Origin of the sequence: Leisingera sp. MMG026 (assembly GCF_021654205.1) — a bacterium.
Classification (GTDB): domain Bacteria; phylum Pseudomonadota; class Alphaproteobacteria; order Rhodobacterales; family Rhodobacteraceae; genus Leisingera.
In genome coordinates, this window is sequence record NZ_JAKFZM010000029.1 from 1 (window position 1) to 56,379 (window position 56,379).

Consider the following 56,379-nt stretch of genomic DNA (forward strand, 5'->3'; position numbering starts at 1 on the left):
CCGCATTTGTGGTTTGTGGGGCCCCCCCCGCTCCCGGTTTTTTTGCGGGTTGGGCCGAACCCCGGTGGGGGGATTGGGGGGGGGGGCGGGCCGGGGCGCGGCCGCGGCACCGTGCGCAGGCACGGTGCAATGCCCAACCGCTTCGCGGGCTTTTGCAAAAAAAAAGGTCGCAGGCGGACGGGAGCCTCCTCCGGCAGCGGTGCGCGCAGAACGTTATTGCTGGCCGGACGCCCAGTCCCAGTACATTTCGCGTACCCGCTTGGCCACGGGACCGGCCTGATACCGGCACCCGTCAAAGGCGGTGACTGGGGTGATCTTGCTCATATTGCCGGAGAGAAAGACCTCGTCGGCCTCTTCGAAGTCCTGATAGCCTAGCACGCACTCATGTACCTTGATACCGTCTGCGCGCATGTGGCCGATGTGGCGGGCGCGGGTGATGCCGGCCAGAAATGTGCCGTTTGGGATCGGCGTGAACACCTCGCTATCGCGCACCATGAAGACATTGCTGGTCGCGGTTTCCGCCACATTGCCCATCGCATCCAGCGCCAGCGCATTGGAGAACCCTTTGCTGCGTGCCTCCCGCAGCATCCGGGCGTTGTTGGGGTAAATGCAGCCGGCCTTGGCATTCACCACCGCGTTTTCCAGGACGGGACGGCGGAAGCGGGTGCGGGTGAGCGTCGCCGCAGCAGCTCCCGGCGCCATCGCGATTTCCTCCAGACTGACCGCAAAGCAGGTGCTGTCCGCCTTGGGGGCGATCAGGGTTTCATCCCCGTCGGCCGCCTAGTACATGGGCCGGATTTAGACCGCAGCACCTGGCGCAAACGCCTCCAGCCCTTCGCGGGCGACCTCCACCATCTGCTCTGCCGAAAGCGTTGGCGTCATCATCAGCGCCTGGGCCGAAGCATTGGTGCGGGCGCAGTGCAGGTCCAGATCCGGGGTCGCCCCGTCAACGAACCGGGCGCCATCAAACACCGAAGATCCCAGCCACATCGCATGATCCTCGGCCCGCAACACCGCCAGGTTGCCATCATGCCATTTGCCTTCGAAACAAGTCCGGATGGTGCTGCCCGCGGCCATTTCATCGCTCTCGCTTTACGCCGCGAAACCCAGACGAAGTTGGCGCGGCCGTTCAGGCAGGCTTGCGTTCCAGATGGCTGAAAGAGCGGCCTGGCGATGCGCAAGTATCATGTTTTTCAGTGCCTTATGCGGCGTGCGCCGCGGATCTGAGGTGGCGTCTTGCAGGTCAGTAATGCTGCCCATTTGTTTCGCGCGCGAAACATTCGGACAGTAATGCTGACCTGATCAGCTTTTACCTGTGCTGCCGGCAGGGTCCTGCGCGCCGCAAGGCGCGCCCGGCCCAACCGGGCAAGCGCATCTTGATGCGTGCAGGCCCGGACGGGAGTGCCTGGCTCCGGTTTGCTACGCAGCCGGTTTCAGCCCGGTCTTGTCAAGAATGGCCCCGGCGTCCTGCTGCCATCGGGCTTTCAGCCCGGCATTCGGGGTGCGGCGCAGCCCCATGGCCTTGAGCCCTTCGAACTTCTCTGAAGCCTCCTGGCCAAAGCTTGCGGCGACCCGCGGCCACCAGTAATCTGCCAGCTCCTGCAGGGCATCGGCACCTTGCGCCTCCACCAGCACCATCAGGCCTTCTTCGGCCAGTTCAGCATGGTGCGCCTCGACGGGCAGAATAGCGCGGAAGGCTTCGGCCAGCGGCTGGTAGGAGACATGGGACAGCTCCTCCAGCTGCAGTGCCACCGCACGGCCCATCAAGAGGTTCATCATCACCGCATCGGCCCAGCCTTCCAGCGGGTAGTTGAACACGGCAAGCCGCATGTCGTGCTTGGTCCGGCTCTGGCCGATATCCGCGCCGCGTTCCAGCCGGGCGGTCCAAGGGTGGTGGTCGGCATAACGCTCAATATCCGCGCCGAAGTCGCCCATGATGCGCAGGACTTTTTCGGCGCTGTCGTTTTTCTCCAGCACGATCCTGGCGGCGGCGATGCGCGCCTTTATGCCCGGACCTTCGTTGATGATGTCGGCAAAGCCGGCGGCCCCTGCCAGTTCGCTGTCGACAAAGGTTGCCATCATCTTCATCAGCTCGGCGCGGTAGCGCGGCGGCACGTTGGAAGGGTTGCTGAGCACGCCGCCCTGAGCCAAGTAGTTCTCAATACTCATGTCATCAGTCATGATCCGTTCTCCCTTGGGCAGGCGTTACTGGTCGTAATCGACCACGACGTTGTCAGTGACCGGATAGGCCTGGCAGGACAGCACATAGCCCTTCTCTACCTCGTAATCCTCCAACGCATGGTTGGCGACCATCTCGACCTCGCCCTCCAGCACCTTGCAGCGGCAGGTGGAGCAGACGCCGGCCTTGCAGGCGTAGGGCGCATCCATTGCGTTCTCCAACGCTGCATCCAGCAGGGTCATGTCCTTGCCCATGTCGATGGTCTGGGTCGCGCCGTCCAGGGTAACCGCAGCCTTGGTCTGATTGGCGCTGCTGGCAGCATCACTTGCGGCGGCCTTGCGTTTGGCGCGGCCCGGCTGGGCAGAGGCGAACAGCTCAAACTTGATCTGGCTGTCGTCCAGACCGGCAGTGCGCAGCGCGGCGGCGATGCCCAGCATCATCGGTTCCGGGCCGCAGATGAAGGCGGTGCCGACCGATTTGATATCTATCCAACGCTCAAACAGCTGGGCGCATTTCTCCTCGGTCACCAGACCGGTGAACAGGTCGATCTCCTGGGCGTCCGATTCCAGCACATGGATCACGTTGAAGCGGCCCATGTAGAGGTTTTTCAGATCCTCCAGCTCCTCGCGGAACATGATCGTGTTCACACCCTTGTTGGCGTAGACCAGTGTGAAGGAGGCGTTCGGCTCTGCCGCCAGCGTGGTCTTAAGGATCGACAGAACCGGGGTGATGCCGGAACCGCCGGCAAAGCCCAGATAGTGCTTCTCGGCCGCCTCATTAAGCGGGGTGAAGAAGCTGCCCATCGGCGCCATCGCCTGCAGGGTGTCACCTGCCTGCAGATCAGTATTGGCCCAGGTTGAGAAGGCGCCGCCGTCGACGCGTTTGATGCCGACCTGCAGGATGCCTTCGTCACGGCCGGCACAGATCGAGTAGCTGCGGCGCAGCTCCTCGCCGTCAAAGTCGCGGCGGAAGGTCAGATACTGGCCTTGGGTGAAATTGAACGTCTCCGCGGCGCCGCCTGCGGGCTTCAGGGTGACGACCACCGCATCGCGGATGGTTTTTCGGACGTCGGTGACTTCAAGGTCGTGAAAGCGCGCCATCAGGGTCTCCTCAGATGCACTTGAAATAATCAAAGGGTTCTAGGCAGTCCTGGCAGCGCCAGTGGGCCTTGCAGGGAGTCGAGCCGAACTGGCTGACTTTGGTGACTTCTGTACTGCCGCAGTTGGGGCATTTTTCCGGGCCGCCTGCGGCCTGGGGCGGGGCGATGCCGTAATCCTCCAGCTTGGCGCGGCCTTTCTCGGACAGCCAATCGGTGGTCCAGGCGGGGGATATTTGGGTCTTCAGTTTCAGATCGGTGATGCCGCGGTCCCGCAGGGCGGTTTCGATATCCAAGGCGATCACAGTAGTTGCCGGGCAGCCGGAATAGGTCGGGGTGACGCTGACCACGAGGGTTTCCCCTTCCCAGGAGACATCGCGGATGATGCCCAGATCCACCAGCGAGATCACCGGGATTTCCGGATCCGGCACGGCGTCGAGCCACTCCCAGATCTGGTTGATGCTTGGCTGAGTTGTCACTTGGCTCATGCGGTTTATCCTTGCTATGCACGGCCCGGACGATAGGCCGGGCAGCCCCACACCTCCCCCACGGGAGGGGGCTTCACCCCCACCCGAGGCCGGGGGGCGCCCTCAGTTCTTTGGCTGTGGCCTTACCACTTGGCGCCGGGATAGGCGCGCTGCAGCCATTGCATCTGGGTCAGCAGATGGCCCAGATGTTCCGTGTGCATGGCACCGGTGCGCCCGCCCTTGTGGGCGAAACGGCTGTCCGGGACGGTGAGCGTTGCGTCACCCAGGATGCGGGAGACCAGCGCGTCATATTCCTCGCGCAGGGAGGCCGGATCGGGTGCGATGCCCGCTTTGACCATTTCGGCGTCCACATCGTCGGACTGGAACATCTCGCCGACGTAGGGCCACAAATAGTCCAGCGCTTCCTGCATGCGCCGGTGGCTTTCCTCAGTACCGTCGCCCAGGCCCACAACCGTATCGGCGGAACGTTCCAAGTGATAGGCCACCTCTTTCGAGGCCTTCTCGGCAATCGCGGCAACGCGTTCGTCCGAGGATTTCATCAGCCGGCCCAGCTGGATCGAGTGCCAGGCATCAAACAGGAACTGGCGCATCAGGGTGCGGCCGAAGTCGCCGTTCGGCACCTCGACCAGCAGCACGTTGCGGAAATCCCAGGCGTCACGCAGGAAGGCCAGGTCGTCGGCAGATTTGCCGTCACCCTGTACCTCAGCCGCGAGGCCGAGCCACATCTGGGTCTGGCCGATCATGTCCAGCGCGGTGTTGGCCAGTGCAATGTCTTCTTCCAGCACCGGCGCATGGCCGCACCATTCGCTGACCCGGTGGCCGAGGATCAGGGTGTTATCGCCCATCCGCAGCAGAAACTGGGTGAACGCCTCGTCCTTGTTAAGCGGGGCGGTCATTACATTGCCCCCACTTCTTCGGGGATGTCGAAGAAGGTCGGGTGGCGGTAGACCTTGGACTCGGACGGCTCATAAAGCGGGCCCTTGTCGCTGGGAGACGACGCGGCGATGTGGTTGGCTTCCACCACCCAGATCGACACGCCCTCATTGCGGCGGGTATAGACGTCGCGGGCGTTCTTGATCGCCATTTCGGCGTCCGGCGCGTGCAGGGAGCCGACGTGGCGGTGGCTCATCCCGTGCTGGCCGCGGATGAAGACTTCCCAGAGGGGCCATTCGTTTTTCATGTCTTAAATCCTCCTGGCTGAGGGGGCGCCGCCGCAGTGTTCAAGAACGGGCAGAGCGCCGGAATGCTTGGGGTTATTCGGCAGCGTGCTTTTGCGCGGCCTTCTTTTTTGCATGCGCCAACAGTCCGTCGCGGACCCAGGCGCCGTCGTCCCAGGCCTTGTTGCGGGCGGCAAGTCGGTCCACGTTGCAGGGGCCGTTGCCCTGGATCACGTCAAAAAACTCGGACCAGTCCGGGTCGGTGTAGTCATAATGGCCGCGTTCCTCGTTCCACTTCAGGTCCGGGTCGGGGACGGTGAGGCCAAGGTATTCGGCCTGCGGCACAGTCTGGTCGACGAACTTCTGGCGCAGCTCGTCGTTGGTGTTCATCTTGATCTTCCAGGCCATCGACTGGGCGGAATGGACCGAGTCCTTGTCGGACGGTCCGAACATCATCAGCGACGGATACCAGAGGCGGTTCAGGGCATCCTGGGCCATTTTCTTTTGCGCCTGCGTGCCCTCGGCCATCTGGCGGATGGCGTCATAGCCCTGGCGCTGGTGGAAGCTTTCTTCCTTGCAGACGCGGATCATCGCGCGGGAATAGGGGCCGAAGGAGGTCCGCTGCAGCGGCACCTGGTTCATGATTGCGGCCCCATCGACCAGCCAGCCCACCGCGCCGATGTCGGCCCAGTTCAGTGTCGGATAGTTGAAGATCGAGGAATACTTCATGCGGCCGTCCAGCAGCATTTCGGTCATCTCGTCGCGGGACACGCCCAGCGTTTCCGCCGCACAATACAAGTACAGGCCATGCCCGGCCTCATCCTGCACCTTGGCCAGCAGGATCGCCTTGCGTTCCAGCGTCGGCGCGCGGGTGATCCAGTTGCCCTCGGGCAGCTGGCCGACGATTTCGGAATGCGCGTGCTGGCCGATCTGGCGGATCAGCGTCTTGCGGTAGCCTTCGGGCATCCAGTCCTTGGGCTCGATCTTCTCGCCCGCGTCGATGCGCGCCTGAAAGGCCGCCAGCTGTTCCGGATCGTCCTGGGTCGCTTCGGATTTGACCATCTGAGCATACATGTCTGGGACCTCCCCTGGGTTTGTTACACGCGTTCCAGGATCAGGGCGGTGCCCTGTCCGACGCCGACGCACATGGTGCAAAGCGCATAGCGCCCGCCGGTGCGTTGCAATTGATAGGCAGCGGTCAGCACCAGCCGGGCGCCGGACATGCCAAGCGGGTGGCCCAGTGCAATTGCACCGCCATTGGGATTAACATGGGGCGCGTCGTCGGCAACGCCAAGTTCGCGCAGCGTCGCAAGCCCCTGCGCGGCGAAGGCCTCGTTCAGTTCGATCACGTCCATCTGGTCGATGGTCAGGCCGGTGCGGGCCAGAACCTTGCGGGTGGCGGGCACCGGGCCGATGCCCATGATGCGCGGCTCAACCCCGGCAGCGGCCATGCCGACGATGCGGGCCATGGGCTTCAGGCCGTTTTTGGCAGCGGCAGCCTCATTCGCCATCAGGATCGCCGCAGCGCCGTCGTTGACGCCGGAGGCATTGCCGGCCGTCACAGTCTTGTCCGGTCCGTTGACGCCCTTCAGGCTTGACAGCTTTTCAGCCGAAGTGCCGGGGCGGGGGTGTTCGTCGGTGTCCACCACCAGCGGATCACCTTTGCGCTGGGGGATTGTCACCGGGGTGATCTCGCCGCTGAAAATGCCTGCCTCATGTGCTGCGGCCCAGCGGGCCTGGCTGCGGGCGGCAAATGCGTCCTGATCTTCGCGGGAAATGCCATAATCCGCCGCGACGTTGTCGGCAGTCTGCGGCATGGAATCGGTGCCGTACATCCCGTGCATTTTCTTGTTCACGAAACGCCAGCCGATGGTGGTGTCATAAACCGCATTTTCGCGGGTGAAGGCGGAGGTTGCCTTGGGCATCACAAAGGGCGCGCGCGACATGCTCTCAACACCGCCGGCGATGGCCATGTCATAGTCGCCCGCCTTGATACCGCGCGACGCCATGCCGACCGCGTCCATGCCGGAGGCGCAAAGCCGGTTGATGGTGGTGCCGGGCACGGTGGCAGGCAGGCCTGCCAGCAGGGCGGCCATGCGGGCCACGTTGCGGTTGCTTTCGCCGGCCTGGTTGGCGTCGCCCAGGATCACGTCATCCAAGGATCCCCAGTCCGCATCCGGGTTGCGCGCCGCCAGGGCGGCAATCGGCAGAGCAGCAAGGTCATCGGTCCGCACCTGGCTCAGCGGGCCGCCGTAGCGGCCGATCGGGGTGCGGGTGGCATCGCAGATGAAGGCATCCATGGGTGTTCGCGTCTCCTGTGGCGGCGGCAGGGATAAGCCGACCGTTGGGTCGGTGATACGCCGGAAGATGATTCGCGGCAAGTTAAATGTAACGGAAAAGTTCCAGGAGCTGAAATTGTGTAACGAGTTCCGCAGATTTCAATCCTTCGCCGATACATGCGCTGTGATCCGGTTTTAAAAATCAATGCAGTGCAGGACGTCGTTGGGGCAGCGTCTGTCCTGAACCTGAAAATGAGTGAGGCCCGATTTCTTAAAGCCGCGGCTGAGATAGAAGGCGATGGCGCCTTTGTTTTCTGAGTTGGTGGCCAGCCACGGGGCGTCCCAGCCGTTGGTGCGGCACGCCTCGATCCCTGCAGCAAGCAGGGATTGTCCCAGGCCCTTACCCTGGTGCCGGGGCTGCACATAAAGCGTGGAGATCTCAGTTTCTGAGCTGCTGCCGCCTGGGCACGGGTTGCCATGTGACACCCGGATGTAGCCGTCTATTCCTTCCCTGTTTTCTGAAACAAGCAGCGTTTCTGCAGGTTGGTTCACAAGATCAAGAAAGTGTTCGCGGGTGAATTGGCCAAGCGCATAGTCCGCAAAGATACTGCTGATGCCTTGGCGCAAATATGTGCCAATCCACACTTCGATGGAGAGCGCTGCCAGACAGGAGGCGTCTTCGCTCCGGGCTGCGCGGATGGTTCCGGGATCGGGTGTATCGTTCATGTTGTGTCTTGCCTTTGGAAAAACTGCGGGCAGAGAGTGCGCCGCAGGGGCTTGGCTGGTGAGGTAATTCATCCTCGCCATTTTGCTTCACGTGTCCAATAATCCCGGAACTTACCGGGAGGCGCCGATGAACATTCTCTACATCATGTTCGACCAGCTGCGGTTCGATTATCTAAGCTGCGCGGGCCATCCGCATCTGCACACGCCCCACATTGATGGGTTGGCGGCCAAGGGCGTGCGGTTCACCCGCGCCTATGTGCAATCGCCCACCTGCGGCTCGTCGCGGATGTCGAGCTATACCGGGCGCTACCCGTCCAGCCATGGTGTGCAGTTCAACAGCTACCCCTTGCGGGTGGGCGAGTGGACCATGGGCGACCACTTGCGCAAGGCGGGCATGGGCTGCCACCTGATCGGCAAGACGCATATGGTGGCGGACGCCGAAGGGATGCAGCGGCTGGGGCTGGCGCCGGACAGCGTGATCGGTGTGCGCCAGTCGGAATGCGGGTTCGACCCGTGGGTGCGGGATGACGGGCTGTGGGCGGAAGGGCCGGATGGATTCTATGACCAGAAACGCAGCCCTTATAATGAGTACCTGAAGAAAAAAGGCTACCCCGGCCAAAACCCCTGGAAAGACTTTGCCAATGCCGGCGCCGAAGGCAAGGAGATCGCCTCGGGCTGGTTCATGGCAAATGCGGATAAGCCTGCCAATATCGCTGAGGAAGACAGTGAAACCCCTTGGCTGACAACTCAGGCGATGGCGTTCATCGATCAGGCCGAGGGCCCTTGGTGCGCGCATCTCAGCTATATCAAACCGCATTGGCCCTATATCGTGCCGGCGCCGTATCACAATATGTACGGGGCGGAGCATGTGCAGCCAGCTGTGCGCTCGGACGCGGAACGCGACGCGGCGCATCCGGTGTTTGAGGGCATGATGAACAACCCGATCGGCAAGACCTTCAGCCGGGACGAGGTGCGAAACAAGGTGATCCCCGCCTATATGGGGCTGATCAAGCAGGCCGACGACCAGATGGGCCGTTTGTTTGCCTGGCTGCAAGATACCGGCCGGATGCAAGACACGATGATTGTGGTGACCTCGGACCATGGCGATTATCTGGGCGATCATTGGCTGGGCGAAAAGAACCTGTTCCATGACCCCTCCATCAAGGTGCCGCTGGTCATCTATGACCCGCGCGCGGAGGCTGATGCTGCACGTGGAACAACCTGCGATGAACTGGTCGAGGCGATCGACCTGTTGCCGACTTTCCTGGAGGCGGCGGGCGGCGATCCGGCGCCGCATATCCTGGAGGGGCGCTCGCTGATGCCCTTCCTGCGCGGTGAAACCCCGGACTGGCGGCGTTATGCAATTGCCGAGTTCGACTATTCCACCATGCCGCTGTGCGAAAAGCTGGGGCTGGAGCCCAAGGATGCGCGGCTATTCATGGTGGCGGACAAGCGCTGGAAGTTCATGCATGCCGAAGGCGGGCTGCGGCCGATGCTGTTCGACATGGAATGCGACCCGGAAGAACTTGTGGATCTGGCCAAGGGTGACGCGCATCAGGAAGTCATTGATCTGATGTATGACCGGCTGCTGGAATGGGGCCTCAGGATGTCGCAGCGGATCACCCTGTCGGATGCGCAGATCAAGGCGCGCCGGGGTAAGTCGGGGCGCAAGGGTATCCTGCTGGGCGTCTATGAGGCGGATGAGGCGGCGCCGGAGCTGACAGAGAAATACCGCGGGCCGGTGCCGCAATAACCGCCCCGGGCTTTTCATCTTTGCACAAATACTCCGGGGGAGCCCGCAGGGCGGGGGCAGGCCCCCCCTTTGCGCGTTGCCATGCAAGGAACGCAGGCATAAATTGGCCGCAAACGCATCAAGGGCGGCGCAATGGCAGGTCAGACAGAGCAGGTTCTGAACGCAATCCTTCAGGACATCGAGGCGGGCCGGCTGGTGCCCGGCGCGCCGCTGGAGGAGAGCGAGCTGGTGGACCGTCACGGTGTTTCCCGCACGCCGGTGCGTGAAGCCTTTATCCAGCTGGAAGCAATCGGGCTGATCAAACGGCTGCCGCGCAAGGGCGCGGTGCTGTTCAAGCCGACGCTGGAGGAGTTTCTGGCAATTCTGGAAGTCCATGCCCGGCTGGAGGGCCAGGCGGCGGCACTGGCAGCACGGCGGCTGTCTCCGGTCCAGGCCAGGGAGCTGGAGGCGGCGGTTTCAGCGTGTGAGCGGCATGCCGCGGAAAAGGGCGACCGCGATCCGGCCGGTTACTACCAGCTGAACCTGCGGTTTCATGCCTGTGTGGCCGAAGGGTCGGGCAACCCCTTTCTGGTCGAGATGATCAAGACCAATGCGCGCAAGCTGATGGCCTATTACCGGGCGCGCTACCGTTATCCCGGCGCCATTGCCCAATCCGCCAAGGAACACCGGGAGATTGCTGTGCTGATCACTGCCCATGACCGTGAGGGAGCGGAGGCGGCGATGATATCCCATGTTCAGTTCGATCAGGTCACGGTGATGGATCTGCTGGCCGCGCTGGGCTGAGACTGCGGTGAACGGGGCCTTGCGGCCCTGTGCCTCCCCTCTCGGCGGCAAAGCAGCCTGCCGGGCAGCGGGACAGGGGTATTTTTTTACCAGAAAGAAGCCGCAGGGTCAGGGTTGCAGGGCCTGCTCGAAGAAGCGGGCGAGGCTTTCGGCAAAGGCTTGCTGGTCTGAGCACCCGGCTAGGCTGTCCAGCGCGCGGGCGTATGCTTCGGGGCCGAGGGTCTGCTGCATTTCTTTGGTCAGCGCGGTAATGAAGTCATGCGTCATTTCCGGGTGGTGCTGGGTTGTAAAGATGTGGCTACCCAGGGTGAAGCCTGTGTTGACACCGCCGCTTGCGCTGAATGCGGCGGCACCCATTGGCAGCTTGCGGACGCATTCGCAGTGGGAGCCGTAAAGCTTCACCTCATCCGGCAACGGTGCAGCCCAGTCCGGGCGGTTCAGCAATTTGTTGCGGGTCAGCCCGTGCACCCAGCCGTCAGGGTTGAGATCCAGGCCGCCGCCAAGGGCCAGCGCGATGGCCTGATGGCCGAAGCAGGCGCCGAACAGCGGGAATTTCCGGGCATGGGCGTCGCGGATCAAGTCCAGCAGCTGCACCACCCAAGGCGCGCCGGAGCGGACCGAGGCCGGGCTGCCGGTGATCACGGCGCCGTCGAATTCAAACAGATCCTGCGGGAAATCTCCGTCTTTCACGGCAAACACCGAAGTACGCCAGCCTGGCTGGGCTATCCGGATCAGACCGGTGAACTTTTCCCCGTCCTTTGGATGCCTTTGGGCAAATTCGCTATCGTCGGTGTTGGTCATCAGGATGGCCAAGTGCATGAGAGTGCTCGCAAGATTATCATTTACATATTTACGATCATTATTAATATACATACGTAAGCAAGCTAGGGAAGCCCGCAATGACAGTTTGGACCCCCACCGATGACGGCTATGCGGATCTGAGCAGCCATGATGCCTTTGCCGATGGTGCGCCGCACAATACCTTTGCGCGGCTGCGGCGCGAGGATCCGCTGCACTGGACCGAATATGCAGGTGGTGCGAATTTCTGGTCGGTCACCCGCTATGAAGACATCACGGTGATGAACAAGAACACCGAAGTGTTTTCCTCTGCCCGCGGGATCCGGATGGAGGATCAGTCCTACGAGGAATACCTGGCGCGGCGCACCTTTCAGGAAACCGATCCGCCGGATCATTCCAAGGTGCGGATGAAGCTGCTGAAGGCGTTCTCAAAAACCACCATGGCGCAGTATGAACAGGATATCCGCGGCCTTTGTGCGGAGATTCTGGATCAGGCGCTGGCCAAGGGGGAGTTCGACGCCACCAAGGAGATTGCCCGGCAGCTGCCGATGCGGATGCTGGGCCGGGTGGTGGGCCTGCCGGAGGCGGACCTGCCGTGGCTGGTGGAAAAGGGCGATGCGCTGATTGCCAATACCGATCCGGATTTCACCTCGCATGTGCTGGACAAGATGCAGACGGATGAGTTCCGGATGATGCCCTTCAATTCTCCCGCCGGAGCGGAGTTGTACGTCTATGCCAAAGAGCTGATGGAGGCGAAAGCGCGCAAGGGGGATACATCCGGCGTGCTGAACCTGATCCTGGAGCCGGCCAAGGATGGTTCGGTCATTACTGAAACCGAGTTCCGCAATTTCTTCTGCCTGCTGGTCGCAGCGGGCAATGACACCACCCGCTATTCGATTGCCGCCGGGATCCAGGCGATGTGCCATCAGCCGGAGCTGCTGGCGCAGATGCAGGCGGGCGGCGCGGTATGGGAGACCGCGGCAGATGAGATCATCCGCTGGGCCACGCCTGCGCTGTATTTCCGCCGCACCGCGACGCGGGATGTGGAGATGCATGGCAAGACCATCCGACAAGGCGACAAGGTGCTGTATTGGTTTGCTTCGGCGAACCGGGATGAAGGGTATTTCGAAGATCCATTTCACGTGAATCTGCACCGCAGCCCGAACCGCCATTTGTCGTTTGGCCAGTTCGGCCCGCATGTCTGCCTGGGTATGTGGCTGGCGCGGCTGGAGGTGACGGTGCTGTTCCAGGAATTGGCCAAACGGATCACTCATATCGAGGCGGCGGGGCCGCACAAGTTCCTGCGTTCGAACTTTGTCGGCGGAATTAAGACGCTGCCGGTACGGGTGAAGGCTGCCTAGCAAATGGGCTGTCGCACAGGAAAGACTCCGCAAAAACCGCTAAATATGTTAAGTAACACGGCACGGGACGCGATGCGAAGACTGACCAACAGCGAAGGACCTTGAGCCATGAAGACCCGCCTGCGCGCGATGTTTTGCGATCACCTCAGCATCATGCGGGGAAAATACCTGCCGAATTCCAAGATCGGCGATGACTCGACCCGGTTCTGCCGGTCGGTGTTTGGCACCCATTACGACAGGGACTTGCTGGATGCGCCGGGCGCGATGGTGAAACAGGGCCTGCCGGACATGGAGCTGAAATGGCTGCATGACGATATCCGTGACAGCTGGCATGCCTCGACCAAGGTGGTGCTGGGGGATTTGTATGATGATGAGGGTCAGCCGCTGCCGCTGTGCCCGCGCTGGGCGCTGAAGCGGGCGGTCGCGGATTGGCAGAAGCATGGGCTGAAACCGAAGGTTGGGATCGAGCTGGAGGCCTTTGCCCTGCAGGCGGATGATCGCGGGCGGCTGATGCCCTATGATGCGCCGGGCGGGGTGGTTTACGGTACCGGGCCGTTTGCCGATCCGTTGCGGTTCAATGACCGGATCTGGGCGATGGCGGATGACATGGGGTTTTCGCTCGACATGATCACCGCCGAATTCGACAGTCCGCAGTTCGAATACACGCTGACCTTTGATGACGCGGTGAAGGCTGTGGATGACATTGTACTGTTCCGGCTGATGGCGCGGGAAGTGGCGCTGGAATACGGCATTGTCCTGACCTTTATGCCGAAACCAGTGGCTGAGGCCGGCGGTTCGGGCATGCATATCAACTTCTCTTTTAATGATGAGGCGGGCGGCAATGCGCTGTCCGCGGGGCCGCGGGGCGGACCGGAGCATATGAATGACCTGGCGCGCGGCTGCCTGGCGGGGCTGTTGCATCACCACAAGGGGCTGGCGGGGCTGATTGCGCCAACCGCCAACAGCTATATGCGGCTGCAGCCGGGATCGCTGTCAGGGTATTGGAGGAACTGGGGCGGCGATCATCGCAATGTGACCACGCGGATCAGCTCCGAGGGCGGCGCCAAAGCGCGGCTGGAGCACCGGATGGCGGATGCTTCGGCCAATCCCTATACTGCGGTGGCGGCTGTGCTTCATGCTGCACGGTTGGGGGTGGAGAACAGCCATCAGCTGCCGCCGATGGAAACTGGTGACGGCTTTGACCGGACTGACGCACGCGACGGCACGGCGGCTGATCTGAAAGGGGCAGTGAGTGATCTGGAGAAGGACGCCGCTCTGGCAGAGGCTGTCGGGCCGGAACTGGTCGCCAACCACGTCTTCATGAAACGCAAGGAAGTGCGCAAGACCCGTGACCTGGAAGGCGACGGCATGCGTGATTTCTACGTTCATTTTATCTGATATTCGCGAAAGGGCTCCCTGCAAGGGACATGGAAACGGGCGCGGCTGCGGCAGCTGCGCCCGTTTCCGAAACACGCAACCGCGCCGCGTTAGCGGCGCTGCCGAAGGCGCGGGCCCGAAGCAGATGCTTCGGGCCCGCCATGGTATCCGGTGGCGCCGCTGGCGCGGCGCGGTGGCGTCCGGCGCGGTTGTCAGTTCACCGCCGCCAGGCCTGCGTCCAGGGCAGAGAGGATGGTTGCCGCCTCAGCCTCGCTCAGCACCAGCGGCGGTGACAGGATGATGTTGGGGCCGGAGACCCGCACCATCGCGCCGGCCTTATAGGCGGCTTCCTGCAGTATGCCGGTGGTTTTCTTGTCAGCCGGAGCCTTGGTGCTGCGGTCAGCGACCAGCTCCAGCGCGCTCATCAACCCATGGCCGCCGCGGACATCGCCGATCAGCTCGTATTTCTGCTGCAGCTCCAGCAAACCCCGGTGGAGCTGAGTGCCGCGGGCGGCGGCATTTTCGGGCACGTTCAGGCGCAGGGTTTCTTCCAGGCAAGCCAGCGCTGCTGCAGCGCCTACGGGATGGCCGGAGTAAGTGTAGCCGTGGCCGATGGCGGCCTTTCCGCTGGTGTCCTTTTCGAAGGTCTCCGTCATGTGGTCCGCGATCATCACGGCACCAAAAGGGAAGTAACCATTGGTGATCGCCTTGGCCGTCGCCATCATGTCGGGCTGCACGCCCCAGTGGCGCGAACCGGTCCAGGAACCGGTGCGGCCAAAGGCGGTAATGACCTCATCTGCGATCAGCAGGATGCCGTTTCGCGAACAGATCTCGCGCACGCCCGGCATAAAGCTGGAATGTGGCGGGATCACCCCGCCGGCGCCCAGGACCGGCTCCATGATGAAGGCCGCGATGGTGCCGGCGCCCTGGAAGGCAATCTCATCCTCCAGCGCCTGCAGGCAGAGCTGCGCGAGGCGTTCGGGGTCGGTCTCATTGAACGGATTGCGGTATGTATAGGGTGCGGGGAGCTGGAAGCAGCCGGGCAGCAACGGTTCGTACTGGGTGCGGAAATTTGCATTGCCGTTCACCGAGGCGCCGCCCATGTGGGTGCCGTGATAGCCCTTTTTCAGGCTCAGGAACTTTGTGCGCCCGGCCTCGCCGCGGATTTTGTGGTACTGGCGGGCCAGCCGCAAGGCGGTCTCGACCGAATCCGAGCCGCCGGATGTGAAGAAGGCGCGGGTGAGGCCATCGGGGGCGAAGAACTTGCGCAGTTCCTCGGCCAGCTGGATTACCTGGTCATTGGTGGTGCCGCGGAATGTGGAGTAATAAGGCAGCACGTCCAGCTGCGCAGCAATCGCGTCCTTGACCGGCTGGCAGGAGAAACCAAGGTTCACGTTCCACAGGCCGCCGACCGCATCCACTACCTCATGCCCGTCGATATCGGTGATCTTCACCCCTTGGGCCGAGGTGATGATGGCAGGCGGGTTGGCCAGGCTGTCGCCGGGATGCGCCATCGGGTGCCAGAGGGATCTGGCGTTGTGCTCTTTCAGGAAGTTGGAGTCTTTCATGGGGTCAGCTCCTGGATGCGGCCCGCGCCGGGGCCGGAGAGGGGAAATCAGGCGGTGCGTTGCTGCGGAAAATCCGCAGGCGGCGAGCCGCCGATGCGATGGGTGAGAGTGACGCCCGCGCGGCGCAGAGCTGCGAGAATCCGTTGTTTTTGTTCCGGGGTCATGCGGGAAACCGGCGCGGCCACAGCGAGCGCGCCGATCACTTGGCGGTCGGGGCCAAAGACCGGCACCGCGTGGGAATGCACATCCGCCTCGAACCCGCCGATGGATTGGGCCATTCCGGTGCTGCGGACTTCTGCCAGCTGGGTGCGGATCTCCTGCGGATCGGTGATCGTGTCACATGTGTGGGCCTGCAACGGCTGTGCCAGTGCCGCGTCAGCAAAGCAGGGGTCGGCATAGGCCAGCACCGCCATGCCGGAACTGGTGCCGTGAAAGGTCAGCACTTCGGCGTCCTCCATCATCACTCTGGTTGCGTGGCGCGGGGAATAAGCATGCGACAGCGAATTCAGCTGGCTTCCCTGCAATAGCGACAGGTGGGTGGTTTCGCCGGTCTCGTCGCTCAGATCGCGCAGCACACGGCGCGAGACCGAAAGTATCGGAACCGCCGCCTCGCGCAGGGCAGCCAGGCGCAGAACCTGGGGCCCAAGACGGTACATGCGGTCGCCATCAGTCTGTTCGACAAAACCTGATTCCTGCAGCTCGCTCATCAGCCGGAAGACAGTGGCCTTGTTCATGCCGGACAGGCGAGTGAGGTCGCTGAGCCCGATTCCGGTCCGGCCGTGATTGAAATATGTCAGTAATGACAAGGCTTTGGATACCGTTCCCATGGGCCTGTCCGTTCTCCCTGTTCGGTCTTGGCAGGTGGTGCCTTTGGAAAAAGACGCACCTTTGATGCAATTTTGTTGACAGATAAGCGGGCTGCCTGTCAATCTAAATTCAAACCAACGGTTCGAATAATGAACCATCGGCGGAGGCCGGTAAGGAAACTGGCGGAGGCCGGTAAGGAAACTGGGAGGAAAACGATGAAACTCAAAACCCTTATGAAAGGTGCAGCCGCAGCAGCGGCGCTGGGGCTGAGCGCGGTTGCCGCGCAGGCCGAGTATCCGGAGAAGCCGGTGAATTTCATCGTGCCCTGGCCGCCGGGTGATCTGGAGGACGTGCTGACGCGGATGATCGCCGAGGATTTTCAGGCCGAATACGGTGTTGCGGCAGCGGTGGTGAACAAGCCGGGCGGCGGCGGCGGGCCGTTCCCTGGCGCCATTGAAGTCGCCAATGCGCCAAGCGACGGCTACACTGTCGGCTCCTTTGTGATCGGTGTGCCGGTGATGGGCCACCAGATCGACATCCCGCCGCTGACGCCCGAGAAATTCGACCCATTGGGGATTTTCCTGACCTATCCCTTTGTGATCGCCACCTCCGGCGATGCGCCCTACAGCACGATGGAAGAGCTGGCGGCCTATGCCAAGGAAAACGACGTGGCGCTGGGCCATTTCGGCGATGTGCTGACCCCGACCCAAGTGACCAAGGCCTATGCCAAGAACGCTGGTTTCGAGTGGGGCTCGGATGCAGCTTTTGATGCGCTGGACTGCAATACGCTGGCTTCGGGCGATGCGGATGTGATCAACACCACGTTGCAGCTGGTGCTGCCCTGCCTGGATCAGGTCAAGGTGCTGGTCGCGATCACGGACGAACGCATCCCGCTGGCTCCCGACGCGCCCACCATCGGCGAGCTGGACGAAAGCCTGAACATCGCGCTGTGGAACGGTCTTTTCGTGACCAAGGACACCCCGCAGGATGTGCGCGACAAAATCATTGCGGTTGCGGAAAAGGCCGTGATGAGCGAGCGCGCCCAGAATGTTGCCAAGGAAACCGGCGCGCTGGTCTATTGGCAGGGCGCTGATGACAGCGCGGCACGGGTGTCAAACGACATCAGCACCATGGCCCGCATCAGCGGCCTGCTGTCGGAGTAATCCTCCCCTCCGCATCGGGGTCTTGAGGGATCCCGGTGCCTTTTCAAATCGCGCGGACAATGAACAACTCAAATGCCTTCGGAACGTGAACACCGCTTTGCCGGACCGCGGCGCGGACAGCTGGTTTTTGCCCTGTTTCTGGTGGCGGCGGCGCTGCTGCTGCTGGCTCTGATTGGGGATCAGACCGCTTGGGTCAGTAAAGCCAAGCTGTTCGCCCAGCCGCGGTTCTGGCCCGCTGTCGCGGTTGGCGGCATGGTGCTGATGGGCGGCTTGCATCTGTACAAACTGCCCTGGCGGCGGGTCAGCCGATATGACCTGCGGGAGGTCAGACGCTGGGCACAGGTGCTGGAGTTTGCCGGCTGGTTCATGGGCTATGTGCTGCTGGTGCCGATCATTGGCTATCTGCCCGTGACTCTGGCTTTCATGCCGCTTCTCAGCTGGCGGATGGGCTATCGCAGCCGCTTCATGCTGTGGATCAGCGCGGCTTTTGCCGTCGCTGTGGTGGTGCTGTTCAAGGCCGTCCTGTCGGTCAAGATTCCGGGGGCGATGCTATATGAGTATCTGCCGGGACCAGTCCGCAGTTTCTTCATTCTCTATCTCTAGGCGCCTCATATGGATCTGATCTTTTCCGCCATAGAAATCCTGATGCGCTGGGACGTGGCGCTGGCGTTGCTGGCGGGTTCTGTCGGAGGCGTGCTGATCGGCGCCATTCCCGGTGTCGGACCGGCGGTTGCCATTGCGATCCTGCTGCCCGCGACGTTCTCGATGGATCCGATTGTGGGCCTGACGGTGCTGCTGGGGATTTACGGCTCCTCCATGTACGGCGGCGCCATTCCGGCGATCCTGATCAATACGCCTGGCACCGCGGTCAACGCGCTGACCACCTATGACGGCTATCCGATGACGGCGCGGGGCGAGCCGCAGCGGGCATTGAGCCTTGCCTATTCCGCCAGCTTCTTTGGCGGCATCTTCTCGGTCATCTGTCTGATCCTGTTTGCCCCGGTGCTGGCCAGGATCGCACCGATGTTCGGCTCGCGCGAGATATTCCTGGCGGCTCTTCTTGGCCTGATCCTGGTTGTGGTTGCCCATCGCGGCCAGGCGCTGATTGCCGGTGCCTTGGCCTGTTTCGGGATCTTTTTGCAGACCATCGGGCTGGAGCCGGTGAAATACACCCAGCGCTACACATTCGGGCAGGATTTCCTGGGCGGCGGCATCAACCTGATCGTGGTGGTGCTGGGGCTGTTTGCCATCTCGCAGGCCTTTGTGCTGCTGACGGACGAGGACGAGAAGGTCCGCATGACCCGCCTGCGCGGCGGCATGTTCCAGGGCCTGCGCGAACTGACGCGCCATCCGCGTGTCGCAGGGGTTTCGGCCACCTTCGGCGTGCTGATGGGCATGGTTCCCGGCGTCGGCGAATTCACTGCCCAGTTCATGTCATACACCTATGCGCAGAAAACTTCGAAACGGCCGCAGGACTTTGGTAACGGCTCCTCCGAGGGGCTGATCGCGGCGGAGACCGCCAACAATGCGGTGCCGGCCGCCGCCATGGTGCCGCTCCTGGCGCTGGGCATTCCAGGTGAGGCGCTGACGGCGATGATGCTGTCGGTCTTTTATGTGCACAACGTGGTGCCGGGGCCGGGACTGTTTCAGAACGACATGGATTTTGTGGTGGCACTGTACCTCGCGCTGCTGGTGCTGAATGTGCTGGTGCTGCTGTTCTTGCTGTTTGCTACCAAGTCGCTGATCCAGGTGGTGCGCATCCCCAACCGGTTTTTGGGCGTCTGCATCCTGACGCTTAGCTTTGTCGGGGTCTATTCCTTGCGCAATTCCGCCACCGACTGCGTGATGGCGGCGGCGTTTGGTATCCTTGGCTATGTGCTGAAACGCCTGTCGCTGCCTGCGGTGCCGATCATCCTGGGAATGGTCCTGGGCGGCATTATGGAAGTGAAACTGCGCGCCGCAATGGCGCGGGTAAAAGAACCCTTTGATTTCATTGACCGCCCGGTGGCGTTCATCCTGTTTCTACTCATTATCATCGTTCTGGCGGTCCACATCCTGCGGGTGCTGAAGGACCATAAGGAACTGAAGGAGGCCGAATGGCAGACCAACAGCGCATCGACAAGCTTCGGCAGCTTGATGTGGCGCCGCAAAAACTCTTTCTTGAAGGATCATGGCAAGCGGGTTCGGGCCAGACACTCGAAGTTGCTTCGCCGGTTGACGGATCTGTTCTGACCACGCTGCAGGGCGCCTCTGCAACAGATGTTGAAAACGCTGTGGCTTCGGCGCGGCGGGCATTCGACGACCGCCGCTGGGCGGGACAGTCCCCCGCCGCACGAAAAAAAGTACTGCATAGGATTGCAGACCGGATAGACGCCGAGGCGGTTGAGCTGGCGGTGCTGGGCGTGCGCGACAACGGCACCGAGTTCAACATGGCCTTGAAGGCTGAACCGGGATCGGCGGCGGGCACGTTCCGCTATTTTGCCGAGGCGCTGGATAAGGTCGCCGGGGAGGTCGCGCCGACCGCGCCGGATGTGCTGGGGCTGGTGCAGCGGATGCCGGTTGGCGTGGTGGGCGCCATCGTGCCCTGGAACTTCCCGCTGATGATTGGTGCGTGGAAGCTGGCGCCGGCGCTGGCGATGGGCAATTCGGTGGTGCTGAAACCGGCTGAAACCGCCTCGCTGACGCTGCTGCGGCTGGCAGAGATCTGCTCGGAAAGCGGGTTGCCGGATGGGGTGCTGAACGTAGTGACTGGTGCAGGTGCTGAAACCGGCGCGGCGCTGGCCGCCTCGATGGATGTCGATGTGCTGGCATTCACCGGTTCAGGCGCCACTGGACGCAAACTGCTGGAGGCCTCGGCGCGTTCCAACCTCAAACGCTGCTATCTGGAGCTGGGCGGCAAGTCCCCGAATATCGTCTTTGCGGATGCGCCGGATCTGGCCAAGGCGGCCAAAGTGTCTGCCGCTGGCATCTTTCGCAATTCCGGGCAGGTTTGTATCGCGGGCTCCCGCCTGCTGGTCGAGGCCTCGGTTCACGACGCGTTTGTCGAAATGCTGCAGGCCGAGGCCGAAGCCCTGCGGGTGGGCGATCCGCTGGACCTCAGCAGCCAAGTCGGGGCGGTGAATTCGGAAGACCAGCTGCGCCGCAACCTGTCTTTCATGGACATGGCGCGGTCCGAGGGCGGACAGGTGGTGACCGGTGGCGTGCGCATTCTGGAAGACACCGGCGGCACCTATATGTCGCCGGCGATCGTCACCCAAGTGGCGCAGGACCACGCGCTGTTCCAGCGCGAGGTGTTTGGGCCGGTACTGGCGGTCACCAAATTCGAAACCGAGGAGGAGGCGCTGAGCTTGGCCAATGCCACATCCTATGGCTTGGCGGCTGGGGTCTGGACGGAAAATCTGTCCCGGGCGCACCGGATGGTCGCAGGTATCCGTGCCGGGGTGGTGCATGTGAACACCTATGGCGGCTCTGACAATACGGTGCCGCTGGGCGGTGTCGGCCAGTCCGGCAACGGCCATGACAAGTCGCTGCATGCACTGGACAAATACACTGACCTGAAAACCGCGTGGATACAGCTGTGATGCAGGTTTTGCAGCGGCAAAACCCGCAGCCTCCGGCGGGAGTATTTGGGGAAAGATGAAGGGGCGGCCTGGCTGCAGAGCGCAGGCCAAGGGGAGGACGGTATATGACGGTCAAAACGATTCTGGTTGCCGGGACATATGACACCAAGGATGATGAGCTTGGCTACCTGGCGCAGGTGATCCGCGGGCAGGGCGGCAAGGTTCTGACCATGGATGTCAGCGTGCTGGGGGATCCCGGCCAGCCAGCGGATGTCAGCAAGCATGAAGTGGCAGAGGCCGGCGGCAGCACTATCCGGGCGGCGATCGGCACTGGCGATGAAAACAGTGCCATGCAGATCATGGGTGCAGGTGCCGCGGCCCTGGCGCTGGAGCTGTACCGGCAGGGGCGCATTGACGGGGTGATTGTGCTAGGCGGCACCATGGGCACTGATCTGGCGCTGGATATATGTGCGGCGCTGCCCGTGGGCGTGCCCAAATACATCGTCTCAACTGTCGCATTTTCCCCCTTGATGCCGCCTGAGCGGATCCCGGCGGATGTGCAGATGATCCTCTGGGCGGGCGGTCTGTTTGGGTTGAACACGATCTGCAAGGCGTCCCTGTCGCAGGCCGCAGGCGCGGTTCTGGGCGCGGCGCGGTCGGTGGAGCCGCCAAAACGGGACAGGCCGTTGATCGGCATGACGTCGTTTGGCAAGACTGTGCTGCGTTACATGGTGGCGCTGAAACCAGCGCTGGAAGCGCGCGGGTTTGAGGTTGCGGTGTTTCACGCAACCGGCATGGGCGGGCGGGCGTTTGAAAGCCTGGCCGCTGAGGGCGCCTTTGCTGCGGTGATGGATTTCGCGCCGCAGGAAGTGTCGAACCACTTGTTCGGCGGGCTGTCGGCGGGAGCGGACCGGATGACCAATGCCGGGCGTTCAGGCACGCCGCAGCTGGTGGCGCCGGGCTGTTATGACCTGGTGGATTTTGTCGGCTGGCAGGAGACGCCCGTGCAGTTGAAGGGGCGGGAAACACATGCCCACAACCGGCTGCTCACCTCCGCGATGCTGGATGCTGCCGAGCGGCGCCAGGTTGCGCAGGCGATTTGCGGCAAACTGGCCACTGCAGAGGCGCCGGTGGCGGTTCTGCTGCCTGCGGGCGGTTGCAACGAGTGGGACCGCCCCGGCGCTCCTTTGCATGACGGAGAAGGGCTGGCGGCATTTTGCGATGAAATGCGTGCCTCCTGCCCGGAAAATGCGGTGCTGCATGATCTGGACTGCCATATCAATGATGCTGCGTTTTCCGGCAAGGCTTTGGAAATTCTGGACGGCTGGATTTCCAGCGGTGTGGTGAAGACTGGCTGAACAGCGAATCCCCTTGAACTCTTGGCTGTGCCTCTTGGCGGGGAGTTTCAAATAGCTTCCAATTGGCCGATATTCTGTTACGTAATGGGCGGCATGTCCGGCTTTACCCGCGCCCGGGCGTTTCAGACGCGGGGTTTGCAGGCCATTGGCGGCCATTGGGGCTTGGCGCCGGTTTGGCTGCCGTGCCTAATCGGATGAGAGCCGGGCGCAGCTGCTGCCGCACCGGGAAAAAGAGGATGACCGGATGAGTGAAACCATAGCGTATGAGCGTGTAGGCGATGTTGCTGTTCTGAAGGCGCAGAATCCGCCAGTGAACGCGCTGGGTGCTGAGGTGCGCAAAGGGTTGCTGGCCGGGATCGAACGCGCGGAACAGGACGGTGCCAAGGCGGTACTGATCTATGGCGAGGGCCGGACCTATTTTGCCGGTGCCGACATCCGTGAATTCGGCAGGCCGCCGCAGGAACCGCAGCTGCCCGGCCTTTGCAGCCGGATCGAGGCCTCGCCGCTGATTGTGGTGTCCGCGATGCATGGCACGGCACTGGGCGGCGGGCTGGAGGTGGCCTTGTCCTCGCATTACCGGATTGCGGTGCCGTCGGCCAGGATGGGCCTGCCTGAGGTCAACCTGGGCATTCTGCCCGGTGCAGGCGGCACCCAGCGGCTGCCGCGTTTGGCCGGAACCGAAGCGGCTCTGGAGATGATCACCAGCGGCCGTCATTTCGGCGCCGCGGAGGCGCTGGAAAAAGGCATTATCGACAAAATCGAAGAGGGGGATCCGCGCGGGATCGGCCTGGTTTATGTGCAAGAGCTGCTGGAGCAGAGCGCCCCGCGCCGGGCCGTTGGGGAAATGCCCGCGCCGGAAGCGGTGGACTTTGATGCGGCCTATGCAGCCACGCTGAAAAAGGGGCGCGGCCAGCTGTCGCCGGCCACGGCTGTGTGCGCGGTACAGGCGGCGGCTGAGGCGGAGAGTTTTGCGGCGGGCCTCAAGCGCGAGCGTGCGCTGTTCATGGAGCTGATGGGCTCTGATCAGCGGCAGGGGTTGATCCATGCTTTCTTCTCGGAACGCGCGGTCAGCAAACTGCCGGAGCTGGAGGGCATTGCGCCGCGCGAGGTGGCCTTGATGGGGGTGATCGGCGGCGGCACCATGGGGGCGGGAATCGCCACGGCAGCGCTGCTGGCGGATTTGCCGGTGGTGCTGATAGAGATGACCGATGACGCTACGGCTGCGGCACGCGGCCGGATTGAAGGCAACCTGAAAGGGGCCTTGAAGCGCGGCAAGATCACCGAGGCGCAGTATGACCGGCTGACCGGCGAGGCGCTGACTGTGGCGACGGATTATGCTGCGCTGGCGCAAGCGGATCTGGTGGTCGAAGCGGTGTTTGAGGACATGGGTGTCAAGCGCGAGGTATTTGGCAAGCTGGATGCCATTTGCAAACCGGGCGCGGTGCTGGCGACAAACACGTCTTATCTGGATGTGGATCAGATTGCCGCCTCGACCTCCCGGCCGCAGGATGTGATCGGGCTGCATTTCTTCTCGCCTGCGCATGTGATGAAGCTGCTGGAAGTTGTGGTGGCAAAGGATACTGCGCCAGAGGTGCTGGCGACTGGTTTTGCCCTTGGCAAGAGGCTGAAGAAGGTCGCGGTGCGCTCGGGCATCTGCGACGGGTTCATCGGCAACCGGATCATGAACGCCTACCGCAAAGCGGCGGAATATCTGGTGCTGGATGGTGCCTCGCCTTATCAGGTGGACGCGGTTGTGACCGGTTTCGGCTTTCCCATGGGGCCGTTTGCGATGGGCGATCTGGCCGGGCTGGACATTAACTGGGCCGCCCGCAAGCGCCGCGCCCCGACCCGCGATCCGCGTGAACGGGTGCCGCGATTCTACGAAATGCTCTGCGAGGGCGGCGATTTCGGCCAGAAGACCGGTAAAGGCTTCTATATCTACGAGGATGGCACGCGCGGCGGCGTTCCGAACCCGGAAGTGGCCGGGCTGATTGCCCGGGATCAGGAAGAGCAGGGTGTCACCCCGCGGGATTTCCCGGACGCGGAGGTTTTGCGGCGCTACATGTGCGCCATGGTCAACGAGGCCGCCAAGGTGGTGGGCGAGGGCATTGCCCGCCGTCCGCTGGATGTGGATATGGTGATGCTGTTCGGCTACGGCTTCCCGCGCTTCTGGGGCGGGCCGCTGAAATGGGCGGATCTGCAAGGGCTGGATGGGATCCTGGCGGATATCCGGGCCTATGCGGCAGAGGATAATTTCTTCTGGCAGCCCGCGCCGCTGCTGGAGCAGCTGGTGGCGGAGGGCAAGTCCTTCGACTCACTGAACAAAGGCGGCTGAATAGGCAGGCGGGCGCCCTTCCGGCCCGTCGAGGGCCATCAGGGCGCGGCCCGGCTGTGCCGGGCTGGACGCGCAAACGCTGGCCGTATCACGAAAAAGCGCCGCGCGGAACGCGCGGCGCTTGGCCCAACAAGAGCGGCGCATCTTTAATGCGCCCGGCGATTGACGGGAGAATCTCAGTGCGTTTTAGGTCCAGGTGCCTTCGGTGGCAGTACGGATCTTGCGGATGTTTTCGCCGTAAACCGTGGGGTCGTTGACCGAACCGCCTTTGAATACGGCAGAGCCTGCCACCAGCACGTCGGCGCCGGCCTCAGTGACCAGCGGCGCGGTGACAGGGTCCACTCCGCCGTCGATTTCGATATGCACCGGGCGGTCGCCGATCATCGAACGCAGGCTGCGGATCTTGGCGGTCATGTCGATGAACTTCTGGCCGCCAAAGCCGGGGTTCACGGTCATAACACAGACCAGATCGGTCAGGTCCAGAAGATGCGCCACCGCTTCCGCCGGGGTGCCGGGGTTCAATGCGACGCCTGCCTTCATTCCGGCCCCGCGGATTGCCTGCAAGGTGCGGTGGATGTGCGGTCCGGCCTCGATATGGGCCGTTAGCACGTCGGCGCCGGCATCGGCATAGGCGTCGATATAGGGATCAACCGGCGCGATCATCAGGTGCACGTCCATCACTGTCTTCACATGCGGGCGGAATGCCTTCACCGCTTGCGGACCAAAGGTGAGGTTCGGCACGAAATGCCCGTCCATCACATCCACATGCACCCAATCGGCACCCTGGGCTTCGATGGCCCGGATCTCCTGGCCGAAATTGGCGAAATCGGCAGAGAGGATCGAGGGCGCGATCTTGATCTTGCGGTCAAAGGACATCTGGCAGCTTCCTTTTGCAAAGGGAATTGAGGAGTCGAAGGCCGTATAGACCGTCCCGGCCCCTGTGGACAGGGGCAGAATGCGCAGCAGGCCCGTAACTCTGTGCTGCACGCCCACGGGTTGCGCGGCCCGGCGTTACAAAACTTTCACGGCAGCGACACATGAGGTTTGAGCAAGCGCATTAGGCAGGTCCCGAACGAAGAGGGAGCGCCCCGGTGCTGCGCATTGACAAACTGACAAAACGGTTCGGCGGCAAGATTGCGGTGGATACCGCCACGCTGGACATCGACAAGCCCTGCATGATCGGCATTATCGGCCGCTCCGGTGCAGGCAAATCCACGCTTTTGCGGATGCTCAACCGGCTGGAAGACGCCAGTGACGGGCGCATTCTGTTTCAGGGCCGTGAAATCACAGGCCTGAACGGCAAGGACAAGCGGGCCTGGCAATCGGACTGCGCGATGATCTTTCAGCAGTTTAACCTGGTGCCGCGGATGGATGTGGTTTCCAACGTGCTGCACGGCACGTTGAACCGGCGTAACGTGATGGCGACGCTGTTCAACCTCTACCCGATGGCGGATATTCACACGGCGATTGATATCCTGGACCGTCTCGGTATTGCCGAACACGCCGCCAAGCGCGCCGAGGCGCTGTCGGGCGGTCAGCAGCAGCGGGTGGCGATTGCCCGGGCGCTGATGCAGGATCCGAAGATCATTCTGGCGGATGAGCCGATTGCCTCGCTTGACCCGATGAACGCCCAGACCGTGATGGAGGCGCTGCGCCGTATTCACGAGGAAGACGGCCGCACGGTGATTGCTAACCTGCACACGCTGGATACTGCGCGCCGCTACTGCGACCGGGTTGTCGGAATGCGTGACGGGCGCATCGTCTTTGACGGGCTGCCCGCGCAGCTGACCACCGGCGTTGCCCGCGAGATTTACGGCGCCGGGGATGAGTTTTCCGAGGCAGCAACCTCAACCGAGATTGAAACACTGGAAAAGACGGACGCGATGCGCGCCGCCATTCCTGCCGAATAACCCCTGATTTGTTTTCATCGACCCCGGGGGGCTGCTCCCCGGGACGTGACCAACCGGAGAGACTTGAGATGAAGAAACTGATTGCTGCCGTTCTGGCAACCACCGGGCTGACTGCCCCCGTTGCAGCGGAGGAAATCAAAGAGTTCCGCATCGGCATCCTGGGCGGCGAGAACGCACAGGACCGTCTGAGCAAGCAGGAATGCCTGCGCGAGAAGACCGAGGAACTGTTGGGTGTCGAAACAAAACTGTTTGCACCTGCCGATTATAATGGTGTGATCCAGGGCCTGCTGGGCGGCACCATCGACATGGCCTGGCTGGGCGCGTCGGGCTATGCCAAGACCTATCTGTCCAACCCCGAAGCGGTTGAACCGGTTCTGGTCAAGGTCAATGCGGACGGCGGTTTTGGCTACTATTCGGTTGGTTTTGCGCGCAAGGACAGCGGCGTTGCTTCGCTGGAAGACTTGAAGGGCAAGACGTTTGGCTTTGGCGATCCGAACTCCACCTCGGGCTATCTGATCCCGTCGATTGAAATCCCGCAAGTGACGGGTGCCACCATGGAAACGGGCGACTATTTTGGCGAAGTGAAATTCACTGGCGGCCATGAACAGACCATTGTTGCTGTGGCCAATGGCGACGTTGCTGGCGGTGTCAGCTGGGCCGATGGGCTTGGCGAATGGGAAGACGGCTACAACTCCGGCGCTCTGCGCCGTGCGGTGGATGCGGGCCTGGTGGACATGAACGATCTGGTTGAGATCTGGAAATCCGCGCCGATCCCGGAAGGCCCGTTTGTGCTGCGCAGCGAATTGCCTGCGGACGTGAAGGTCAGGATGACCGGCCTGCTGGCCTCGATGAACTCGATCGATCCGGATTGCATGTACAATGTGCTGGGCGGTGAATCGAAAGGTTTGATGCCGATCACCCATGACGCCTACGAGGTGATCATCGAAGCCCGTAAATTGAAATCCCAGTAATTTCAGTACCGTACCTTTGATACTGTGCTCTGCGGGGGGTCGGGCCTGGCTCGGAACCCCGCAATTTCCTTGATGGCACGTGAAAATTGCCACCACTTCAAGACCAGGACCCCTACATGGCAGATCTCACAGCCGCCCGGCCGGGCATCGAGGACATCCGGCAGCAATACACTGCTCATACCCAGCGCAAGCGGCTGTACGGCGGCATTCTGCTGGCCGTTTTTGTGGCGCTGATGGCTGCAGGTTTTCGCACCGCCGATGCGCGTAATGCAGGCTCCTTTGCTGATGGGTTCACCCGCGTTTTCGACTACCCGGCCGAGGTTCTGACAGAGGCGTCCCAGAAGGCCGCCCAGCTGCCGGGCCATGTGGCGCATTTCTTCCCGGCCTTGGTAGAGACGCTGAATATCGCCGCGGCATCTACACTGGTGGGCGCGGTGTTCGGAACCCTGCTGTCGCTCTTGGCAACCCGCGGCATGGCGCCGTGGCCGGCGCTGACCCCGCTGTTCCGCCGCATCAGCGATATTTGCCGCGCTGTCCCGGAAATCGTTATTGCGCTGGTGCTGATCTTTGTCCTTGGCGGCGGGCCGGTGCCTGCGATGATCGCCATTGCCATCCACACCGCCGGTGCGCTGGGCAAGCTGTTCTCCGAGGTGAACGAGAACGCCTCTTTGAAACCAGTGGAAGGTCTGTCATCGGTCGGCGCCACCTGGGCGCAGCGGATGGCGCTGGGGGTGATCCCGCAGGTCGGGCCGAACTACGTCAGCTACGCGCTGCTGCGGTTTGAGATCAATATCCGGGCCTCGGCCATTCTCGGTTTTGTCGGCGCGGGCGGCATCGGCTACGAGCTGAAGAACGCAATGTCCTGGGGGCAGGGGCGTTATGACGAGGCCGCCGCGATTTTCCTGCTGCTGTTCATCACCATCGTTGCCGTTGACCAATTGTCCGGCCTGCTGCGCGACCGTCTGACCCATGGAGCGAAAGCATGACCACTTTCGATACCACTCTCACCCCGGCAGAGCTGAAGCTGGATATCTCAAGGCTGTTCCTGAAGAAGCGGCTGCTGGGCTTCGCACTGCCCGCCGCGGTGCTGGTCTATCTGGCCTATGTCTTTGTGGCTTTTGATGTTTTTGGATTGTGGGAGAAAGCGAGCCTTAAGAACGCCAGAACCCTGGTCAGCGACAGCTACAGCTACAAGACCCATGTGACCCGCGACAACCGCAACGGCGCTGTTTCGGTGTCAATCGAAGGGGAGCGCAAGGGCGCCTATCCCGATGGCTCTGCACCGGATTGGGTGGCCCTGGGCGACACCACAGTGATTGATCTGGAGGACGGCCATACCGTCACCTTCGGCCCGGAGATCATCGAGTACAAAATCCCCGGCTATGGCAGCGTGCGCGCCACCCCCAGCCGCAGCGCAGGTGTGCAGGCAGAACTGCCGCCGGGCGAAGTTCCGGAGTGGATCAGCGTCTCCAAGAACCGTCTGGCGGTCAATACCGGGGCCGGGCGCCTGACGGTGACCCGCAATCGGGCCGAAGTGTTCCGCTATTTCGCAGGCTGGGAGCTGTTCTTTTTCACCCTCGACAGCCCGTACTACGAGATGGGGGCAGGGGAGCTGCTGCAGCGCGCGGCCACGGGTGAGGCAGGCGCGATTCTCCAGGAGTTCTGGACCAACAAGATGTGGCGCCATCAGGATGTGGCCTGGGCGATTGCGGAAACTTTGCTGATGGCCTTTCTGGGCACTATTGGCGCCGGGATCATCGCGCTGCCGCTGGCCTTTGCTGCCACCCGGAACTTTATGCCGTTCCGGGCGCTGCGCTTTGCCATGCGCCGGTTGTTCGATTTCTTCCGCGGCGTGGACTCGCTGATCTGGACCGTGGTTCTGGCGCGTGCCTTTGGCCCCGGCCCCCTGACCGGTGCGCTGGCGATCCTGGTCACGGATACCGGCACCTTCGGCAAGATCTTCTCAGAAGCGCTGGAAAACGTTGATCAGAAACAGATTGAGGGCGTCGCCTCCACCGGCGCAAAACCGCTGCAGCGCTACCGGTTCGGAGTGATCCCGCAGATCACCCCGGTGCTGCTGAGCCAGCTGCTGTATTTCCTGGAATCCAACACCCGCTCTGCCACCATCATCGGTGCAATCACCGGTGGCGGCATCGGCCTGCTGCTGACCCAGGCGATCATCACCCAGAAAGACTGGGAGGAGGTGGCCTATTATATCACGCTGATCATCCTGATGGTGATGCTGATGGATTGGTTCTCGGGCTGGCTGCGGCGGAAACTGGTCACGGGCGGCAGCGGCCCGGCCAAACGCAAGGCGGCCAAGGCGCAAGAGGGCAGCGGTTTCCTGCTGCCTTGATCCCAGACGTTTCAGAGGAAAAACCATGCCCCGTTTGCAGGCTGAAACCCCGTTCCTTCACCCGGAATGCCAGATCACAGACAGCCGGTTCGGGCGCTATGTGGAGATCGGCGCCGGCAGCCGGGTCGCGAATTCTGCGGTTGGCGACTACAGCTATTGCGACCGCAGTTGCGATATCGCTAATGCGAAAATCGCCAAGTTTGCCAATATCGCCAGTCTTGTCCGGGTCGGCGCGACTGATCATCCGATGGAGAAGGCCTCGCTGCATCATTTCCACTACCGGTCCGGCGACTACTGGGACGATGCGGAACAGGATGCAGAGTGGTTTTCCCGCCGGGCCGGGCGCACGGCCTTTATCGGTCACGACACTTGGATCGGCCATGCCGCAATTATCAAACCGGAGGTGACCATCGGCCATGGTGCGGTTGTAGCCGCGGGCGCTATCGTGACCAAGGATGTGGCGCCCTACACGATAGTAGGAGGTAACACCGCTAAGGTGATCCGCCGCCGCTATACCGAGGTTGTCGCCGGGCAGATGATGGAGCTGGCCTGGTGGGACTGGGACCACGGCACTTTGCGCGCCGCATTGCCGGATTTCCGCACATTGCGGGCGGAGGCGTTCCTGGAAAAATATGCCTGACCCGGCAGGCGGGAAGCTCCCGCCTGTTCCAGCGCATTCATAGAATGCGCCTCACAGTTGGGCGTGGCGCCGCTGCGTGGCGAAAGGGCCTGCCGAGACGCGCTTGAGGGGCAAATCTGCCCTTCAAACGCCTTGTTCATTTTTATGTCTGCCATCCCCGCCTCAAGGGTGAACGGCGCTGCGCGCCGCTGTTTTGCGGCCCCTGGCCCGGGGACGGCAGGATTATGCGGCGCCTGCGTCTACCAGCTGGGTGGCGATATCAAGGAACACTTTGGCCTGGGCGCTGTCGGGCTGCGCTGCCACAATCGGGGTGCCGTTGTCGCCCGCCAGGCGCACGTCCAAGTGCAGCGGCACCTCGCCCAGCAGCGGAACGCCCAGCTTCTTGGCCTCCTGCGCCACGCCGCCATGGCCGAAGACATGTTCCTCGTGGCCGCAGTTCGAGCAGATGTGAGTCGACATGTTCTCAATCATGCCCAGCACCGGCACGTTCATCTTGCGGAACATGTCGATGCCTTTGCGGGCGTCGATCAATGCAACGTCCTGCGGGGTGGAGACCACAATGGAGCCGTCTACATGGGTCTTTTGCGCCAGCGTCATCTGCACATCGCCGGTGCCGGGCGGCAGATCGACGATCAGCACGTCCAGCTCACCCCATTGCACTTGCAGCAGCATCTGTTGCAGCGCGCCCATCAGCATCGGGCCGCGCCAGATCACCGCTTGGTCTTCGCCGGTCATCAGACCCATCGACATCATGGTGACGCCATGGTTGCGTAAGGGAAGGATGGTCTTGCCGTCAGGGCTGGCGGGCCGGCCGCTGACACCCAGCATCTTGGGTTGCGACGGGCCGTAAACATCGGCATCCAGCAGCCCCACCTTGCGCCCCTGCATCGCCAGCGCGCAGGCGATATTGGCCGAGACTGTGGATTTTCCGACCCCGCCCTTGCCGGAGGCAACCGCCAGGATCCGCGCCACCCCCGGAACCTTCTGCGGCGCTGCCTGCTGTTGCGCCTGGGCGGGCTGCTTGGGCTTCAGGTCCGGCGGCGCCTTTTGCGAGTGGGCGGTCAGCATGGCCGAGACCTTCTCTACCCCCGGCAGTTCGGCCACCACGGCGTCAGCCTGATTGCGGACCGGGCCGTAAGCCTCGGACTTGCCGGGGTCGATTTCCAGCACAAAGCGGACGGTGCTGCCTTCGACGGTCACAGCGCGGGCGATGCCAGCGCTGACGATATCACTGCCGCTGACGGGGTCGGCGACAGATTTGAGCGCCTCAAGGACGGTTTCACGGGAGATGGTCACGCCGGTCTTGCTCCTGTAGCTGGTCATGCCTTGCGCCTGTTCTGGCGCAATTCAGCGCGGTATGCCAGCGGTTCGCTGCCCGGAGTTTGATTTGGCGCATCCTGGAGTCAGCTTTTGTGCCAGCTGGCCTTGCCCATCGGGCGGCACGCAGGGCTAGCGGCAGAACGCAGCAGCGCCGCGCGTCAGCGCGGCGCCGGGCCCAACGGGAGGAAGGTACCGGCAGGTGCCGGACGACGGGCGGGAGGCTCCCGTCAACAGGCGTCCGCCGATTGACCCTGTCAGCTGGCCAGGGCGACCTCGGCGGACCTCATCACCTCGCCAATACGGCGGCCGGTGTCCACCATGCGGTTGGAAAAACCCCATTCGTTGTCATACCAGCTGACCACCCGCACCAGCCCTTCGGTGGTGACAGCAGTCTGCGCCGCGGCAAAGCAGCTGGAATGCGGATCGTGGTTGAAATCGACAGAGACCAACGGGTCTTCTTCATACGACAGAATGCCCGCAAGCCCGCTCTCGGCAGCTGTCTTTACTGCGGCATTGACGGCTTCCACGGTGGCGGTGCGTTCCGGCACAAAGCTGAGGTCCACCACGGACACATTCGCGGTGGGCACCCGGATTGCCGAACCTTCCAGCCGCCCCTTCAGATGCGGCAGCACCTCGGAGATCGCCCGGGCCGCTCCGGTGGAGGTGGGGATCATCGACAGCGAGGCCGCGCGGGCGCGGTAGAGATCCGAGTGGCTGGTGTCATGGGTCGGCTGGTCGCCGGTATAGGCGTGGATCGTGGTCATGTAGCCGGTCTTGATGCCAAAGGCGCCGTCCAGCACTTGCGCCAGCGGTGCCAGGCAGTTGGTGGTGCAGGAGGCGTTGGAGACGATCACGTCGTCCGCCGTCAGATCCATGTGGTTGACGCCGAAAACCACAGTGCGGTCGGCATCTTTGCCGGGAGCGGAGATCAGCACCCGCTTGGAGCCGTTTTTCAGATGCCGCGCGGCGTCACCGCGAGCCGTGAACAGTCCGGTGCATTCATAGGCGATATCGACATCCTGCCAGGGCAGCTCTTCCGGGTTGCGGATTGCGCTCAGCCGGATGCTGTGGCGGCCCACGCGGATCAGGTCATCGGCCAGAAACACCGGCGTCTTCAGGCGGCCGTGCACGCTGTCGTATTTCAGAAGATGCACCAGGGTCTCGGGCGGCGACAGGTCGTTGATGGCAACAACTTCGATGTCTTTTTCGCCGCTTTCCAGAAGTGCGCGCAGCACCCCGCGGCCAATCCGTCCAAATCCGTTGATTGCGATTTTCAGTGTCATGCCTCACCTCTGGCTGCTGGGCCGGAATGATTCCGGTAACGATAACGGTTGCGATACCGATAGCGATAACGGTTCTGGAAATCAACCCCCGTGCCGGCAGACCAGCCCTTGCGGCTGCGGGCAAAGTGCTTGACCATGGGCGGATGACCAAGAAACTGCTGCTGAAGGACGTGGCCCATCTGGCCGGCGTCAGCGAGATGACCGCCTCCCGTGCCCTGCGCGGTGCCCCGGATGTGTCCGCCAAAACCAAGGCCAAGGTTGAAGAAATCGCCCGCAGCCACGGCTATGTGCCCAATCGGATTGCCGGCTCTCTGTCCTCGCAATCGGTCAATCTGGTGGCGGTGGTGGTGCCGTCGCTGAACAGCTTTGTTTTCCCGGAGGTGCTTTCGGGCATTTCCGCTGTTCTGAAGGACAGCCAGCTGAAGCCGGTGGTCGGGGTGTCGGGGTATGATCTTGAGGAAGAGGAAGGTGTTATCCGCGAAATGCTCAGCTGGCGCCCCTCCGGTTTGGTCGTCGCAGGGCTGGAGCATACCGAAACGACACGGCGGATGCTGCAGCAGGCGGATTGCCCGGTGGTCGAGGTTATGGATGTGGACGGCGATCCGGTCCGCCATTGCGTCGGCATTTCGCATCTGCAGGCAGGCCGCGACATGGCAGAGCAGATTCTGGCCTGCGGTTACCGCAAGATCGGCTTTATCGGCACCAAGATGCCGCAGGACTTCCGCGCCCGGAAACGCTTTGACGGCTTCACCGACGGTCTGGCCGCCCAGGGTGTCGCTCTGGGTGATATCGAGCATTACGCCGGCGAAAGTGCGATCCAGACCGGCCGCCAGCTGACCGCGCAGATGCTGGCGCGCAACCCGGATCTTGATTGCATCTACTACTCCAGCGACGTGATGAGTGTTGGCGGCTTGATGCATTGCCTGGCTGCAGGCCTATCGGTGCCGGGCGATATTGCGCTGGCCGGTTTCAACAATCTGCAGATCCTGCAGGGCATGCCGCAGCAGCTGGCCACAACGGATGCCTGCCGCCGTGAGATTGGCGAACGTGCCGCGCGGGTCATCCTGCAATCGCGCGAGGCCGGCAGCACGGATAGTCTGGTGTTCGACCGGTTGTGCCCCGCGATTAATCTGGGTGAGACGCTCTAACAGCCTCCCGGCAGCTGAAACCGGCGGCGTTTCCGCGATCCGGGGCTGGGCACGGTTGATTTTGGCGCTTTCCTGTGGCTTTGCGGTCCGCCATGGGGCAGCCTGTAGGCAGCCAGTTCAGTCCAGCCAACCGGAGAAGGAGCCGAGATGCCCCAGTACAACGACATGTTCGAACTGTCCGTTACAGATATGGAGCTGATAGAGACCGCCCTGCAAGCCACAAGGGACACCCTGTCAGAGGCCCAACCGGCAGCGGGCAGCAGCGAGGACGAAACGCTGCGCCGTGTGCACGAGCTTTTGGGCCGGCTGCACAATCAGAAAATCTTCTACTACCCCAAAGACAAGGTCTACGTCAGCGGCTGACGCTGTAGCGGAACGAAACAGCGCTCCCCGCCGGGCGGAGAGCGCTGAAACCTGGCGAAATGCCGTTGTTTACAATGCTGCCTTGAACAGCTGGGTGAGGTTCTCCTCAGTAAGCTCAATCGGGTTGCCACCGCAGCTGGGGTCGATGATCGCGCCTTTGACCAACTCGGGGATTGCAGCCTCGGTGACGCCCAGATCTGCCAGCTTGCGCGGGATGCCCAGGGAGTCGTTCAGTTCCTGCACAAACGTCCGGAACCCGTCAAAACCGCCCTCGATGCCGAGGTAGGCCGACGCCATGGTGAACCGGTCTGCGATTGCAGGCGCGTTGAACTCCAGCACCGCTGGCATGCAGACCGCGTTGGTGGTGCCGTGGTGGGTGTTGAAGTGCGCTCCGATCGGGTGGCTCATGGCGTGAATGGCGCCCAGCCCCTTCATGAAGGCGGTGGCCCCCATCGCCGCGGCGGACATCATCTGGGCGCGCGCCTCGATATCGGTGCCGTCGGCATAGGCGCGCGGCAGGTAGTCCTTGACCAGCCGCATGCCTTCCAGCGCGATGCCCTGGGACATCGGGTGATAATGGGGGCTGCTGAACGCCTCGACGCAATGGGCAAAGGCATCCAGGCCGGTGCCTGCGGTGATGAACTTGGGCATGCCCACCGTCAGCTCGGGGTCGCAGATCACTACTGCGGGCAGCACCTTGGGGTGGAAGATGATCTTCTTCTGATGGCTGACACTGTCGGTGATCACGCTGGCGCGGCCCACCTCGGATCCGGTGCCTGCGGTGGTCGGTACCGCGATGATCGGCGCGATGGCATCGGCATCGGCGCGGGTCCACCAGTCGCCGATATCCTCAAAATCCCAGACCGGGCGGGTCTGGCCGGCCATAAAGGCAACCATCTTGCCCAGATCCAGGCCTGAGCCGCCGCCGAATGCGATCACGCCGTCGTGACCGCCCGCCTTATAGGCTTCGACACCGGCCTCCAGGTTCTTCTCATTCGGGTTCGGGTCCACGTCCGAGAACATGCCGCGGCCCAGCCCAGCGGCGTCCATGATGTCCAGGGTGCCTTGGGTGACAGGCAGATCGGCCAGCCCCTTGTCGGTGACCAGCAATGGCTTGGTGATGCCGGCAGCGGCGCAGGCATCACCGAGTTCGTTGATCCGGCCGGCGCCGAATTTGATTGCGGTCGGGTAGGACCAGTTTCCGTTAAGGCTCATATCGTGTTCCTTTGATGCAATGGCCCGCCCCGGGGAGGAGACGCCGGGGCGGGCGGGGCCGTCCGTCAGCCGGTCACCTTTTTCAGGTGATAGGACTTGGGACGGGTCAGATTGTGATAGCCGATGACCGACAGCCCGCCGCCGCGGCCGGTGTCCTTGCAGCCGGTCCAGCACAGGCCGGGATCCAGGTAATCGGCCCGGTTCATGAACACCGTGCCGGTCTCGATCCGGTCGCCCACCGCCTGCGCCCGCTCCAGATCGCGGGTCCAAAGCGATGCGGTGAGACCGAAGTTGCTGTCGTTCATCAGCGCAATGGCCTCGTCGTCCGACTGCACCTTCATGATGCCGGCGACGGGGCCAAAGCTTTCCTCGCGCATCACCCGCATATCGTGGGTCACACCGGTCAGGATCTGCGGCGTCAGGTAGGCGCCGCCGTCATCCTCCGGCAAGGTTTCGATATGGGCCACTGCACCTGCCTCCACGGCCTCGGCGATCTGGCTGCGCACCTCATCAGCAAAGCGCACATTGGCCATTGGCCCGATGGTGGTCTCCGCGTCCAACGGGTTGCCCAGCTTGTAGCCTTTGACGATGGCAATCGCCTTCTCCAGGAAGGCATCGTAAAGGCTTTCATGCACATAGATCCGCTCGATGCCGCAGCAGCACTGGCCGGAGTTGAACATGGCGCCGTCGATCAGCGTGTCCACCGCCGCATCAAGATCGGCGTCCTCCATCACATAACCCGGATCCTTGCCGCCCAGCTCAGTGCCGACGCCCACAAAGGTGCCTGCCGCCGCACGTTCCATCGCCTGGCCGCCGCCCACCGAACCGGTGAAGTTCACGAAGTTGAACGCCTTCTCGGCAATCAGCGCCGAAGTGGTGTCATGGTCCAAAAAGACATTCTGGAACACATCCGCGGGCACGCCCGCCGAAGCAAAAGCCTGCGCCATGCGCTCGCCTGCCAGCAGTGTCTGGGTGGCGTGCTTCAGCACTACCGCGTTGCCTGCGATCAGGGCAGGGGCCACAGTGTTGATTGCGGTCATATAGGGGTAGTTCCAGGGCGCCACGACAAGCACGACCCCATGCGGGACACGCTTGATATAGCGTTTGAAGGTGGCGTCCTCGCCAACTTCGATATCGGCCAGCGATTCCATAGCGATCTTGGCCATATGCGAGGCACGCTCGTTAAAGCCGCCGAACTCGCCGCCATAACGCACCGGCCGGCCCATCATATGGGCCAGTTCCGGCACAATCTCATCATTCATCGCGCCAACGGCAGCGACGCCTGCCATCACCAGGCCGACCCGCTCCTGCAGGGGGCGTGCGGCCCAGGCGGTTTGGGCCGCGCGGGCGCGTGCCACCGTGTCAAAAGCTGCCTCGCGCGATAGGGTTTCGCGTTCGGCAAAAACCGATCCGTCGATCGGCGAGATGCACTTCAGTGTCTGGCCCATGCCATCAACTCCATTCCAAGGGGCACTGCCGCCCCTGCTTCTTTCTGGTCAAAAATACCCCGGGGGTCAGGGGGCCGGCCCCCAGCCCACCAGCTCCGGATCACGCCCGCTCGAAGCCGCGGGCAATCTCGTAGTCGGTAACCACGCGGTCAAACTCCTCGATCTCCACCTCGGCGGCGCGTACATAATGGTCGACCACATCGTCGCCAAGGGCGGAACGCAGCATCGCCGAGCCTTTCAGCGCCGCCGCGGCATCGCGCAGTGTGCCCGGTATCATGCCCGTGTCACCTTGGTAGACATCGCCTTTTGACGGGGGCTGCAGTTCCAGCCCTTCTTCGATCCCGGCAATGCCCGCCGCCAGCATGCCCGCCATCGCCAGATAAGGGTTCATGTCAGAGCCCGGAATGCGGCATTCGACCCGGATCGCCTTGGTCCCGTCGCCGCACAGGCGGTAGCCGGCGGTGCGGTTATCCACCGACCAGATGATCCGTGTCGGCGCAAAGGTGCCCTTCATGAAGCGTTTGTAGCTGTTGATATAAGGCGCCATGAAGGCAGTGTAATCGGGCGCGTATTTCAGCAACCCGCCCATGTAGGCCTTCATCAGCGGCGACATGCCCAGCTCATCCGACGGGTCATGAAACGCGGGCTTGCCGTCCTGCCACAGCGACTGATGCACATGGCTGGAAGAGCCGACCTTGTCGTGGCTCCATTTCGGCAGGAAGGTCACCGCATGGCCCTGCTGGTGGGCGATTTCCTTCACTGCGTGTTTGGCGATGGTGTGGTACTCTGCAGTGTCCATCGCTCCGGCGTATTTGATGTTGAGCTCTTCCTGGCCGGTCTCTGCTTCCCCCTTGGAGTTCTCGATCGGCAAGCCCGCGTCCCACAGGTGGTTGCGGATCGGACGCATCACATGCTCTTCACGGGTGGTCTGCAGGATGTTGTAATCCTCGTTGTAGCCCGAGATCGGCGCCAGGTCGCGGAAACCGGACTTACGGATCTCGTCAAAGCTCTTTTCGAACAGGAAAAACTCAAGCTCGGTGGCGCACATGGCGTCATAGCCCATCGCCTTAAGCCGGTTTACTTGGGCTTTCAGAATGGCGCGCGGGGAGTGTGAAACTTCTTCATGCGTGTGGTGATCCAGCACATCGCACAGCACCATCACCGTGCCCTCCAGCCACGGCACCGGGCGCAGGGTCGCCAGATCCGGCTTCATCACATAGTCGCCATAGCCGTTTTCCCAGCTGGTCGAGGCATAGCCATCCGGCGTCGCCATCTCCAGGTCCGTTGCCAGCAAGTAGTTGCAGCAATGGGTCTCTTCCCAGGCTCCGGCAATAAAATGCTTGGCGTGGAAGCGTTTGCCCATCAGCCGCCCTTGCATGTCCACTAGACACACCAGAACCGTGTCGACCAGGCCCGAAGAAACCTGGGATTTCAAATCATCGAAGGAGAGCATGAGCAGCCCTTTGCGTGCTTGGGCCAAAACTTTTCCTCAAAAGTTTTGGCAAATTCCTTGGGTAAGGAATTTGGCCTGCTGCGCGGCAGGCCAAGTTCCGTTTTGTTTGCCCGTCCCTTAGCCGTAGCGGTAGGGGCGGCCCGCCTTTTGCATGTCGGCGTTGTACTTCTTGAAGATCTCGACAACCTTTGCCTTGGTCTCGGACTCGGCCGCGATCTCGTCCCAGAACTTCACTGCGGCGTCTTCGACCTGTGCCCATTCGTCATCCGGAATGGTGGTCAGCTTCATGTCGCTGCCGTTGACGCGCAGGTTGGCTTCACCGCCCCAGTACCACCACTGACGGTAATAGTGCGACTGGTCGCAGCAGACGCGGAACAGGGTCTGAAGATCTTCGGGCAGTTCATTCCAGCGGCCCTGGTTGGCAAAGAACGACCCGGCCCAGGCGCCGGAGATGTTGTTGGTCAGGAAGTAGTCGGTGACCTTTGACCAGCCGACAGTGTAATCTTCGGTGATGCCGGACCAGGCGATCCCGTCCAGTTCGCCGGTCTGCACCGCGACTTCGATGTCTTCCCAGGGCAGGGTGACCGGCACCACGCCGAACTGCGACAGGAAGCGGCCTGCGGTCGGGAAGGTGAAGACGCGCTTGCCCTTCAGATCCGCCAGCGAGTTGATCGGATCCTTGGTGGCAAAGTGGCAGGGGTCCCAGGCGCCGGCCGAGATGTGCTTGACGCCGACCTTGGAATATTCCGCGTCCCAGATCTCGTTCAGGCCATACTGGTTGAACAGCACCGGCACGTCCAGCGAGTAGCGCGAGGCAAAGGGGAAGTAGCCGCCGAACACGGTGACTTCGGTGGGCGAGGCCATCGAGTCATCATCCGATTGCACCGCGTCGATGGTGCCGCGCTGCATGGCGCGGAACAGCTCGCCGGTGGGGACCAGCTGATCGGCGTAGTACAGCTCAATCTGCATCCGGTCGCCGGCGATCTTGTTGAACATGTCGATGGCGGGTTTGATCACATGCTCACCCAGCGCCGCACCGGCATAGGTCTGCATCCGCCATTTGATGGTGGACTGGGCCAGGGCCGGGGTGGCCAGAGGTGCCGCCATGGCGCCAACGCCGGCGGTCTTCAGAAACTTGCGTCTTGTTGTCATTATACTCACTCCTTGTTGAAATATCCGGTCCCTTGGCGGGACTCTTCCTTGGTTATTTTCCGTAGACATAATCCGGCAGCCACAGGGCGATTTGCGGAAAGATCATGATCAGGGCCAGGGCCAGCACCATCACCGCGGCAAAGGGGATGATCGAGACATAGATGTCCTTCAGCCCGATTTCCGGCGGCGCCATCGCCCGCATCAGGAACAGGTTATAGCCGAATGGCGGCGTCATATAGGCGATCTGGGTGGTGATGGTATAAAGCACCCCGTACCAGATCAGATCAAACCCAAGCGCCCCCACCAGCGGCACATAGAGCGGCGCCACGATCACCAGCATTGCGGTGTCATCCAGGAAGGTGCCCATCACGATGAAGCTCAGCTGCATCAGGATCAGGATCATCCAAGGCGACAGCCCCAGCTTGGTGGTGAACAGGTCTTCGATGGCCTTGACCGCGCCGAGGCCGTCAAAGATCGCCCCGAAGGCCAGCGCCGCCAGGATGATCCACATGAACATGCAAGAGATGCCAAGGGTCGAGCGCACCGAAGTCTCAAACACATCCTTGGTCATCCGCCCCTTCAGCACCGCGGCAATAAAGGCGGTCATGGCTCCGATGGCCGAGCTTTCCACCAGTGATGTCCAGCCGTTCACAAACGGCACCATCATCGCGGCAAAGATCGCCAGCGGCAGCACGCCGGAGAACAGCAGGCGGTATTTTTCCTTCATGAACACGTCTTTGTAAAACAGCGCGTTCTTGCGGGTCAGGAAGGACAGCGCGCCCAGGGCCAGCGCCACACCAAGCGCGGCTTTGGCCTCCAACGTGCCGGTCTTGATCAGCAGCGGCACCAGCACCAGCGCGCCCAGCACGATGTAGTTCAAGCGCAGCGGGTGGTCGGTGATTTGCTCGTATTCTGCCAGATCCTCGGGGTGCATGGCCGGACCCAGATCGGGCTGCATGCGGGAGCGGACGTAGATGTAGATGATGAACATGGTGGCCATCAGCAGGCCGGGGATCACACCTGCCAGCCACAGCTGGCCCACCGGCTGGCGTGCGATCATCGCATAAAGGACCAGCACCACCGACGGCGGCACCAGGATCCCAAGCGACGACCCCGCTTGAATGGTGCCTGTCACCAGGATCTTGTCATAGCCGCGGCGCAGCAGTTCCGGCAGCGCAATGGTGGCACCGATTGCCATGCCGGCCACCGACAGGCCGTTCATCGCCGAAATCAGAACCATCAGACCGATGGTGCCAATCGCCAGACCGCCCTTCACCGGACCCATCCACACGTGAAACATCCGGTAGAGGTCATCGGCGATCTTCGATTCAGACAGCACGTAACCCATGAAAATGAACATCGGCAGCGTCAGCAGCGGATACCATTTCATCAGCTTCATCGCCGCGGAGAAGGGGATCTCCACCCCGCCGGTGCCCCACAAGAGCATGCCCGCAACCGCACCGACAAAGCCGATGGCGCCAAACACTCGCTGGCCGGTCATCAGCATCAGCATCATGCCGGCAAACATGACGATAGCAATCCATTCGTAGGACATCAGATTTCAACTCCGCGCAGGCGTCCGATATCCCGGAACAATTCGGCAAGGCATTGCAGCAGCATCAGAAAGACACCGAAGCAGAGGATGGTTTTGACGGGCCACAGGAAGGGGCGCCAGGCGGTGGAACTGCGCTCGAGATAGCCGAGCTTTTCACCAGCAGCGGCAGGGCCTTCACTCAGCAGCGTCTTCAGCAGGTCCCAGAAGAACTGCACAGGCTCCAGCCCGAAGTATCCCAGCGAATAGGCCGTAGAACTCAGCGCGCCGTACATCAGGATCATCAGGTAGCTGATCAGGAACAGCACAGTGAAAGCATCAACCAGCGCCTTGGTTTTTGTTGACCAGCCGCCATAAAACAGATCCATCCGCACGTTTGATCCCATCTGGATCGAATATGGCCCGCCCAAAATGTAATAGGCCACCATCACAAACTGCGCCGTCTCCAGCGTCCAGTGCGAAGGGTCGAAGAACGTCTTGGAGACCGACGACCACAGTAAAACCCCGATCAGGGCAAAGATCAGATACATGGCGAAGCGGCCGATGAGGCGGTTCATCGCGTCAATGCCGCGGACATAGGCCCTTATTACTTTAGGCACCAAAGCCCCCTTCCGCCGCCAGCGCGGCCAGGGCCGGGCGCAGCAATGTCAGCATTTCTTCTGCCATGGCCTCTTCTTCTTCTGGCGTGGTCACCAGATCGTTGCGGATTTCGATCATCACATTGGCCAGCCCGTGTGCCAGCCCGTGGATCTTCAGCGAATGGGTGACGCCATCCGCCGGGCCATAGGGTTCATTCCGTTCTACCCGGCGGTGCGGCAGGGCAGGGGCTGCGGCCAGCATGGCGTCAGCCAGGCGGCTGTCGGCGTCGTGCAGGATGCCGATCTCAACCGTGCGGACCTCGCCGTAATAAACCGGGGTGAAGCTGTGCATGGTGACCAGAACGGATTGCAGCCCAGCATCCTTGCGGGTCTTGATCAGCTCGGAGACAGCGCTGCAGAACGGTGCATAAACCGTGTCCGCACGCTCCTGCCGCTGCGCGGCTGTCAGGTCTTTGTTGCCGGGCACCTCTACCAGTTCGGATTTCTCCGGCATCGCCGAGGCAGCTTCAGGCGGACGGTTGCAGTCGTAAACCAGCCGCGACACGGTGCTGGCCACCAGCGGTGCATTCAGGGCCTGGGACATATGCAGGGCCACCGCCCGCGCGCCCGGGTCCCAGGCGGCGTGGCTCAGCAGGTCCTCATCCCGCAGTCCCAGCCCGTCATAGCGCACGGGGATGTTGCTGGAGGCGTGCTCGCACAGCAGTAGAACCTGGCTGGTGCCCTCGCGGTTCACCACCTCTACTGTCTCCGCTTGAGCGTGAGAATCGCTCTCTCGCATATGTTGCCCCCCTGCGATTTGGAAAAATCTTTCCATGAAGAGATATTTGTGTCAATATATTTTCATGACCGGTTTCGCACAGAGATTCCTGAAACTTTCTTTTCAGGACGGATCCGGGTAGGAAAGTGTTTGTTCAAAAGCAGGAATGCCCCGTTGACGAAATCGCCAGCCACCGTTCGTGAATTGATCCGAGAGACCTATTCCTCGCTCACCCAGTCCGAACGCAAGTTTGCGAATTTGCTGTTGGAGAATTACCCTGCGGCAGGATTGGCTTCGATCACGATTGTGGCTGCTAATGCTGACGTTTCGACGCCCACAGTGGCGCGGATGGTGCAGAAGCTGGGCTTCAAAGGGTATCCGCAATTCCACCAGGCACTGCTGAAGGAGCTGGAGGCCAAAGTCTCAGGCCCGACCAAGCGGCGGGACAATTGGGCGACCGAGGCACCCGAAGGCCACCTGCTGAACAGATTTGCACAGGCCGTGACCGACAACCTGCAGCAGACGTTTTCCAACATCGACACCGCGCAGTTCGATGCGGCGGTTCACCAGCTGTCAAACACCGAGGGGCGGCTATATGTGGTTGGCGGCCGTATCACCCGGGCGCTGGCGGATTACGCCTTTACCCATTTCCAGGCGATCCGGCAGCGGGTCACGCATATGACGTCATCCTCGGCCACCTGGCCGCACTACGTGCTGGATATGGTCGAGGGTGACACGTTGCTGTTGTTCGATGTGCGCCGTTATGAAACCAACCTGCAGCGCTTGGCCGAACTCGCCTCCGAACGCGGAGTAAAGATTGTTCTTATTACGGACCAATGGGCCAGCCCGATTGCGTCGGTTGCCGAACATACTTTCAATTGCTGGGTCGAGATCCCGTCCGCCTGGGACTCCAACATCTCCACCATGATGCTGTTGGAGGCGATGATCGCCGCCACCCAGGAGGAAAGCTGGGACAAAACCAAGGACCGCTACGACCGTCTGGATGAGCTGTTTGATATGACCCGCCTGTTCCGCAAGTTCTCCTGATCAGAAGACCGGCTGCTGCATGGACATTGACCTCCGGTTGCGCCTTACTGGGCAACAGGCCGGTTTCTTTCAGGCAGGAGTATTCAAATGCGACTAATCGGAATTCTGGCGCTGGCAGCACTTGCTGCAGCACCCGCCGCGGCCAACCCGCTCAGCCGTATTCTGGCCAAGTCAGGGCTGACGCCGCAGGACACCAATATCATGCGCCAGGCCGAACAGTCTCTGCTGGCCGAGGCGCAGGCCGGCACTGGCAATCGGGCTGAATGGACCAATCCGGACAGTGGCGCACATGGCGAGGTCCGGGTGGCCGGCAAGGAGGGTGATTGCCTGCTTTTGCAGCATCAGGCCTTCCTCAAGGACAGTCAGGACCCCAAGCAGGTCCGGCGCAGGTTTTGCCCGTCGGGGACTGACTGGCTGTTGACCCAGTAACCGGGCACATAGCGTAAAACGTTCCATTCAGCGCAAGGGAGATAAATTGATGACTGATATTACCCGCAAACACACCGGCCAGCGCATGAGCCAGATCGTGACCCATGGCGATACCATCTATCTGGCAGGCCAGGTCGGCACTGCCGGTGCCAGCGTGGCGCAGCAAACCCAGGATTGCCTGGACAAGATCGACGCGCTGCTGGCCGAGGCCGGCAGCAGCAAGACCCGCATTCTGCAGACGGTGATCTGGCTTGCCGACATGAAGGATTTTGCCGGGATGAACGCAGTTTGGGACGCCTGGGTGCCCGAAGGCCACGCCCCGGCACGCGCCTGCGGCGAGGCAAAGCTGGCCAGCGAGGATTTTCTGGTCGAATTTATCGTCACCGCTGCCAGGGCCTGACCCCGGCGGCAGTCCAGTTCAGGACCCCTATCGCTCCTGCGCCGCCCGTGCATGCCCAAGGTTGCGCTCAGTGGCCTGAACCGCAGCAATCTGGTGAAACGGGATAACAATCCTAGCAGTATAGATTGTTCCGTTTTGCCTTCTTTTCCCGCTGCTGCCCGGCGGTAGAGTGATTGGTGCAGGCAGGGGGACGGAGACCGCGGCATGGCAGATCAGTCTCTTTCACAAAGGAGCCAATGCCCAATACCCTGCTGGGGGCGCATGCGTTGATGCAATCACCAGTTTCCAAGCTCACCCTGCGGGGGAGCCGCACATCCGTCGAAGCGGCTGAGGCAGAAGGCCTGATCCGCAAAATTTTCACCAGCCTGGGGTACAGCGTGGATGTCTCGGCGCAAGTAGCGCATCATTTGACCGACACCAGCCTGTGCGGTGTGGAAAGCCACGGTGTCATGCGGGTGCTGGAATATGCCAATCAATCGCGGTCAGGCTATCTGGACCCCAAGGGCACAGCGCGTGCCTTCCGGGACAGCCGCGGTGTGATGCGGGTCGAGGGTGGCGGCGGCATCGGCATCCCGGCGATGCAGCTTGCCTACGAAACCGGCATCGCCGAGGCGCGGGAGCGCGGGATTTCGGCGCTTTCCATCCGTCATGCGGGTCACACCGGCCGCCATGGCGCCTTTGCCGACATGGCGGCAGAGCAGGGTTTTCTGACCATCTGCATCGGCGGCGGCAACCGGCAGACCTGGCGCCAGGTGGCGCCCCATGGCGGGGCGCAGGCCAAACTGCCGACCAACCCCTGGTGCGCAGGCATCCCGGGCGGCGCCCAGGGGCCGGTGGTGCTGGATTTTGCAACGTCCAAGATTGCGGGCGGCTGGATCTACGCTGCCAAATCCGCGGGCGCTTTGCTGCCGGAGGGCTGCGTGATCGACCGCAATGGCAACCCGACCCGCGACCCCGAAGACTATTTTGCAGGCGGTGCCATCCTGCCTGCCGGCGCGCAAAAGGGTTATGCGCTGGCGCTGGTGGCTGAACTCATCGGCGAGGCGATGCTGGGGCCGTCCACAACCGAATGCAACTGGCTGCTGATCACCCTGGAGGCCACCCGGTTCCGCGACGCGCCGGCCATGCAGGCTGCGGCCGAAGACGTGCTGGCCGATCTGCGCAGCTGCCCGCCTGCGCCGGGATTTGAGCAGGTAGAGATCCCAGGGGAGCGCGAACGCAACCACCGCGCGGCTTCGGAGGGGCGGATCGCGGTGCCACTGGAGACCTGGCGCCAGATCCAGGAGCTGGCCGAAAGCCTGGGGGCGGCATGATCCGATGAACGGCGGTGCTGCAGGGCCCGCCGTTACACCCGGGGTTCACAGCCCGGCAAAAGCCGCCTGGATCAGTCCAGAGCCATTGCCGCCTTGCGGATGGCTGCTTCGGTCTGTTCCAGATCCTCTTCTGTCAGTGCCAGGCTTGGGTAGGTCTTGCCTGGCGACTTGAAGATGCCCTCCGCGCGCAGCACCGCATTGTACCGTCTGGTGCGCTCCGCATTGCCCGCCTGGGTATCGCGGTAGTCCCGGACTTTGCTGTCCGTGAACACAACTTCGAACAGCGCAGGCTCCCCGACGATCCGGAACGGCACCCCGGCCTCTTCCAGCGCCGCACTGGTTGCCTGCATCAGCCGCTTGCCGGTGCCGTTCAGCCGGTCATAGGCGCCCTCGCGGCGCAGCACCTCCATGGTCTTGAGGCCCGCCGCCGCCGCCACCGGATTGCCCGACAGCGTGCCCAGCTGCATCAGCCAGCCCTCGGCGCCGACTTGCGCCTTGTCGAAATGCTGCATGACATCGGCACGGCCAACGATGGCTGCCAGGGGGAAGCCGCCGCCAATCACCTTGCCCAATGCCGCCAGATCCGGCGTCACGCCATACAGCTCCTGCCCGCCGCCGTAGGTGGAGCGGAACCCGGTCACCACTTCGTCAAAAATCAGCAGGCTGCCGTGTTTCCGGGTCTCCTCGCGCAGCAGCTCCAGGAAACCCGGCAGCGGCGGCACGATGCGCTGCAGCGGTTCGGCGATGATCGCCGCAATCTCGTGCCCGTGCTCTGCCATCAGCTGCTTGATGTACTCAAAATCGTTGAACGGCGCCACCAGCACCTCGGCGGCGACCGACGGCGGGATCCCGGCGCTGTCCGGCACTGCCTGCGGAAAGTTCACCCGTACCGAGGGCGCCAGGCTCATCTGCGCCTCTGCCGACATGCCGTGATAGCCGCCCTCGAACTTCACGATCTTGGTGCGCCCGGTGAAGGCCCGCGCCAGACGGATTGCATACATGTCCGCCTCACCGCCGGTGGAGACATAGCGCAGCTGTTCGGCGCAGGGCACGGCACGGCAAATTTCCTCGGCCAGCTCAATGCCGCGGGTGTTGCTGGCAAAGAAAGTCATACCCTTGGGTAGCTGCTCCAGCACCGCCTCCATCACTTCCGGATGGCCATGGCCCAGCATCATCGGACCGGAGCCGATCAGATAGTCGATGTACTCCTTGCCGTCTTCATCCCGCACACGCGCACCCTTGCCCTCGCGGATGACGATACCGGGTTCGAAATTGCCAAATCCGCCCGCGGGCAGCACCGCGCGGGCGCGTTCGGTCCATTCAGCCTGGGAGAGGATCTTTTCCATGTCTTCAATTCCTGTTGAGGGCCGGGTTGCCCGAAGTTAGGTGGAATTTGACCAAAAAGTCAAAAATTAATCGATCACAGCTGCGGGAGCGCCCAGTCCCTCGCGGTCGGGACGTACACCCAGGCCGGGGCCTTCGGGCGGGGCAATGCGGCCATTGCTGCGCTCTGGACCCGCCGGATGCAGCCGCGGGCTGACATAAGAGGACAGGTCGCAGACGTTCATCAGCCGAAGCGGTTCGGTAGCAGCACCCAAATGCAGCAGGGCAGCGGTGGTAATGTCCGAGCCCCAGGTGTCCTCGATGCACATTTTTGCACCCAAATGCAGGCACAGGTCGCGGGCCCGGCGCGAGGCCGACAGACCGCCGAATTTCGACAGTTTGATGGCGGCCGCATCCATCACGCCCGCAGCATGACCTGCCAGCAAGGAGGCCATGTCATGAGCGTTCTCGTCCAGCTTCATCGGCAAGCCGCAGGCCGCGCGCACCCGGGCGCAGTCCTCGATGGTGGCGCAGGGCTGTTCCAGCATGATGTCCAGATCTGCAACAGCCCGGCCCACGCGGGAGGCATCCAGCGAGGAGGCACCGCAGTTCCAATCGCCATAGACCAGCGGACCATCGCCGACCGCCTCGCGCACCATCCGCAGCCGCGCCACGTCGGCCTGCCAGTCGCGGTCGGCGCCAAGCTTCACCTGAAACTGGGTGATGCCGGTGGCCTGCGCCTCGCGGGCTATGCGGGCCATCTCCTCGGGGGCGACACAGGTGATCGAATGATAAAGCGGCATATCCGCCTGCCGCTGTCCGCCCAGCAATGCATGAAGCGGCAGATTTGCCGCCTGCGCTGTCAGGTCCCACAGGGCTATGTCGATGGCTGATTTGGCATAGGCGTGCCCCTGAAGCCAGGCGTCCAGCTTCGCCATCACCGCCTCTGGCCCCACCGGATCGGCACCCAGCAGCAGCGGCGCCATCTCCTCGACCGCGGGCACCACGCCGCGGGCATAGGCGGGCAGGTAATGCGGGATCGGGCAGACCTCGCCCCAGCCTGTGAGGCCGGTATCAGTGTCCAGCGCCAGCACCACGCTTTCGACTGTGCTGCAGGTCTTGCCCTCGGCCATGTAATAGGCGGTGTGGCTGGTCAGCGGCACATGCCACAGGGATATCCGGGTGATTTTCATGTGCGTGTCCCCAGGTCGGATTTCTTCAAAAGGTCGTCACCGCGCCAAAACGCCGCCGCCAGCAGCGGTCCCGGCACCATATCTATGGCGTGCTTCTGGTGCGGGGCGTGGTGGACTATGTCCCCAGGCCCCGCATCCCGCGCTGTGCGGCCTTCGGAGTGGAACCGGGCCTGGCCTGCAAGGATCAGGTAGGTCTCCTCCGGCGCATGCGAATGCTCGCCGTAATGCTGTCCAGCGCCCCAATAGCCGATGGAAAGCCGCATTTCATCGCTTTGGTACAGCCCTTCAGGCGAGATCAGATTGACCCAGCCGTAATTGTCCAGCCAGTCGCGGGAAAACCCGTCAGCCTCGGTGTATGTCTGCTGCCAGCGTAATCGGGGCAGGGCAGCGGCCAGCGCGGCCACTGCGGGCGTGGTCAATTTGCAGAACTGCCTTCCGGCATCCGCAAGCTCTTCAATTTTCCCGCAGACCGGCAGTCGGCGCGGTTCCACCCAAAGCCGCGGCAGGCTCTGCATCCGCGCAGCAAACCAGCCCAGGCCTTCAGTCCGGGCAGCCAGTTGTGTCAGCTCATGCAGCAACTGTGCAGGCATCGCCTCAGCCTCCGTAGACCGCAACCGGGTCCCCCAGTGCGCCGTCTTCCGGTATCACACCAAGTCCGGGCAGGGAGGGCGGCACCGATACCCCTGCGTCATTGCGCGCGCCCTGGCCTGGCACCGGGTCCACGTCCAGATGATAGTGGCAAAGCCAGCTTGCCAGCCGGTTGGCGTCCGGTGTCGAGGCGGCCAGATGGATCGCCGCGGTATCGGCCAGCGCCGAGCCGCCCAGGTCCTCGATATGCATCTGCCAGCCCACCGAGACGCCAAAGTCGCGGATCTGCCGCGCGCGGGTCAGCCCGCCGACCCGGTTCGGCTTCACCTTCACGCCCTCGCAGGCGCCGCGCCTCCAGGCCTCCAGATGGTCGCCGAAGTCATGCATGCATTCATCCAGCAGGATCGGATTGGAAACGCGGGAGGCGACATGGGCGCATTGGTCCAAGGTTTCGCAGGGCTGCTCTACCCAGTCGCGGGCCTTGACCGAGTTCAGCACCTCCACTGCGACCCCCGGCTGCCAGGCGCGGTTTACGTCGAAGGTCACTTTGTGGCCCTTGGGCAAGCTTTCCGAGATCGCTTCGATCCGGTCGATGTCGAGGCCGGTATCGGTGCCGCCGACCTTGGCCGAATGCACGGTATAGCCCTTTTGCGCGGCACGGGCGATCAGCGCCAGCATATCTTCCGGGCTGCCGGTGGAAATGGAGGAGTTCACCAGCACCGGTGCTGCCTCGGCCCCGCCCAGAAGCTGCCACAGCGGCAGGCCTGTAGCCTTGCCGAGAATATCCCAGCAGGCCATGTCGACCGGTGATTTCACATAAGGATGCCCCGGCAGCTGCACATCCATCACCCGGTTCACATGATCCAGGCTGCGCGGATCCAGCCCGATCAACGCAGGCGACAGCGTTTCAATGCCGGCCCGGATCCCCGGCCCGTGTGCGGGCAGATAGGTATGCCCCCAGGGGCAGCCTTCCCCCCAGCCCGAGATGCCCTCGTCGGTATCAATGCGCACAAAGGAGCTGTCGAGTTTCTCGAACTTCAACCGCCCGCCCGAAAGGTAATAGGGCTCGCTCAGCGGCAAAACAAGCTGGTAGACAGTGATCCGGGTGATCTTCATTTCAGCTCCACTTCCACAATGCTCATCGAGGCATCTCCGGCGTTGATCACATTGTGTTCGACGCCTTCCTCGCGGCGGTAGGCTGTCCCCGCGGGGACAGTGGTTTCCTTTATCTTGCCGCCCGGCGGCTCCAGCCGCATGCAGCAGTCTGTGACGGCGGTGATCACTTAGTCCATCGCCTGCTAATGCCAGCCGGTTTCGGCGCCGGGGGCAAAGTTGAAGCGGGTCATCCGCATGCGGACATCGCCGGTTATCCGGGTGGCCTGGGCTGCGATGGTCATGTGGGACGGTCCTTGTTGAGAGTGCGGGAGCCTCCGGCGGGGATATCTTCGGCCAGAAGAAGACCGGGTGTGTCATTTGGCGGTTCCGAATGCGGCCGCCGGCGTGCCGGGGCATTCGAAATCCGCTGCCGCGCCAGGCCCGGGTGCATCCGGCGCATAGAGCTTGCCGGTTTCAGCCCGATCGCCGCGGTCTTGACCTGGAACCGGCAGTATCCTTGTGTTCGGCAGCCGCCCATCCCGGCTATGGTCTCCGCAGTGCCCTTTCGGGATGCCATCCGGTACATCGGTGCGCCGCCGGTCAGCGCGGGCGCTATCAGCCGTGCCAGTGGCGGCACGCATTCGGAATGCGCCGCGATGCAATTTCCGCCGCAGAGGGTGAACCCGCCGCAGCCTTGCTGCCCTGCGCCGGTGCCGGTTACAACGATTGAGGCGGTGGCGGTTTCAATGGCGTTGCCTGCGCCCCGGACATAGGCGCCGTCAGCATAAGGCAGGCCGGTCTGAAAGATGCGGATACAGGTGATCTTCATCTCTGGCGCTCCTGTGGTCAGCCCGGGGACATTGCCGGATCATCCGCCAGCCCCTCGCCGCGCCAGAACACGAAGCAGAGGATAGGATGCTCGTTGGTGATCATCGCATGCGGCTGGCCGGGCCCGTGCATCTTGGTGCTGCCCGGCACCAGCCGGCGGACTTCCTCGCCCTTGGCCATGAAGTCGGCACTGCCGGAGAGGATCGTATAGAGCTCTTCCGGCCCATGCTGATGCCAGGGATAGTTGAGACCCGGCCCCCAGTAGCCGATTGTCATCCGGCTTTGCTGCGAATGGAAGTGGCCGGTGGGCCCCACCAGCTCAAACCAGCCATAGCGCTGCAGGAAGTCCTTGCCGACTTCTTTCTCGGTATAGGTGAGGCGCCATTCCGCGTGCGGAGCCAGCGCCATGATCGCCTGTTGCAGGGCGCGGACCTCGGCCTCAGCCGGGATGCCTTTGGCAGCAAAACCCGGGTCGGATTGCACAAGTTCTGCGCCGGGAATTTGATGGCCTGCGCGACCTGCCCAAGTGATGTCATCGGGCCAGGGCTGGAATTCAGCTGCTGCGGGCAGCGCCGCATGGTAGGCCTTGGCGGCCTCTAGCGCCTTATCAAACAGCACCCGGCTCATGGGAGCACCACGATATTGCCGGTGTGCTTCTTGGCGATGAAAGCGGCCTGCGCCTCTTTCAGGTCCGACAGCGGATAGGCTGCGGCCAGTGCCGGTTTGATTTCGCCCTTTTCGATATAGGAGACCACGTCGGTGAAGTTGCGGTGCGGAGTTACGGTGGAGCCGGTGAAGGTCAGGTCACGCAGATAGAAGGTGCGCAGGTCCAGCTCGACCAACGGTCCGGCAATCGCGCCGGAGCAGGTGTAGCGGCCGCCGCGCTCCAGCACGCCGATCAGCTTGGGCCAGGCCGCGCCGCCGACCACATCGGCCACCACGGTGACCTTTTCGCCGCCAAGCGCAGCCTGCAGGTTTTCCGGCGACCGTGGCAGGATCAGGTCGGGGCCAAGCCCGGCCACTTCTGCATGTTTGGCTTCCGAGGACATCGCGATCACCCGCGCGCCGCGGTGTTTGGCGAGCTGGATCAGCGCACCGCCAACCCCGCCGGAGGCGCCGGGGACCAGCACCGTGTCACCGGTGTCCACGCCCGCCCGGCTCAACATCCCTTCGGCGGTGACATAAGAGCAGGAAAAAGTTGCCAGCTCCGCATCGGTGAGGGGGCTGTTGACCACCGCCACACCGCGCGCATCCGCCTTAGTGTATTCAGCAAAGCCGCCATCGCATTCGGAGCCGAAGTATCCGGCCTTGTCTTTGTTCTCGGGGTCGTCCCAGTCGCGGACCCAGCCGCCGACCATGACACGCTTCCCGATCAGGGCTGGATCGGCACCATCGCCGACGGCCACGACTTCGCCGACCGCGTCGGCCCCCTGGATGCGCGGGAACGTCAGAGGGCGGCCGCCCCAGCTCGGGTCTTCCTCGCCCGCTTCGTCAAAGGCGCCGCCGGTGGTGGCGCCTTTGATGGACTTGGAGTACCAGCCGGAGCGGGTGTTCACATCGGTGTTGTTCAGCCCGCAAGCGCCGACCTTGATCAGCACCTCCATTGGACCCGGCTGCGGCACCGGCCAGTCCTGGTGCCATTCGTATTTGTCCAGACCGCCGTGGCCGGTCAGAACCATCGCATTCATTGTGTCGGGCAGGGTCATTTTTTGTGTTTCCCTATTGGCTATGGGGAGGGGGCGCTGCCCCCGCCTTCGGCTCCCCCGGAGTATTTTTGAAAAGATGAAGGGGGCCTGTTGTTTGCTCATTCTGCCGGAGTGCGTTCCGCGTCGCTACGGGGCAGCAGGCTGTCGGGGTCATAAGCGGGGGCGCCCAGGATCCGGCCCTTGCGCGGCTCTCCGGCAACAATCACCTCGATCTGCGTGCCCGGCACATTGGCGTGCGGTTTTAGATAAGCAAAGGCTAGGATCTTGCCGACGGTATGGCCATAGGCGACCGAGGCGGTGGAACCCACGACCTGGCCCTCCAGCAGGACGGCTTCACCGCCATGGCCGTCGGTGATGCCGTCTGGCTCAATCTCCAGATAGGCGCAGACCCAGGGCTTATCAGCTGCGTTCAGCGTCTTGTCCTTGCCTAGATACGCCTTGTCGGTGCGGGCAAAGCGAAGCACGTCCGCCTCGGCCAGCGTCACTTCGTTGGTGAGTTCGCTCGCGCCCTTGAAACCCTTCTCCATCCGCATCGCATTCATCGCAAACGAGCCGTAGTCGGCAATGCCATGCGCCTCACCCGCTGCCCACAGCGCGTCATAGACCGCCAGGGCACTGCCGCGCGGGATGTGCAGCTCCCAGCCAAGTTCCCCCGCATAAGACATCCGGAAGGCCCGGAGCTTATGGCCCGCAACTTCGATCTGTTGCGCGGTCAGCCATTTGAAACCGGCGTTTGTCAGGTCCGCATCGGTGCAGGCCCTCAGGACCTCGCGGGCTTTCGGGCCGTTGAGAGCGATGGCTGCCCAATCGGTGGACAGCGTTGTGATTTCCACCTCTTCACCTGCGCGGTTCTGGTTCAGGTGGTCCAGCAGCCGCTGTTCAAAGAAGGCGGCGCAGACCAGGTAGTAGCTGCCCTCCGCCAGCTTCACCACGGTGGTTTCCAGCTCAATCCGGCCGCGGCGGTTCAGCATGTGGGTGAGGGCGATGCCGCCCGTCTTTTGCGGCAGGCGGTTGGCGGTCAGCCGGTCCAGCAGGGCGGCGGCGCCGTGGCCCGAGACCGTAACCTTGGTGAAGGCGGAGATGTCCATGATACCCACGCCCTCGCGCACGGCCTTGCACTCCAGGCCGACCAAATGGTGCACTTCGTTGCGCTTGAAGGAATAGTGGTCGCGCTGCTCCACGCCGTTCCTGGCAAACCAGCGCGGACGCTCGTGGCCAAAGACCTCTTCGTAGACAGCGCCTTTGTCCTTCAGCCGCTCATAAAGCGGAGAAGGTTTGATAGGGCGGCCCGCCAGTCGGTTGAAATGCGGGAAGGGGATCTCGTGGCGCAGCTTGTAGTCCTCATGCGCCTTGGTCACCTGCCAGTCCTTGGTGGCATAGGAGCCAAAGCGGCGCGGGTCGTAGTCGCGCATCGAGATATCGGCGGCGCCATGCACCATCCAGCGGGCCAGCTCGCGGGTGAGACCCGGGCCCCAGCCGATGCCGATCTGGGTGCCGCAGCAGCACCAGTAGTTCTTGACGCCCGGCGCCGGGCCGATCAACGGGTTGCCGTCGGGCGGATGCGAGATCGCGCCATGCACCTCGCGCTGGATGCCGAGGTCAGCAAAGACCGGCATCCGGTTCAGGCTTTCCTCCAGCCACGGCATCACCCGGTCGTAATCTGCGTCAAACAGCCAGTTCTCATACTCCCAGGGGCAATGGTCGTGCCAGACCGAGTTGCTGCCTTCCTTCTCGTAGATGCCGATCAGCCCGCGCTTTTGCTCCATGCGGATGTAGCCGGAGACCTGTCTGTCGTCGCGGATCACCGGCAGTTCCTTGTCCAGTGCCTCGAACTCCGGCACCGGTTCGGTCACAAAATAGTGGTGGGTCATCGAGGTCATCGGCAGCTGCAGCCCGGACCATTCGCCCATCTGGCGGGCATAGGTGCCGCAGGCATTGACCACATGCTCGCAGCGAATGGTGCCTTTTTCCGATTCCACAATCCACTCGCCGCCCGGTCCTTGGGTGATGTTGGTGGCGCGGCAATGGCGGATGATGCGGGCACCCTTCTGGCGGGCGCCTGCGGCCATTGCCATGGTGACGTTGGTCGGGTCCACATGGCCGTCGTCGGGGGTATGAAGCGCCCCCAGAACCCCTTCGAGATTATAGAAGGGATGAAGCTCGGCAACCTTTTCCGGGCCGGTGAGTTCGATATTGAACCCCAGCGACCGGCCCACGGACAAGGTGTGGCGCAGCCAGTCTATCTCATCCTCGGTGTAGGCCAGGCGGAAGGAGCCGCAGCCGTGCCAGGTAACCGCCTGGCCGGTCTCTTCCTCCAGCTTTCCGGAATAGAGGCCGATGTTGTAATCCACGCATTTGCCAAGGCCAAAGGAGCTGGTGGAGTGGGTGATCTGGCCCGCCGCGTGCCAGGTCGAACCCGAGGTCAGCTCAGCCTTTTCCAGCAAAACCACCTCCGGGCCCCAGCCCTCATGCGCCAGGTGATAGGCCAGGCCCACCCCCATCACGCCGCCGCCCACGATGACCACACGGGCCTGTGCCGGGAAATCTTTCTCAGCCATTTCGCTGTTCCTGATTGCAATGCGCTTTTCTGCTCGACAGGCTAATTCCATATTTGTACCATCGTCAATCATGAATGGCACAAATGTATCACTGACTGTTTTGGAGCGCCTCACGGAGGAGTGGGATGCGCTGACTCCTGAGGCACAGAAGGCGGCCCGCTATGTGCTGGAAAACCCTGCCGATGTTGGGGTCTCCACCGTGCGCGAGATTGCGGAGGCTGCAAATGTGAAGCCCAACACCTTTGTCCGCATGGCGCGGCAGGTGGGCTTTGACGGCTACGAGGATTTCCGCGCCCCCTTCCGCGAGGCGATTCGCAAAGGCGGGGTGTCGTTTCCTGACCGCGCCCGCTGGTTGCAGGATACGGCCAAGTCCGGTGAACTGGGCGGGCTTTATGCCGATATGGTTGGTGCCGCGATCCGCAATATCGAAGACACCTTTGCAGGGATCGACGCCAGCGCTTTGGAGGCAGCAGCGCATGCGATTTGGAATTCCCGCCAGGTGTTCACGCTGGGTGTCGGCGTCAATAACGCCAATGCCCGCAATTTCACCTATCTTGCCTCAACCGGCATGAAGCAATTCCACGCCATACCGCGGCCCGGCTCGACGGCGGTGGATGATCTTGCCTGGGCGGACGGCCAGGATGTGCTGATCGCGATGACCTGCAAGCCCTATCGGGCCGAAGTGATCGAGGCGGTCCAGATCGCGCGCGAACAAGGGGTCATAATCGTCGGTATTTCCGACAGCCCTGCCAGCCCCGTGATCCTCAATGCGGACCTTGGGTTCACCGTCGTGGTGGATACACCGCAATTCTTCCCGTCATCCGTCTCGATGATCGCTCTCTTGGAAACTTTGCTCTCCTTTGTGATTGCGGTCTCCAGCGAGGAAATTGTCGCGCGGGTGGAGAAGTTCCATAAACGCCGGCACCAGCTGGGCATCTACGCGG

Annotated in this window: 52 protein-coding genes and 1 pseudogene (1 of these 53 only partly in view); 22 read left to right on the forward strand and 31 right to left on the reverse strand. The window is 62.5% G+C overall.

What is annotated here, in order from left to right:
• Positions 1 to 213: 213 nt before the first annotated feature.
• The 9 genes and pseudogenes from L1069_RS15875 to L1069_RS15915 form a co-directional block, all read right to left on the reverse strand.
• A pseudogene (locus L1069_RS15875) lies at positions 214 to 1,077 on the reverse strand (branched-chain amino acid aminotransferase).
• Between the two features lie 342 nt (positions 1,078 to 1,419).
• Entirely contained in the window at positions 1,420 to 2,181 is a 762-nt protein-coding gene (locus L1069_RS15880) for a Phenylacetic acid catabolic protein (protein WP_134830581.1), read from the reverse strand.
• Positions 2,182 to 2,205: 24 nt separating this feature from the next.
• On the reverse strand, positions 2,206 to 3,279 hold the full coding sequence (locus L1069_RS15885; protein WP_237456313.1) for a 2Fe-2S iron-sulfur cluster-binding protein: 1,074 nt from the start codon (positions 3,277 to 3,279) through the stop codon (positions 2,206 to 2,208).
• Between the two features lie 10 nt (positions 3,280 to 3,289).
• Positions 3,290 to 3,763 (reverse strand): 1,2-phenylacetyl-CoA epoxidase subunit PaaD, encoded by a 474-nt coding sequence (gene paaD, locus L1069_RS15890; RefSeq protein WP_237456314.1) that lies wholly within the window; start codon positions 3,761 to 3,763, stop codon positions 3,290 to 3,292.
• Between the two features lie 122 nt (positions 3,764 to 3,885).
• Entirely contained in the window at positions 3,886 to 4,659 is a 774-nt protein-coding gene (gene paaC, locus L1069_RS15895) for a 1,2-phenylacetyl-CoA epoxidase subunit PaaC (RefSeq protein ID WP_237456315.1), read from the reverse strand.
• Positions 4,659 to 4,943 (reverse strand): 1,2-phenylacetyl-CoA epoxidase subunit PaaB, encoded by a 285-nt coding sequence (gene paaB, locus L1069_RS15900; protein ID WP_014879084.1) that lies wholly within the window; start codon positions 4,941 to 4,943, stop codon positions 4,659 to 4,661. Before paaB ends, paaC begins: the two co-directional genes overlap by 1 nt.
• Before the next feature lie 73 nt (positions 4,944 to 5,016).
• On the reverse strand, positions 5,017 to 5,994 hold the full coding sequence (gene paaA, locus L1069_RS15905) for a 1,2-phenylacetyl-CoA epoxidase subunit PaaA (protein WP_237456316.1): 978 nt from the start codon (positions 5,992 to 5,994) through the stop codon (positions 5,017 to 5,019).
• A 23-nt stretch (positions 5,995 to 6,017) separates the two neighbouring features.
• Positions 6,018 to 7,220 (reverse strand): 3-oxoadipyl-CoA thiolase, encoded by a 1,203-nt coding sequence (pcaF, locus tag L1069_RS15910; protein WP_237456317.1) that lies wholly within the window; start codon positions 7,218 to 7,220, stop codon positions 6,018 to 6,020.
• A 174-nt stretch (positions 7,221 to 7,394) separates the two neighbouring features.
• Positions 7,395 to 7,997 carry a GNAT family N-acetyltransferase gene (locus L1069_RS15915; RefSeq protein ID WP_343328063.1) on the reverse strand — a complete coding sequence of 201 codons (603 nt, stop codon included), beginning with the start codon at positions 7,995 to 7,997 and terminating at the stop codon, positions 7,395 to 7,397.
• A gap of 55 nt (positions 7,998 to 8,052) precedes the next feature.
• Between L1069_RS15915 and L1069_RS15920 the strand changes: the two genes are divergently transcribed.
• Both L1069_RS15920 and L1069_RS15925 read left to right on the forward strand, forming a co-directional pair.
• Complete coding sequence (locus L1069_RS15920; protein ID WP_237456318.1) at positions 8,053 to 9,678, forward strand: sulfatase-like hydrolase/transferase; 1,626 nt, start codon at positions 8,053 to 8,055, stop codon at positions 9,676 to 9,678.
• Positions 9,679 to 9,810: 132 nt separating this feature from the next.
• Entirely contained in the window at positions 9,811 to 10,461 is a 651-nt protein-coding gene (locus L1069_RS15925; RefSeq protein WP_237456319.1) for a GntR family transcriptional regulator, read from the forward strand.
• Positions 10,462 to 10,569: 108 nt separating this feature from the next.
• Here the strand turns inward: L1069_RS15925 and L1069_RS15930 are convergent, their stop codons facing one another.
• Positions 10,570 to 11,280 carry a type 1 glutamine amidotransferase gene (locus tag L1069_RS15930; protein ID WP_237456320.1) on the reverse strand — a complete coding sequence of 237 codons (711 nt, stop codon included), beginning with the start codon at positions 11,278 to 11,280 and terminating at the stop codon, positions 10,570 to 10,572.
• 80 nt (positions 11,281 to 11,360) lie between these two features.
• Between L1069_RS15930 and L1069_RS15935 the strand changes: the two genes are divergently transcribed.
• Together L1069_RS15935 and L1069_RS15940 are read left to right on the forward strand one after the other, a co-directional pair.
• The gene (locus L1069_RS15935) at positions 11,361 to 12,620 is read left to right on the forward strand and encodes a cytochrome P450 (RefSeq protein ID WP_134830574.1); all 1,260 of its coding nucleotides are present in this window, start codon (positions 11,361 to 11,363) and stop codon (positions 12,618 to 12,620) included.
• 108 nt (positions 12,621 to 12,728) lie between these two features.
• Positions 12,729 to 14,018 carry a glutamine synthetase family protein gene (locus L1069_RS15940; protein ID WP_237456321.1) on the forward strand — a complete coding sequence of 430 codons (1,290 nt, stop codon included), beginning with the start codon at positions 12,729 to 12,731 and terminating at the stop codon, positions 14,016 to 14,018.
• Positions 14,019 to 14,209: 191 nt separating this feature from the next.
• Here L1069_RS15940 and L1069_RS15945 read toward each other — a convergent pair whose 3' ends face one another.
• Both L1069_RS15945 and L1069_RS15950 read right to left on the reverse strand, forming a co-directional pair.
• Positions 14,210 to 15,565, reverse strand: a complete 1,356-nt coding sequence (locus L1069_RS15945; protein WP_237456322.1) for an aspartate aminotransferase family protein — start codon at positions 15,563 to 15,565, stop codon at positions 14,210 to 14,212.
• Positions 15,566 to 15,612: 47 nt separating this feature from the next.
• The gene (locus L1069_RS15950) at positions 15,613 to 16,392 is read right to left on the reverse strand and encodes an IclR family transcriptional regulator (RefSeq protein WP_237456323.1); all 780 of its coding nucleotides are present in this window, start codon (positions 16,390 to 16,392) and stop codon (positions 15,613 to 15,615) included.
• A gap of 195 nt (positions 16,393 to 16,587) precedes the next feature.
• On the opposite strand from L1069_RS15950, the gene L1069_RS15955 reads away from it, so the two are divergent.
• The 6 genes from L1069_RS15955 to L1069_RS15980 all read left to right on the forward strand — a co-directional run bounded on the left by L1069_RS15955 (position 16,588) and on the right by L1069_RS15980 (position 24,788).
• Complete coding sequence (locus L1069_RS15955) at positions 16,588 to 17,535, forward strand: tripartite tricarboxylate transporter substrate binding protein (RefSeq protein WP_237456324.1); 948 nt, start codon at positions 16,588 to 16,590, stop codon at positions 17,533 to 17,535.
• Positions 17,536 to 17,607: 72 nt separating this feature from the next.
• Complete coding sequence (locus L1069_RS15960) at positions 17,608 to 18,138, forward strand: tripartite tricarboxylate transporter TctB family protein (RefSeq protein ID WP_237456325.1); 531 nt, start codon at positions 17,608 to 17,610, stop codon at positions 18,136 to 18,138.
• Positions 18,139 to 18,147: 9 nt separating this feature from the next.
• On the forward strand, positions 18,148 to 19,767 hold the full coding sequence (locus L1069_RS15965) for a tripartite tricarboxylate transporter permease (protein WP_237456326.1): 1,620 nt from the start codon (positions 18,148 to 18,150) through the stop codon (positions 19,765 to 19,767).
• The gene (locus tag L1069_RS15970; protein WP_237456352.1) at positions 19,674 to 21,116 is read left to right on the forward strand and encodes an aldehyde dehydrogenase family protein; all 1,443 of its coding nucleotides are present in this window, start codon (positions 19,674 to 19,676) and stop codon (positions 21,114 to 21,116) included. The genes L1069_RS15965 and L1069_RS15970 overlap by 94 nt, the downstream gene beginning before the upstream one ends.
• Before the next feature lie 104 nt (positions 21,117 to 21,220).
• A complete protein-coding gene (locus L1069_RS15975) occupies positions 21,221 to 22,453 on the forward strand; it encodes a Tm-1-like ATP-binding domain-containing protein (protein WP_237456327.1) in 1,233 nt (410 codons plus the stop codon).
• 244 nt (positions 22,454 to 22,697) lie between these two features.
• Positions 22,698 to 24,788 carry a 3-hydroxyacyl-CoA dehydrogenase NAD-binding domain-containing protein gene (locus L1069_RS15980; RefSeq protein ID WP_237456328.1) on the forward strand — a complete coding sequence of 697 codons (2,091 nt, stop codon included), beginning with the start codon at positions 22,698 to 22,700 and terminating at the stop codon, positions 24,786 to 24,788.
• Between the two features lie 186 nt (positions 24,789 to 24,974).
• Here L1069_RS15980 and rpe read toward each other — a convergent pair whose 3' ends face one another.
• The gene (gene rpe / locus L1069_RS15985; protein WP_129369939.1) at positions 24,975 to 25,664 is read right to left on the reverse strand and encodes a ribulose-phosphate 3-epimerase; all 690 of its coding nucleotides are present in this window, start codon (positions 25,662 to 25,664) and stop codon (positions 24,975 to 24,977) included.
• Between the two features lie 215 nt (positions 25,665 to 25,879).
• Here rpe and phnC point away from each other — a divergent pair, with 215 nt between their 5' ends.
• The 5 genes from phnC (at position 25,880) to L1069_RS16010 (ending at position 30,665) form a co-directional block, all read left to right on the forward strand.
• Positions 25,880 to 26,698: a phosphonate ABC transporter ATP-binding protein gene (phnC, locus tag L1069_RS15990; protein WP_134830566.1), complete on the forward strand. Its 819-nt coding sequence runs from the start codon at positions 25,880 to 25,882 to the stop codon at positions 26,696 to 26,698.
• Between the two features lie 68 nt (positions 26,699 to 26,766).
• Positions 26,767 to 27,669, forward strand: coding sequence for a phosphonate ABC transporter substrate-binding protein (gene phnD, locus L1069_RS15995; protein ID WP_237456329.1), 903 nt, complete (start codon positions 26,767 to 26,769; stop codon positions 27,667 to 27,669).
• A gap of 116 nt (positions 27,670 to 27,785) precedes the next feature.
• Positions 27,786 to 28,655, forward strand: coding sequence for a phosphonate ABC transporter, permease protein PhnE (gene phnE, locus L1069_RS16000; RefSeq protein WP_237456330.1), 870 nt, complete (start codon positions 27,786 to 27,788; stop codon positions 28,653 to 28,655).
• The gene (gene phnE, locus L1069_RS16005) at positions 28,652 to 30,025 is read left to right on the forward strand and encodes a phosphonate ABC transporter, permease protein PhnE (protein WP_237456331.1); all 1,374 of its coding nucleotides are present in this window, start codon (positions 28,652 to 28,654) and stop codon (positions 30,023 to 30,025) included. Before phnE (L1069_RS16000) ends, phnE (L1069_RS16005) begins: the two co-directional genes overlap by 4 nt.
• A gap of 25 nt (positions 30,026 to 30,050) precedes the next feature.
• Positions 30,051 to 30,665, forward strand: a complete 615-nt coding sequence (locus L1069_RS16010) for a chloramphenicol acetyltransferase (RefSeq protein ID WP_237456332.1) — start codon at positions 30,051 to 30,053, stop codon at positions 30,663 to 30,665.
• 222 nt (positions 30,666 to 30,887) lie between these two features.
• On the opposite strand, the gene L1069_RS16015 is transcribed toward L1069_RS16010, so the two are convergent.
• Together L1069_RS16015 and gap are read right to left on the reverse strand one after the other, a co-directional pair.
• Positions 30,888 to 31,961: a P-loop NTPase gene (locus tag L1069_RS16015; RefSeq protein WP_237456353.1), complete on the reverse strand. Its 1,074-nt coding sequence runs from the start codon at positions 31,959 to 31,961 to the stop codon at positions 30,888 to 30,890.
• Positions 31,962 to 32,239: 278 nt separating this feature from the next.
• Entirely contained in the window at positions 32,240 to 33,268 is a 1,029-nt protein-coding gene (gap, locus tag L1069_RS16020) for a type I glyceraldehyde-3-phosphate dehydrogenase (protein ID WP_129369945.1), read from the reverse strand.
• A gap of 143 nt (positions 33,269 to 33,411) precedes the next feature.
• Here gap and L1069_RS16025 point away from each other — a divergent pair, with 143 nt between their 5' ends.
• Positions 33,412 to 34,416 (forward strand): LacI family DNA-binding transcriptional regulator, encoded by a 1,005-nt coding sequence (locus L1069_RS16025; protein ID WP_237456333.1) that lies wholly within the window; start codon positions 33,412 to 33,414, stop codon positions 34,414 to 34,416.
• Between the two features lie 147 nt (positions 34,417 to 34,563).
• Positions 34,564 to 34,779 carry a hypothetical protein gene (locus L1069_RS16030; RefSeq protein WP_129369947.1) on the forward strand — a complete coding sequence of 72 codons (216 nt, stop codon included), beginning with the start codon at positions 34,564 to 34,566 and terminating at the stop codon, positions 34,777 to 34,779.
• A gap of 69 nt (positions 34,780 to 34,848) precedes the next feature.
• Here the strand turns inward: L1069_RS16030 and L1069_RS16035 are convergent, their stop codons facing one another.
• The 7 genes from L1069_RS16035 to L1069_RS16065 all read right to left on the reverse strand — a co-directional run bounded on the left by L1069_RS16035 (position 34,849) and on the right by L1069_RS16065 (position 42,976).
• Positions 34,849 to 35,994: an iron-containing alcohol dehydrogenase gene (locus L1069_RS16035; protein ID WP_129369948.1), complete on the reverse strand. Its 1,146-nt coding sequence runs from the start codon at positions 35,992 to 35,994 to the stop codon at positions 34,849 to 34,851.
• A gap of 65 nt (positions 35,995 to 36,059) precedes the next feature.
• A complete protein-coding gene (locus L1069_RS16040) occupies positions 36,060 to 37,442 on the reverse strand; it encodes an aldehyde dehydrogenase family protein (RefSeq protein ID WP_237456334.1) in 1,383 nt (460 codons plus the stop codon).
• Positions 37,443 to 37,542: 100 nt separating this feature from the next.
• Positions 37,543 to 38,895 carry a glutamine synthetase family protein gene (locus L1069_RS16045; RefSeq protein ID WP_237456335.1) on the reverse strand — a complete coding sequence of 451 codons (1,353 nt, stop codon included), beginning with the start codon at positions 38,893 to 38,895 and terminating at the stop codon, positions 37,543 to 37,545.
• A gap of 117 nt (positions 38,896 to 39,012) precedes the next feature.
• Positions 39,013 to 40,047 (reverse strand): TRAP transporter substrate-binding protein, encoded by a 1,035-nt coding sequence (locus L1069_RS16050; protein ID WP_129369951.1) that lies wholly within the window; start codon positions 40,045 to 40,047, stop codon positions 39,013 to 39,015.
• A 52-nt stretch (positions 40,048 to 40,099) separates the two neighbouring features.
• Complete coding sequence (locus L1069_RS16055) at positions 40,100 to 41,602, reverse strand: TRAP transporter large permease subunit (RefSeq protein WP_237456336.1); 1,503 nt, start codon at positions 41,600 to 41,602, stop codon at positions 40,100 to 40,102.
• Positions 41,602 to 42,198: a TRAP transporter small permease subunit gene (locus L1069_RS16060; protein WP_134830559.1), complete on the reverse strand. Its 597-nt coding sequence runs from the start codon at positions 42,196 to 42,198 to the stop codon at positions 41,602 to 41,604. The genes L1069_RS16055 and L1069_RS16060 overlap by 1 nt, the downstream gene beginning before the upstream one ends.
• Positions 42,191 to 42,976: an N-formylglutamate amidohydrolase gene (locus tag L1069_RS16065; RefSeq protein ID WP_237456337.1), complete on the reverse strand. Its 786-nt coding sequence runs from the start codon at positions 42,974 to 42,976 to the stop codon at positions 42,191 to 42,193. The genes L1069_RS16060 and L1069_RS16065 overlap by 8 nt, the downstream gene beginning before the upstream one ends.
• A 153-nt stretch (positions 42,977 to 43,129) precedes the next feature.
• Between L1069_RS16065 and L1069_RS16070 the strand changes: the two genes are divergently transcribed.
• The 4 genes from L1069_RS16070 to L1069_RS16085 all read left to right on the forward strand — a co-directional run bounded on the left by L1069_RS16070 (position 43,130) and on the right by L1069_RS16085 (position 46,144).
• Positions 43,130 to 44,002, forward strand: coding sequence for a MurR/RpiR family transcriptional regulator (locus L1069_RS16070; protein WP_129369955.1), 873 nt, complete (start codon positions 43,130 to 43,132; stop codon positions 44,000 to 44,002).
• Positions 44,003 to 44,089: 87 nt separating this feature from the next.
• On the forward strand, positions 44,090 to 44,431 hold the full coding sequence (locus L1069_RS16075) for a hypothetical protein (RefSeq protein ID WP_129369956.1): 342 nt from the start codon (positions 44,090 to 44,092) through the stop codon (positions 44,429 to 44,431).
• A gap of 49 nt (positions 44,432 to 44,480) precedes the next feature.
• Positions 44,481 to 44,831: a RidA family protein gene (locus L1069_RS16080; protein WP_237456338.1), complete on the forward strand. Its 351-nt coding sequence runs from the start codon at positions 44,481 to 44,483 to the stop codon at positions 44,829 to 44,831.
• A 236-nt stretch (positions 44,832 to 45,067) separates the two neighbouring features.
• Positions 45,068 to 46,144, forward strand: coding sequence for an Ldh family oxidoreductase (locus tag L1069_RS16085; protein WP_237456339.1), 1,077 nt, complete (start codon positions 45,068 to 45,070; stop codon positions 46,142 to 46,144).
• Positions 46,145 to 46,215: 71 nt separating this feature from the next.
• On the opposite strand, the gene L1069_RS16090 is transcribed toward L1069_RS16085, so the two are convergent.
• From L1069_RS16090 to L1069_RS16130, 9 genes are all read right to left on the reverse strand, one after another.
• On the reverse strand, positions 46,216 to 47,490 hold the full coding sequence (locus tag L1069_RS16090) for an aminotransferase class III-fold pyridoxal phosphate-dependent enzyme (protein ID WP_237456340.1): 1,275 nt from the start codon (positions 47,488 to 47,490) through the stop codon (positions 46,216 to 46,218).
• A gap of 66 nt (positions 47,491 to 47,556) precedes the next feature.
• Positions 47,557 to 48,660, reverse strand: a complete 1,104-nt coding sequence (locus tag L1069_RS16095) for an enolase C-terminal domain-like protein (protein ID WP_237456341.1) — start codon at positions 48,658 to 48,660, stop codon at positions 47,557 to 47,559.
• Positions 48,657 to 49,250, reverse strand: coding sequence for a dimethylsulfonioproprionate lyase family protein (locus L1069_RS16100; RefSeq protein ID WP_237456342.1), 594 nt, complete (start codon positions 49,248 to 49,250; stop codon positions 48,657 to 48,659). Before L1069_RS16100 ends, L1069_RS16095 begins: the two co-directional genes overlap by 4 nt.
• 4 nt (positions 49,251 to 49,254) lie before the next feature.
• Positions 49,255 to 50,364, reverse strand: coding sequence for a mandelate racemase/muconate lactonizing enzyme family protein (locus L1069_RS16105; protein ID WP_237456343.1), 1,110 nt, complete (start codon positions 50,362 to 50,364; stop codon positions 49,255 to 49,257).
• Positions 50,361 to 50,531: a hypothetical protein gene (locus tag L1069_RS24280; RefSeq protein ID WP_343328064.1), complete on the reverse strand. Its 171-nt coding sequence runs from the start codon at positions 50,529 to 50,531 to the stop codon at positions 50,361 to 50,363. The genes L1069_RS16105 and L1069_RS24280 overlap by 4 nt, the downstream gene beginning before the upstream one ends.
• 110 nt (positions 50,532 to 50,641) lie before the next feature.
• Positions 50,642 to 51,172: a hypothetical protein gene (locus L1069_RS16115; protein WP_237456344.1), complete on the reverse strand. Its 531-nt coding sequence runs from the start codon at positions 51,170 to 51,172 to the stop codon at positions 50,642 to 50,644.
• A gap of 17 nt (positions 51,173 to 51,189) precedes the next feature.
• On the reverse strand, positions 51,190 to 51,798 hold the full coding sequence (locus L1069_RS16120) for a dimethylsulfonioproprionate lyase family protein (RefSeq protein ID WP_237456345.1): 609 nt from the start codon (positions 51,796 to 51,798) through the stop codon (positions 51,190 to 51,192).
• On the reverse strand, positions 51,795 to 52,877 hold the full coding sequence (locus L1069_RS16125) for an alcohol dehydrogenase family protein (protein WP_237456346.1): 1,083 nt from the start codon (positions 52,875 to 52,877) through the stop codon (positions 51,795 to 51,797). Before L1069_RS16125 ends, L1069_RS16120 begins: the two co-directional genes overlap by 4 nt.
• A gap of 98 nt (positions 52,878 to 52,975) precedes the next feature.
• Complete coding sequence (locus L1069_RS16130; RefSeq protein WP_237456347.1) at positions 52,976 to 55,435, reverse strand: FAD-dependent oxidoreductase; 2,460 nt, start codon at positions 55,433 to 55,435, stop codon at positions 52,976 to 52,978.
• 70 nt (positions 55,436 to 55,505) lie between these two features.
• Between L1069_RS16130 and L1069_RS16135 the strand changes: the two genes are divergently transcribed.
• Positions 55,506 to 56,379: the 5' portion of a MurR/RpiR family transcriptional regulator gene (locus tag L1069_RS16135; protein WP_237456348.1), read on the forward strand. Its footprint extends 14 nt past the window's final position; only the first 874 of its 888 coding nucleotides appear in the window; its start codon is at positions 55,506 to 55,508; its stop codon lies beyond the right edge, outside the window.

Coding starts and splice junctions, on each gene's coding strand:
- L1069_RS16035 (WP_129369948.1), bottom strand. CDS start 35,994: ATGAGCCTTAACGGAAACTGGTCCTACCCGACCGCAATCAAATTCGGC.
- pcaF (WP_237456317.1), bottom strand. CDS start 7,220: ATGGATGCCTTCATCTGCGATGCCACCCGCACCCCGATCGGCCGCTAC.
- L1069_RS15930 (WP_237456320.1), bottom strand. CDS start 11,280: ATGCACTTGGCCATCCTGATGACCAACACCGACGATAGCGAATTTGCC.
- paaC (WP_237456315.1), bottom strand. CDS start 4,659: ATGACCGCCCCGCTTAACAAGGACGAGGCGTTCACCCAGTTTCTGCTG.
- L1069_RS15935 (WP_134830574.1), top strand. CDS start 11,361: ATGACAGTTTGGACCCCCACCGATGACGGCTATGCGGATCTGAGCAGC.
- L1069_RS16045 (WP_237456335.1), bottom strand. CDS start 38,895: ATGCTCTCCTTCGATGATTTGAAATCCCAGGTTTCTTCGGGCCTGGTC.
- L1069_RS15880 (WP_134830581.1), bottom strand. CDS start 2,181: ATGACTGATGACATGAGTATTGAGAACTACTTGGCTCAGGGCGGCGTG.
- L1069_RS16025 (WP_237456333.1), top strand. CDS start 33,412: ATGACCAAGAAACTGCTGCTGAAGGACGTGGCCCATCTGGCCGGCGTC.
- paaA (WP_237456316.1), bottom strand. CDS start 5,994: ATGTATGCTCAGATGGTCAAATCCGAAGCGACCCAGGACGATCCGGAA.
- L1069_RS16095 (WP_237456341.1), bottom strand. CDS start 48,660: ATGAAAATCACCCGGATATCCCTGTGGCATGTGCCGCTGACCAGCCAC.
- L1069_RS16010 (WP_237456332.1), top strand. CDS start 30,051: ATGCCCCGTTTGCAGGCTGAAACCCCGTTCCTTCACCCGGAATGCCAG.
- L1069_RS16085 (WP_237456339.1), top strand. CDS start 45,068: ATGCCCAATACCCTGCTGGGGGCGCATGCGTTGATGCAATCACCAGTT.
- L1069_RS15945 (WP_237456322.1), bottom strand. CDS start 15,565: ATGAAAGACTCCAACTTCCTGAAAGAGCACAACGCCAGATCCCTCTGG.
- L1069_RS15915 (WP_343328063.1), bottom strand. CDS start 7,997: ATGAATTACCTCACCAGCCAAGCCCCTGCGGCGCACTCTCTGCCCGCA.
- L1069_RS16120 (WP_237456345.1), bottom strand. CDS start 51,798: ATGAGCCGGGTGCTGTTTGATAAGGCGCTAGAGGCCGCCAAGGCCTAC.
- L1069_RS15950 (WP_237456323.1), bottom strand. CDS start 16,392: ATGGGAACGGTATCCAAAGCCTTGTCATTACTGACATATTTCAATCAC.
- L1069_RS15975 (WP_237456327.1), top strand. CDS start 21,221: ATGACGGTCAAAACGATTCTGGTTGCCGGGACATATGACACCAAGGAT.
- L1069_RS16040 (WP_237456334.1), bottom strand. CDS start 37,442: ATGGGCCAGACACTGAAGTGCATCTCGCCGATCGACGGATCGGTTTTT.
- L1069_RS16075 (WP_129369956.1), top strand. CDS start 44,090: ATGCGACTAATCGGAATTCTGGCGCTGGCAGCACTTGCTGCAGCACCC.
- L1069_RS15955 (WP_237456324.1), top strand. CDS start 16,588: ATGAAACTCAAAACCCTTATGAAAGGTGCAGCCGCAGCAGCGGCGCTG.
- L1069_RS15940 (WP_237456321.1), top strand. CDS start 12,729: ATGAAGACCCGCCTGCGCGCGATGTTTTGCGATCACCTCAGCATCATG.
- L1069_RS16090 (WP_237456340.1), bottom strand. CDS start 47,490: ATGGAAAAGATCCTCTCCCAGGCTGAATGGACCGAACGCGCCCGCGCG.
- L1069_RS15920 (WP_237456318.1), top strand. CDS start 8,053: ATGAACATTCTCTACATCATGTTCGACCAGCTGCGGTTCGATTATCTA.
- L1069_RS15980 (WP_237456328.1), top strand. CDS start 22,698: ATGAGTGAAACCATAGCGTATGAGCGTGTAGGCGATGTTGCTGTTCTG.
- phnE (WP_237456330.1), top strand. CDS start 27,786: ATGGCAGATCTCACAGCCGCCCGGCCGGGCATCGAGGACATCCGGCAG.
- L1069_RS15960 (WP_237456325.1), top strand. CDS start 17,608: ATGCCTTCGGAACGTGAACACCGCTTTGCCGGACCGCGGCGCGGACAG.
- L1069_RS16065 (WP_237456337.1), bottom strand. CDS start 42,976: ATGCGAGAGAGCGATTCTCACGCTCAAGCGGAGACAGTAGAGGTGGTG.
- L1069_RS16080 (WP_237456338.1), top strand. CDS start 44,481: ATGACTGATATTACCCGCAAACACACCGGCCAGCGCATGAGCCAGATC.
- L1069_RS16115 (WP_237456344.1), bottom strand. CDS start 51,172: ATGAAGATCACCTGTATCCGCATCTTTCAGACCGGCCTGCCTTATGCT.
- L1069_RS16130 (WP_237456347.1), bottom strand. CDS start 55,435: ATGGCTGAGAAAGATTTCCCGGCACAGGCCCGTGTGGTCATCGTGGGC.
- L1069_RS16055 (WP_237456336.1), bottom strand. CDS start 41,602: ATGTCCTACGAATGGATTGCTATCGTCATGTTTGCCGGCATGATGCTG.
- paaB (WP_014879084.1), bottom strand. CDS start 4,943: ATGAAAAACGAATGGCCCCTCTGGGAAGTCTTCATCCGCGGCCAGCAC.
- L1069_RS15965 (WP_237456326.1), top strand. CDS start 18,148: ATGGATCTGATCTTTTCCGCCATAGAAATCCTGATGCGCTGGGACGTG.
- L1069_RS16100 (WP_237456342.1), bottom strand. CDS start 49,250: ATGCCTGCACAGTTGCTGCATGAGCTGACACAACTGGCTGCCCGGACT.
- L1069_RS16105 (WP_237456343.1), bottom strand. CDS start 50,364: ATGAAGATCACCCGGATCACTGTCTACCAGCTTGTTTTGCCGCTGAGC.
- L1069_RS16030 (WP_129369947.1), top strand. CDS start 34,564: ATGCCCCAGTACAACGACATGTTCGAACTGTCCGTTACAGATATGGAG.
- L1069_RS15885 (WP_237456313.1), bottom strand. CDS start 3,279: ATGGCGCGCTTTCACGACCTTGAAGTCACCGACGTCCGAAAAACCATC.
- L1069_RS16125 (WP_237456346.1), bottom strand. CDS start 52,877: ATGACCCTGCCCGACACAATGAATGCGATGGTTCTGACCGGCCACGGC.
- phnE (WP_237456331.1), top strand. CDS start 28,652: ATGACCACTTTCGATACCACTCTCACCCCGGCAGAGCTGAAGCTGGAT.
- rpe (WP_129369939.1), bottom strand. CDS start 25,664: ATGTCCTTTGACCGCAAGATCAAGATCGCGCCCTCGATCCTCTCTGCC.
- paaD (WP_237456314.1), bottom strand. CDS start 3,763: ATGAGCCAAGTGACAACTCAGCCAAGCATCAACCAGATCTGGGAGTGG.
- gap (WP_129369945.1), bottom strand. CDS start 33,268: ATGACACTGAAAATCGCAATCAACGGATTTGGACGGATTGGCCGCGGG.
- L1069_RS15925 (WP_237456319.1), top strand. CDS start 9,811: ATGGCAGGTCAGACAGAGCAGGTTCTGAACGCAATCCTTCAGGACATC.
- phnD (WP_237456329.1), top strand. CDS start 26,767: ATGAAGAAACTGATTGCTGCCGTTCTGGCAACCACCGGGCTGACTGCC.
- L1069_RS16050 (WP_129369951.1), bottom strand. CDS start 40,047: ATGACAACAAGACGCAAGTTTCTGAAGACCGCCGGCGTTGGCGCCATG.